The 57671-nt window shown below is 69.1% G+C and carries 50 protein-coding genes (2 of these 50 cut by a window edge); 31 read left to right on the forward strand and 19 right to left on the reverse strand.

Going from position 1 to position 57671, the window contains the following annotated elements; all coding sequences use genetic code 11:
* From msrA to PK98_RS11575, 4 genes are all read left to right on the forward strand, one after another.
* Window positions 1-664, forward strand: the 3' portion of a protein-coding gene (gene msrA, locus PK98_RS11560) for a peptide-methionine (S)-S-oxide reductase MsrA (RefSeq protein ID WP_039097053.1). Its footprint begins 26 nt before the window's first position; 664 of the gene's 690 nt are visible here — the last part of the coding sequence; its start codon lies off the left edge, out of view; it ends in the stop codon at window positions 662-664.
* 21 nt (window positions 665-685) lie between these two features.
* The gene (locus tag PK98_RS11565; RefSeq protein ID WP_039097054.1) at window positions 686-1147 is read left to right on the forward strand and encodes a Fur family transcriptional regulator; all 462 of its coding nucleotides are present in this window, start codon (window positions 686-688) and stop codon (window positions 1145-1147) included.
* Between the two features lie 66 nt (window positions 1148-1213).
* Window positions 1214-3133, forward strand: a complete 1920-nt coding sequence (gene dxs, locus PK98_RS11570) for a 1-deoxy-D-xylulose-5-phosphate synthase (protein WP_039097055.1) — start codon at window positions 1214-1216, stop codon at window positions 3131-3133.
* A gap of 238 nt (window positions 3134-3371) precedes the next feature.
* On the forward strand, window positions 3372-3695 hold the full coding sequence (locus PK98_RS11575) for a hypothetical protein (protein WP_235425494.1): 324 nt from the start codon (window positions 3372-3374) through the stop codon (window positions 3693-3695).
* On the opposite strand, the gene PK98_RS11580 is transcribed toward PK98_RS11575, so the two are convergent.
* Entirely contained in the window at window positions 3692-4678 is a 987-nt protein-coding gene (locus PK98_RS11580) for a DnaJ C-terminal domain-containing protein (RefSeq protein ID WP_039097057.1), read from the reverse strand. The two genes, PK98_RS11575 and PK98_RS11580, sit on opposite strands and share 4 nt — an antisense overlap.
* Before the next feature lie 77 nt (window positions 4679-4755).
* On the opposite strand from PK98_RS11580, the gene pdxH reads away from it, so the two are divergent.
* On the forward strand, window positions 4756-5361 hold the full coding sequence (gene pdxH, locus PK98_RS11585; RefSeq protein WP_039097059.1) for a pyridoxamine 5'-phosphate oxidase: 606 nt from the start codon (window positions 4756-4758) through the stop codon (window positions 5359-5361).
* A gap of 7 nt (window positions 5362-5368) precedes the next feature.
* A complete protein-coding gene (locus PK98_RS11590) occupies window positions 5369-6175 on the forward strand; it encodes a PhzF family phenazine biosynthesis protein (protein ID WP_039097060.1) in 807 nt (268 codons plus the stop codon).
* A gap of 3 nt (window positions 6176-6178) precedes the next feature.
* On the opposite strand, the gene PK98_RS11595 is transcribed toward PK98_RS11590, so the two are convergent.
* Entirely contained in the window at window positions 6179-7303 is a 1125-nt protein-coding gene (locus PK98_RS11595) for a serine hydrolase domain-containing protein (protein ID WP_152608645.1), read from the reverse strand.
* Window positions 7304-7332: 29 nt separating this feature from the next.
* Here PK98_RS11595 and PK98_RS11600 point away from each other — a divergent pair, with 29 nt between their 5' ends.
* Window positions 7333-7680, forward strand: a complete 348-nt coding sequence (locus PK98_RS11600; RefSeq protein WP_052208582.1) for a hypothetical protein — start codon at window positions 7333-7335, stop codon at window positions 7678-7680.
* Here the strand turns inward: PK98_RS11600 and mnmA are convergent.
* Window positions 7677-8828 (reverse strand): tRNA 2-thiouridine(34) synthase MnmA, encoded by a 1152-nt coding sequence (gene mnmA, locus PK98_RS11605; protein ID WP_081996271.1) that lies wholly within the window; start codon window positions 8826-8828, stop codon window positions 7677-7679. The two genes, PK98_RS11600 and mnmA, sit on opposite strands and share 4 nt — an antisense overlap.
* A gap of 225 nt (window positions 8829-9053) precedes the next feature.
* Between mnmA and sciP the strand changes: the two genes are divergently transcribed.
* From sciP to PK98_RS11635, 6 genes are all read left to right on the forward strand, one after another.
* Window positions 9054-9398, forward strand: a complete 345-nt coding sequence (sciP, locus tag PK98_RS11610) for a CtrA inhibitor SciP (protein ID WP_081996209.1) — start codon at window positions 9054-9056, stop codon at window positions 9396-9398.
* 123 nt (window positions 9399-9521) lie between these two features.
* Complete coding sequence (locus PK98_RS11615; RefSeq protein ID WP_039097063.1) at window positions 9522-9788, forward strand: GlsB/YeaQ/YmgE family stress response membrane protein; 267 nt, start codon at window positions 9522-9524, stop codon at window positions 9786-9788.
* A 251-nt stretch (window positions 9789-10039) separates the two neighbouring features.
* Entirely contained in the window at window positions 10040-11329 is a 1290-nt protein-coding gene (locus PK98_RS11620; RefSeq protein ID WP_235425495.1) for an efflux RND transporter periplasmic adaptor subunit, read from the forward strand.
* A 13-nt stretch (window positions 11330-11342) separates the two neighbouring features.
* Window positions 11343-14837, forward strand: coding sequence for an efflux RND transporter permease subunit (locus tag PK98_RS11625; RefSeq protein WP_039097064.1), 3495 nt, complete (start codon window positions 11343-11345; stop codon window positions 14835-14837).
* A gap of 28 nt (window positions 14838-14865) precedes the next feature.
* Window positions 14866-16074, forward strand: coding sequence for a DUF445 domain-containing protein (locus PK98_RS11630; protein ID WP_039097066.1), 1209 nt, complete (start codon window positions 14866-14868; stop codon window positions 16072-16074).
* An 8-nt stretch (window positions 16075-16082) separates the two neighbouring features.
* Complete coding sequence (locus PK98_RS11635) at window positions 16083-16592, forward strand: GNAT family N-acetyltransferase (protein ID WP_039097067.1); 510 nt, start codon at window positions 16083-16085, stop codon at window positions 16590-16592.
* Window positions 16593-16601: 9 nt separating this feature from the next.
* Here PK98_RS11635 and PK98_RS11640 read toward each other — a convergent pair whose 3' ends face one another.
* From PK98_RS11640 to PK98_RS16035, 4 genes are all read right to left on the reverse strand, one after another.
* Window positions 16602-17477, reverse strand: coding sequence for an energy transducer TonB (locus PK98_RS11640; protein WP_161792438.1), 876 nt, complete (start codon window positions 17475-17477; stop codon window positions 16602-16604).
* A 125-nt stretch (window positions 17478-17602) separates the two neighbouring features.
* Window positions 17603-17938 carry an energy transducer TonB gene (locus PK98_RS11645; RefSeq protein WP_039097069.1) on the reverse strand — a complete coding sequence of 112 codons (336 nt, stop codon included), beginning with the start codon at window positions 17936-17938 and terminating at the stop codon, window positions 17603-17605.
* On the reverse strand, window positions 17905-18552 hold the full coding sequence (locus PK98_RS11650; RefSeq protein WP_039097070.1) for a hypothetical protein: 648 nt from the start codon (window positions 18550-18552) through the stop codon (window positions 17905-17907). Before PK98_RS11650 ends, PK98_RS11645 begins: the two co-directional genes overlap by 34 nt.
* An 87-nt stretch (window positions 18553-18639) precedes the next feature.
* A complete protein-coding gene (locus PK98_RS16035) occupies window positions 18640-19455 on the reverse strand; it encodes a hypothetical protein (RefSeq protein ID WP_052208584.1) in 816 nt (271 codons plus the stop codon).
* A gap of 188 nt (window positions 19456-19643) precedes the next feature.
* Here PK98_RS16035 and PK98_RS11660 point away from each other — a divergent pair, with 188 nt between their 5' ends.
* Complete coding sequence (locus PK98_RS11660) at window positions 19644-20810, forward strand: nucleotide sugar dehydrogenase (RefSeq protein WP_039097071.1); 1167 nt, start codon at window positions 19644-19646, stop codon at window positions 20808-20810.
* A gap of 48 nt (window positions 20811-20858) precedes the next feature.
* Here the strand turns inward: PK98_RS11660 and PK98_RS11665 are convergent, their stop codons facing one another.
* Window positions 20859-21794 carry an electron transfer flavoprotein subunit alpha/FixB family protein gene (locus PK98_RS11665; RefSeq protein ID WP_039097072.1) on the reverse strand — a complete coding sequence of 312 codons (936 nt, stop codon included), beginning with the start codon at window positions 21792-21794 and terminating at the stop codon, window positions 20859-20861.
* Window positions 21791-22540, reverse strand: coding sequence for an electron transfer flavoprotein subunit beta/FixA family protein (locus PK98_RS11670; protein ID WP_039097073.1), 750 nt, complete (start codon window positions 22538-22540; stop codon window positions 21791-21793). Before PK98_RS11670 ends, PK98_RS11665 begins: the two co-directional genes overlap by 4 nt.
* A 187-nt stretch (window positions 22541-22727) precedes the next feature.
* Between PK98_RS11670 and PK98_RS11675 the strand changes: the two genes are divergently transcribed.
* Window positions 22728-23246: a DUF6265 family protein gene (locus PK98_RS11675; protein ID WP_039097074.1), complete on the forward strand. Its 519-nt coding sequence runs from the start codon at window positions 22728-22730 to the stop codon at window positions 23244-23246.
* Between the two features lie 66 nt (window positions 23247-23312).
* Here PK98_RS11675 and sucC read toward each other — a convergent pair whose 3' ends face one another.
* On the reverse strand, window positions 23313-24512 hold the full coding sequence (sucC, locus tag PK98_RS11680; RefSeq protein ID WP_039097075.1) for an ADP-forming succinate--CoA ligase subunit beta: 1200 nt from the start codon (window positions 24510-24512) through the stop codon (window positions 23313-23315).
* A 104-nt stretch (window positions 24513-24616) separates the two neighbouring features.
* On the opposite strand from sucC, the gene PK98_RS11685 reads away from it, so the two are divergent.
* From PK98_RS11685 to PK98_RS11700, 4 genes are read left to right on the forward strand one after another with little or no spacing between them, the layout of a single operon-like run.
* Entirely contained in the window at window positions 24617-25378 is a 762-nt protein-coding gene (locus PK98_RS11685; protein ID WP_039097076.1) for a 3'(2'),5'-bisphosphate nucleotidase CysQ, read from the forward strand.
* Window positions 25379-25425: 47 nt separating this feature from the next.
* The gene (gene ileS, locus PK98_RS11690; protein ID WP_039097077.1) at window positions 25426-28314 is read left to right on the forward strand and encodes an isoleucine--tRNA ligase; all 2889 of its coding nucleotides are present in this window, start codon (window positions 25426-25428) and stop codon (window positions 28312-28314) included.
* The gene (gene lspA / locus PK98_RS11695; protein WP_039097623.1) at window positions 28311-28847 is read left to right on the forward strand and encodes a signal peptidase II; all 537 of its coding nucleotides are present in this window, start codon (window positions 28311-28313) and stop codon (window positions 28845-28847) included. The genes ileS and lspA overlap by 4 nt, the downstream gene beginning before the upstream one ends.
* Window positions 28847-29296: a DUF3035 domain-containing protein gene (locus tag PK98_RS11700; protein ID WP_052208586.1), complete on the forward strand. Its 450-nt coding sequence runs from the start codon at window positions 28847-28849 to the stop codon at window positions 29294-29296. The genes lspA and PK98_RS11700 overlap by 1 nt, the downstream gene beginning before the upstream one ends.
* A 63-nt stretch (window positions 29297-29359) precedes the next feature.
* Here the strand turns inward: PK98_RS11700 and PK98_RS11705 are convergent, their stop codons facing one another.
* Window positions 29360-30667: a hemolysin family protein gene (locus PK98_RS11705; RefSeq protein WP_039097078.1), complete on the reverse strand. Its 1308-nt coding sequence runs from the start codon at window positions 30665-30667 to the stop codon at window positions 29360-29362.
* Window positions 30668-30821: 154 nt separating this feature from the next.
* Here PK98_RS11705 and PK98_RS11710 point away from each other — a divergent pair, with 154 nt between their 5' ends.
* Window positions 30822-31541, forward strand: a complete 720-nt coding sequence (locus PK98_RS11710; RefSeq protein WP_052208588.1) for an OmpA family protein — start codon at window positions 30822-30824, stop codon at window positions 31539-31541.
* A gap of 55 nt (window positions 31542-31596) precedes the next feature.
* Here the strand turns inward: PK98_RS11710 and purH are convergent, their stop codons facing one another.
* The 3 genes from purH to rpe are packed head-to-tail and all read right to left on the reverse strand — an operon-like array spanning window position 31597 to window position 35892.
* Entirely contained in the window at window positions 31597-33186 is a 1590-nt protein-coding gene (gene purH, locus PK98_RS11715; RefSeq protein ID WP_039097079.1) for a bifunctional phosphoribosylaminoimidazolecarboxamide formyltransferase/IMP cyclohydrolase, read from the reverse strand.
* Complete coding sequence (locus tag PK98_RS11720; protein WP_052208590.1) at window positions 33183-35216, reverse strand: heparinase II/III family protein; 2034 nt, start codon at window positions 35214-35216, stop codon at window positions 33183-33185. Before PK98_RS11720 ends, purH begins: the two co-directional genes overlap by 4 nt.
* Window positions 35217-35220: 4 nt before the next feature.
* A complete protein-coding gene (rpe, locus tag PK98_RS11725; RefSeq protein WP_039097080.1) occupies window positions 35221-35892 on the reverse strand; it encodes a ribulose-phosphate 3-epimerase in 672 nt (223 codons plus the stop codon).
* Window positions 35893-35976: 84 nt separating this feature from the next.
* Here rpe and PK98_RS11730 point away from each other — a divergent pair, with 84 nt between their 5' ends.
* Window positions 35977-36852 carry a glycosyltransferase family 2 protein gene (locus tag PK98_RS11730; RefSeq protein ID WP_039097081.1) on the forward strand — a complete coding sequence of 292 codons (876 nt, stop codon included), beginning with the start codon at window positions 35977-35979 and terminating at the stop codon, window positions 36850-36852.
* Complete coding sequence (locus PK98_RS11735) at window positions 36849-38411, forward strand: glycosyltransferase (RefSeq protein WP_052208592.1); 1563 nt, start codon at window positions 36849-36851, stop codon at window positions 38409-38411. Before PK98_RS11730 ends, PK98_RS11735 begins: the two co-directional genes overlap by 4 nt.
* 4 nt (window positions 38412-38415) lie before the next feature.
* On the opposite strand, the gene PK98_RS11740 is transcribed toward PK98_RS11735, so the two are convergent.
* Window positions 38416-39567, reverse strand: coding sequence for a glycosyltransferase family 2 protein (locus PK98_RS11740; protein WP_161792439.1), 1152 nt, complete (start codon window positions 39565-39567; stop codon window positions 38416-38418).
* Between the two features lie 218 nt (window positions 39568-39785).
* Between PK98_RS11740 and PK98_RS11745 the strand changes: the two genes are divergently transcribed.
* Entirely contained in the window at window positions 39786-40295 is a 510-nt protein-coding gene (locus PK98_RS11745; RefSeq protein ID WP_039097083.1) for a DUF2141 domain-containing protein, read from the forward strand.
* Window positions 40296-40335: 40 nt separating this feature from the next.
* Here PK98_RS11745 and PK98_RS11750 read toward each other — a convergent pair whose 3' ends face one another.
* The 4 genes from PK98_RS11750 to PK98_RS11765 all read right to left on the reverse strand — a co-directional run bounded on the left by PK98_RS11750 (window position 40336) and on the right by PK98_RS11765 (window position 44219).
* Window positions 40336-41046 (reverse strand): cell cycle transcriptional regulator TrcR, encoded by a 711-nt coding sequence (locus PK98_RS11750; protein ID WP_039097084.1) that lies wholly within the window; start codon window positions 41044-41046, stop codon window positions 40336-40338.
* A gap of 94 nt (window positions 41047-41140) precedes the next feature.
* Window positions 41141-42181 (reverse strand): glycosyltransferase family 4 protein, encoded by a 1041-nt coding sequence (locus PK98_RS11755; RefSeq protein ID WP_039097085.1) that lies wholly within the window; start codon window positions 42179-42181, stop codon window positions 41141-41143.
* 10 nt (window positions 42182-42191) lie between these two features.
* Window positions 42192-43049, reverse strand: a complete 858-nt coding sequence (locus tag PK98_RS11760) for a UDP-2,3-diacylglucosamine diphosphatase (protein ID WP_052208790.1) — start codon at window positions 43047-43049, stop codon at window positions 42192-42194.
* A gap of 156 nt (window positions 43050-43205) precedes the next feature.
* Window positions 43206-44219 (reverse strand): NAD(P)H-quinone oxidoreductase, encoded by a 1014-nt coding sequence (locus PK98_RS11765; protein ID WP_039097087.1) that lies wholly within the window; start codon window positions 44217-44219, stop codon window positions 43206-43208.
* A 90-nt stretch (window positions 44220-44309) separates the two neighbouring features.
* Between PK98_RS11765 and PK98_RS11770 the strand changes: the two genes are divergently transcribed.
* From PK98_RS11770 to PK98_RS11805, 8 genes are all read left to right on the forward strand, one after another.
* Window positions 44310-44528 carry a DUF1192 domain-containing protein gene (locus PK98_RS11770; RefSeq protein ID WP_039097088.1) on the forward strand — a complete coding sequence of 73 codons (219 nt, stop codon included), beginning with the start codon at window positions 44310-44312 and terminating at the stop codon, window positions 44526-44528.
* Window positions 44529-44723: 195 nt separating this feature from the next.
* Window positions 44724-47087, forward strand: coding sequence for an ATP-dependent Clp protease ATP-binding subunit ClpA (gene clpA, locus PK98_RS11775; protein ID WP_039097089.1), 2364 nt, complete (start codon window positions 44724-44726; stop codon window positions 47085-47087).
* Window positions 47088-47169: 82 nt separating this feature from the next.
* Entirely contained in the window at window positions 47170-48876 is a 1707-nt protein-coding gene (locus tag PK98_RS11780) for a M1 family metallopeptidase (protein WP_052208596.1), read from the forward strand.
* A gap of 213 nt (window positions 48877-49089) precedes the next feature.
* Window positions 49090-52245, forward strand: a complete 3156-nt coding sequence (locus PK98_RS11785; RefSeq protein WP_235425496.1) for a TonB-dependent receptor — start codon at window positions 49090-49092, stop codon at window positions 52243-52245.
* A gap of 58 nt (window positions 52246-52303) precedes the next feature.
* Window positions 52304-53008, forward strand: coding sequence for a SapC family protein (locus PK98_RS11790; RefSeq protein ID WP_039097092.1), 705 nt, complete (start codon window positions 52304-52306; stop codon window positions 53006-53008).
* A gap of 37 nt (window positions 53009-53045) precedes the next feature.
* A complete protein-coding gene (locus PK98_RS11795; protein WP_407637630.1) occupies window positions 53046-54029 on the forward strand; it encodes a cupin-like domain-containing protein in 984 nt (327 codons plus the stop codon).
* Window positions 54026-55513, forward strand: coding sequence for a tryptophan halogenase family protein (locus PK98_RS11800; RefSeq protein WP_039097094.1), 1488 nt, complete (start codon window positions 54026-54028; stop codon window positions 55511-55513). Before PK98_RS11795 ends, PK98_RS11800 begins: the two co-directional genes overlap by 4 nt.
* Window positions 55514-55592: 79 nt before the next feature.
* Window positions 55593-57671: the 5' portion of a glycoside hydrolase family 9 protein gene (locus PK98_RS11805; protein ID WP_052208598.1), read on the forward strand. 477 nt of this gene lie beyond the right edge of the window; the window shows 2079 of its 2556 coding nt (coding positions 1-2079); the start codon lies at window positions 55593-55595; the stop codon falls past the right edge of the window.

Genomic DNA, 57671 nt, shown 5'->3' on the forward strand with positions numbered 1-57671 from the left:
CCGCCTTTCGCCGCTCCTCGCGGCGGCGGCGCTGGTGGCCTGCGCACCGGCGGTGGCGGCCGACGCCACCTTCGACGCGCCCGCCGCCGCCCGCCCCGCCCGTGAACAGGGCAACCTGAAGACCGCTTATTTCGCCGGCGGCTGCTTCTGGGGCGTGGAGGCGGTGTTCAGCCATGTGAAGGGCGTGACCAGCGCGGTCAGCGGCTATCACGGCGGCAATGCGGCGACGGCCAGCTACGATCGCGTGTCCAGCGGGCTGAGCGGCCATGCCGAGACGGTGCGTGTCACGTACGACCCGGCGCAGGTCCGCTATGACCAGCTGCTGCGGATCTTCTTCTCCGTGGTGGCCGACCCGACCCTGACAGACCGGCAGGGGCCTGACCGCGGCAGCCAGTATCGCGCCGCGCTGATCCCGGTCAGCACCGAACAGCGCGAGGTCGCCACCGCCTACCTGGCGCAGATGCGGCAGAGCGGCGTGTGGAACCGGCCGATCGTCACCCGCATAGAGCCCGCGCGCCAGTTCTTCGAGGCGGAGGGCGAGCATCAGGACTTCGCCCGCCGCAATCCGCAGCATGGCTACATCCAGCGGTGGGATGCACCCAAGGTGGCCGCGCTGCGCAGCATGTTCCCCGACCATTACCGCGCGACCTTCCGCAGCGGCTGATCGCCGCCTATATCGCCGGGCATGGCAAGACATGCGCATCACGAACATAGCGGCGCCGATCTGGCGGCGGAGGCGGAAGCCGCGCTGACCCGCGCCGGCGAACAATGGACCGCCATGCGCGCCAGCGTGTTCGCCGCCCTCGCCGCACAGGCCCGCCCCGTCAGCGCCTATGACATCGCGGAAGAGGTCGGCAACCAGCGCGGCAAGCGCGTGGCTGCCAATTCCATCTACCGCATCCTCGACCTGTTCGTGCGCACCAACCTCGCCAACCGGATCGAAAGCGCCAACGCCTTCATCGCCAACACCCATCCGGGTTGCCGGCACGACTGCATCTACCTGATCTGCGACGATTGCGGTGCGGCTACCCATCTGGACGACGACCGGCTGACCGGCGCGTTGCGCGATGCGGGCAGCAAGGCCGGCTTTGCCGATGTGCGTCCGGTGGTGGAATTGCGCGGGCTGTGCAGATCCTGTGCAGGGTAAATGATGTTCGCGCCAAACCGTTGGCGATAATCGACATGCTGGCTGCGTCTGTGTAAGTCACCAAAGATGAACGGTCCTTCCACCCCCCTGCTCGATCAGGTCAACCTCCCCGCCGATCTGCGCCGCCTCCAGACCAAGCAGCTGCCCCAGCTGGCGGACGAGTTGCGGCAGGAGATGATCGACGCGGTCGGCTCTACCGGCGGCCATCTGGGCTCCGGCCTCGGCGTCGTGGAACTGACCGTCGCCATCCATTACGTGTTCGACACCCCGACCGACCGGCTGATCTGGGATGTCGGCCACCAGGCCTACCCGCACAAGATCCTGACCGGCCGGCGCGACCGGATCCGCACCCTGCGCCAGGGCGGCGGCCTCAGCGGCTTCACCAAGCGGTCGGAGAGCGAGTACGACCCGTTCGGCGCGGCGCATTCCTCCACCTCCATCTCCGCCGGCCTCGGCTTTGCGGTCGCCAACAAGCTGACCGGCTCCGCCGGCAAGGCCATTGCGGTGATCGGCGATGGCGCGATGAGCGCAGGCATGGCCTACGAGGCGATGAACAATGCCGAGGCCGCCGGCAACCGGCTGGTGGTGATCCTGAACGACAACGACATGTCGATCGCCCCGCCGGTGGGCGGGCTGTCGGGCTATCTTGCCCGGCTGGTCAGCGACGGCCGGTTCCTGGGCCTGCGCGACCTGGCCAAGAAGGTCGCCCGCAAGCTGCCGCAGCCGCTGCACCGCGCGGCCAAGCTGACGGACGAATATGCCCGCGGCATGGCCATGGGCGGGACATTGTTCGAGGAGCTGGGCTTCTATTATGTCGGCCCGATCGACGGGCATGATCTGGATCAGCTGATCCCCGTGCTGGAGAATGTCCGCGACGCGGCCGAGGGGCCGTGCCTGGTCCATGTCGTCACGCAGAAGGGCAAGGGTTATGCCCCGGCCGAAAGCGCGGCGGACAAGTATCACGGCGTGCAGAAGTTCGACGTCATCACCGGCGAACAGAAGAAGAGCGCCGGCGGCCCGCCCGCCTACCAGAACGTGTTCGGCGAAACGCTGGCGAAGCTGGCGGAAACCGATCCGCGCATCTGCGCCATCACCGCCGCCATGCCGGGCGGCACCGGGGTGGACAAGTTCAGCGCGCAGCATCCGGAACGCACCTTCGATGTCGGCATCGCCGAACAGCATGCGGTAACCTTCGCCGCCGGACTGGCGGCGCAGGGCATGCGGCCGTTCTGCGCGATCTACTCCACCTTCCTGCAGCGGGCGTTCGACCAGGTGGTGCATGACGTCGCGATCCAGAACCTGCCGGTGCGCTTCGCCATCGACCGTGCCGGGCTGGTAGGCGCGGATGGCGCCACCCATGCCGGCAGCTTCGACGTCACCTATCTCGCCACCCTGCCCAACATGGTCGTGATGGCCGCGGCGGACGAGGCGGAGCTGGCGCACATGACCTACACCGCCGCGCTGCATGACAGCGGGCCGATCGCCTTCCGCTATCCCCGCGGCAATGGCACCGGCGTCGCCATGCCGGAAACGCCCGAGCGGCTGGAGATCGGCAAGGGCCGAATCGTGAAGCAGGGCAGCAAGATCGCGCTGCTCTCGCTCGGCACCCGCCTGGCGGAGGCGCTGAAGGCGGCCGACCAGCTGGAGGCCAGGGGCCTGTCGACCACGGTCGCCGACCTGCGCTTCGCCAAGCCGCTCGATACCGACCTGATCCGCAAGCTGATGGCCACGCATGAAGTGGTCGTGACGGTGGAGGAAGGCTCCATCGGCGGCCTGGGTGCGCATGTGCTGACGCTGGCCAGCGATCTGGGGCTGACCGATGCCGGCCTGAAGATCCGCACCATGCGGCTGCCCGACCTGTTCCAGGATCACGACGCGCCGGACAAGCAGTACGACCTCGCTGGCCTCAACGCCCCGCAGATCGTGGACACCGTGCTGACCGCGCTGCGCCACAACAGCACCGGCGTGGAGGAAGCGCGGGCCTGATCCGCCTTACATGGCGGGCAGCCGCGGGCTGTCCGCCAGCAACAGAAGCATCATGATAGGTTGTTCCTAGCCGCGCCGGACCGCTTGCCAGCAACACGGAAGACCGTAGGTTCGCACCATGATCCATCTCAGACGAACCATCGTGGCCCTTGCCCTGTGCGCCAGCGCAGGCACCGTACTGGCGGCACAGCCATCAACCGAGCTGGCGGAGAGAGCCGCCACGAGCATGGCTGTAACCATGGCCACGCTGATGGGCCTGTCGCCGGAGGGGCAGGAGCTGCTGACTGCCGACTATCTCAGAAGAACCACCGTCGACCGGCATGCACGCTCCACCCAACTTTATCGGGCGATCGGAGAAGAGCTTTCCCGCGAGAATCCGGATCGCGCCGTGCTGTCCGCCCTGGCCGAAGAACAGGCGGCCGAGGCGGCCCGGCTCGATCTCCAGGATAGCACGCAGCTGTTCGATCTCGCCTTCGACCTGTCCTCAACCGATCGCCAGAAGATGGGTCAATTCATGGTCAAGACCGCAGGCGAGGACCGGCGCGCCCCGGCAGGCCGCTAGACCCCCAGCTTTGCCCGCACGGGCGTAGGATCGCTCCACCCCTCCAGCCGCTCCGCCAGTTCGGTCAGGTCGGCCGGCAGCGCCACGTTCAGCGTCACCAGCTGGTCGCCCCGGCCGCCGGCCTTGCGGGTGAAGCCGCGGCCCTTCAGGCGCAGCACCTTGCCGCCGCCGCTGCCCGGTGCGACGGTCAGCATCACCGGGCCGTCCACGGTGGGCACCTTCACCTTGGCCCCCGTCACCGCCTCGTCCAGCGTGATCGGCAGGTCCAGCCGCACATCGTCGCCATCGCGGACGAAGAAGGCGTGCGGCTGCACTTCGATGGTGACGGTCGCGTCGCCTGGTCCGCCCGGGCCACGCTCGCCCTTGCCCTTCAGGCGCAGCTGGCTGCCATCCTCCACCCCCGCGGGCAGCTTCAGATCGATGGTCGCGCCATCGGCCAGCGCGATGCGCTGCGGCTCCAGCGTGGCGGCATCGACGAACGGCACCTTCAGGCGGTAGCCGACATTGGCCCCGCGCTGCGGCGCACGCCGGCCGGCGCCTCCGCCCATGCCACCCATGCCGCCCATCCCCGCCGCGCCCGCACCGGGTCCGCCACGGCCACCGAACAGCCCTTCGAAGATGTCGCCCAGATCGGCGTCCTGCCCGGCGAAGCCTTCGAACCCGCGCGCGCCGCCGCCGCCCCGGCCCATGCCGGCCGCACCGCCGAACCCGCCACCGCCGAATCCGCCGCCGCCACCCGCGCCGAAGGGCGAGGCCGGGTTGCCGTCCCCGTCGATCTCCCCCCGGTCGAACCGGGCGCGCTTGTCCTTGTCGCCCAGCAGGTCGTACGCATTGGTGATTTCCGAGAAACGCTGCGCCGCCTTGGGATTGTCGGCATTGCGGTCGGGATGCAGTTCCTTGGCCAGCTTGCGATAGGCGGACTTGATCTCCGCCTCGCTGGCCGAACGGGACACGCCAAGGATGGAATAAGGATCTGCTGCCATGGTGTGTTAGCTAGGTAAGGCAATGGGATTGGGCAAGCAGCTTTGCCAGCCGCGTCCACCGGTCTAGGATGCCGGCCATGACCGACCAGCCCGATGCCATCCCTGACACCGATCCCTTTGCCCTGTTCGCCGGATGGTTCGCCGAAGCGCACACCACGGAGCCGAACGATCCCAACGCGATGGCGCTGGCAACCGCCACGTCGGATGGCCAGCCTTCGGTCCGCATGGTGCTGCTGAAGGGGCATGATGCGGACGGCTTCGTGTTCTACACCAATGCGCACAGCCGCAAGGGCGGGGAGATCGGCGCCAATCCGTGTGCCGCATTGCTGTTCCACTGGAAGTCGCTTCGCCGCCAGATCCGGATCGAGGGGGTGCTGGAAGAGGTGAGCCCGGCCGAAGCGGATGCCTATTTCGCCTCGCGCAGTCGCGCCTCCCAGCTGGGCAGCGCCGCGTCGGACCAGTCGCGCCCGCTGGCCGACCGGCAGACCTACATGGACCGGGTGGAGACGCTGGAACAATCGCTAAATGGCGCCCCCGTGCCCCGCCCGCCGCACTGGACCGGCTTCCGCCTGGCACCCGCCACCATCGAGTTCTGGCAGGATCGCGCCGCCCGGCTGCACGAACGGCGCCAGTTCACCCGCCTGGCCGATGGCCACTGGACCAGCTCGTTGCTCTATCCGTGAGGCATCCATGACCCAGACCCGGACCGTCCCCTACTGGCACGTCGATGCCTTTGCCGCCCGGGCTTTTGCCGGCAACCAGGCCGCCGTGATCGAGCTGGCCGAATGGCTGCCCGACGATGTCATGCAGCAGATCGCGGCGGAGAACATGTTTGCCGAAACCGCCTTCGTGCTGCGCGATGCCAGCGAGGCGGCCGATTGGGAGCTGCGCTGGTTCGCGCCCGGCGGCGAGGTGCAACTGTGCGGCCATGCCACGCTGGCCAGCGGCCATGCGCTGCTGGGGCGCGATGGCGGCAGCGGCGTGACCTTCCGCACCCGCCGCGCCGGCCTGCTGGAGGTGCGCCGCGACGGCACCGTATATGCCCTGGGTCTGCCGGCGATCCCGGTGGAGCCGGCGGAATGGCCGGAGGTCGTCGCGCTGCTGGGGGCGGAGCCGCAGGGCGTGTGGCGGCGGGCCGACGGCTACAACCTGTTCCTGTTCGCGGACGAGGCGGCGGTGCGCGCGCTGGCGCCCGACATGGCCGGGCTGGCGCGGCTGGGGCCGGACCACCAGTTCATCTGCACCGCGCCGGGCACGGCGACGGATGTGGTCAGCCGGGTGTTCGTGCCGGGTGTCGGCGTTCCGGAGGATCCCGTCACCGGCAGCGCCCATGCGGTGCTGGCCGCCTTCTGGGCACCGCGCCTGGGCCGTGACAGCTTCACCGCACATCAGGCCTCCGCCCGGGGCGGCGACGTCACATGCCGGCTGGACGGTGACCGTGCCTGGCTGGGCGGACCGTGCGTGACGGTGGTGGAGGGGCAGTTTACCTTGCCCTGAGGCTTACCGGTACACCGCCACCAGATCGGCCAGCCTGTCGACCAGCGCCGGGCGGTCCGGCGCATCGGTCTTGCCCAGCCGCACCACGGTCAGCCCCTGCCCGGGCGCGACCAGCACATACTGCCCCAGATGACCGACCAGCGCGAAGGCGTCGGCGGGGCCGCGTGTGGCAAACAGGACCTGCCGGTCGCCCCCGCTCGGCCGGTTGAGCCACAGCGCGCCGCCATAATCGGGCGCTGCCGGGCTCGGCGTTCGCATGAGTTCCACCCAGCCGCGTGGCAGCACCGGCGTGCCGTCGGCGGCGTTGCCGTCCTGCCGCAGCAGTTCGCCCAGCCGGCCCCAGTCTGCCGCCGTCGCCCACACCATCGCCCCGCCGACCATCGTGCCCTGCCGGTCATGCTCCGCGGTCAGCCCGCGCAGGTCGAGCGGCGCGGCAAGCCGGGTCTGCAGGTACTGCGCAACCGCCTGCCGCCGCTCCGCCGGGCTGCCCCCGGGCGCCAGCACCCGCGCGGCGATGTCGGCCAGGATCACGCTGGTGGGCGTGGAGTAGGTAAAGGTGCTGCCCGGCGCATGCTGCAGCACCTGCGCCTCTGCCCAGGCGGCCATGTCGTCGCGTCCGTCGCCGAACATCATCCGCACCTCCGCCGATTCGTATACCGGGTCGGCATTCTCCTGATGACGCAGCCCGCTGCGCATCTGCAGCAGGTGACGGACCGTGATCTCGCCCCGCGGATCGCCGGCGCGCTGCCACAACGGCACCGGGGCGGGCGCGTCCAGCGCCAGCTTGCCGTCCGCCACCAGCAGGCCGATCAGCAGCGCGGTCACCGTCTTGGACATGGACCAGCCGACGAAGCGGCTGTCCGGCCCGAACCCTTCGGCATAGCGCTGCGCCACCACCTGGCCATCGTGCAGCACCAGCAGCGCGCGGGTCTCCCCGATCCCCTCCGCCGTGAACAGCGCATCCACTGCGCGCGCCAGCGGCGCGCGGTCGGCACCGGGCCGGGGCGCAACCGCCGCCAGCGCCTCCGCCGATGGTGGCGGCGGACCGGTGGGTGCCTCGCTGCCGCAGGCGGCCAGCAGGGCTGGCAGCAGCAGGGTGACGGCGATAGAGGGGCGGCGACGCGGCATGGCGCGTCTCATCCGGCAGGGGCAGGCGATTGGCAACGGCAAACCCACTCGGGCAACGGCCCCGCTTCTGGCCGCGCGCCGTGCTGGCGGCGCTGGTGCTGGCCATCGGCGGCCTGTGGTTCGCCTGGCCCACGCTGGACGCCTACGCCACCACGGCTGCCAGCTTCGGCGCGCGCACCGCCTGTTCCTGCCGCCACATCGGCGGGCGGGCGCTGTCCGACTGCACCCGCGACTTCGAACCCGGCATGGCGATGGTGTTCCTGAGCGAGGACGAGGATGCCCGCAGCGTCACCGCCACCGTGCCGCTGCTGGCGCGGCAGACCGCCACCTATGCCCAGGGGCCCGGCTGCGTGCTGGAGCCGTGGGCGCAGCCCTAGACCCGCTCGGTCCCCTCGATCCAGCCGCCGCCCAGCACCCGGTCACCGGCATACAGCACCGCCGCCTGCCCCGGCGCCACGCCATGTTCGGGCGCGTGAAAGCGGATGGTCACCGCCGCACCGTCGCCCAGCGGCCCCTGCAGCGTGACCGGCACAGGCTTGGCCATCGACCGCACCTTGGCGTGGAATGGCTGGTCGGGCGTGGCGGCGGGCAGCGGGCCGATCCGTACCGTATCCTCCAGCCGCGCGGCGCCGACTGCCAGCAATCGCCGCGGCCCCACGCGCACTTCGGCGCGGGCGGCGTCGATCCCAACCACATAGAGGGGTTCCGGCTGGCCGCCGATCTCCAGCCCGCGGCGCTGGCCCACGGTGAAGTGGATCACGCCCTCGTGCCGGCCCAGCGGTTCGCCCGTCTCGGCATGGACGATCGCGCCGGGCGCCACGCCTTCGGGCCGCACCTTCGTCACCACCCGGGCATAATCGCCGTCGGGCACGAAGCAGATATCCTGGCTGTCGGGCTTGCCCGCCACGGCCAGTCGCATCTCCTCCGCCATGCGCCGCACCTCGGCCTTGGGCAGATCGCCCAGCGGGAAGCGCAGGAAGACCAGCTGCTCCGCCGTGGTGCCGTACAGGAAATAGGACTGGTCGCGCGCCGGATCGGCCGCGCGGTATAGTTCAGGCCCGGCGGCGCCCATCACCCGGCGCACATAATGACCGGTCGCCAGGCAATCGGCCCCCAGTTCGCGCGCCATGGTCAGCAGGTCGGTGAACTTGGGCCCCATGTTGCAGCGGATGCAGGGGATCGGCGTGCGCCCGGTCAGGTAATCGTCGGCGAAGCGTTCCACGACCTGCTCGCGGAAGGAGCTTTCGTGATCGAACACGTAATGCGCGATGCCCAGCCGGTCGGCCACGGCGCGCGCATCGCGGATGTCGTCGCCCGCGCAGCAGGCGCCCTTGCGCCCGGTGGCGGCGCCGTGATCGTACAGCTGCAGGGTGATGCCGACCACCTCCGCCCCCGTCGCCGCGGCCAGACCCGCCACAACGGAGCTGTCCACCCCGCCCGACATCGCCACCACGATGCGGCATCGGGCGGGCTCGCGCGGCAGGTCGAACAGGCGTGCAGCATCGGGGGCCAGAAGGGTCGTCATGATGCCCGGCCCCATACAGCAACGGGCCGTGTTTGGCCACGGCGGCGCTTAACCCTCTGTTTGCCAAAGCCGGCGTAGCACCGGGCGGATGATCGCCGGAGAACCAGCAGGCAGGCCGAACGGGGGTGCCGTTCCCCAACGCGCCGTTAACCCAAGCCCTTCAGCCCGCGCCAAGGGGCCTGCGCCCATGTTGCCCGCCGCAACAGGAACGAGAGGTCGGAATCGATGAAGACGGAGGCGGGTACCCGGGTCGGCGGCGGCAGCAGCGATGGCGAACGGGCGGCGGGCGATACCGCCCCGTCCGTGATCGGCCCGCTGGGCCTGCCCATGACCGTGGCGGACCTGCCCCCGCCCGACACCACCCGCTGGGTGATCCGGCGCAAGGCGGAAGTGGTCGCTGCGGTGAATGGCGGGCTGCTGACGATCGAGCAGGTGCTGGACCGTTATGGCCTCACGCTGGAGGAGTTTGCCGGCTGGCAGCGCGGTTTCGACCGGTCGGGAATGCGCGGCCTGCGGGTGACCCGGATCAAGCATTATCGCGATCAATATCAACGCCAGCTGCGCTACTGAACAGCCCGTCTTCCGCCCGTCGCGGCTCAGGCTCCGCCGGTCGCGGGGAACGCATGGAGCAAGCCTCCGTTTGTCGCCTGTATGAAGCCCCTGCGCCGCAGGGGAAGAACAAGGAGACAGGGCATGGGTTGGATTGTTGCTATCATCGTCGGCGGTGTCGCGGGCTGGCTGGCCAGCATGGTCATGAACCGTGATGCGTCCATGGGGATCTTCTGGAACATCGTCGTCGGCATCATCGGCGCGCTGATCGGCAACGTGCTGGCCGGCGCCCTGTTCGGCGTGGAAGGCACCATCCAGACCTTCAACATCACCGGGTTCATCATCGCCATCGTCGGCGCCATCGTGCTGCTGGCGATCGTCAACCTGGTCCAGCGCGGCCGGGTGCGCTAACACACGGTTCGGCCGATCCGGCCCGGCCTGTCCGGGCGGATGCCGAAGTTTGGGCGGGGCGCCAGTGGCGACCCCGCCCTTTTTGTTGCGCCCGGCCGGCACGTGCCGGCACAAGCGTTCGTCGGACGTGGTGGGGCCTTGATGGAAGGTGCATTGCTACAAGTTGCGGAGGTGACTACACCCGCGACCTTGGCAATGGCCCGTGGCGACCCGCATGGCCGGGCCACCGGCAAAGCCGTTGCAAGAGGCTGATGGCGCAGATGAGATACGAACCCAGGCCGCAGGAATTTGGCGCGGCGGCAGATCCGGTCCTGCAAGGATCGCCGCGCGATCCGGGCGTGATCGGCGGAGATGATGGCGCGCCGGTTGTCGCGGAAGACGATGACGTCCGCGCGCGCCGCATCCGTCGTCGCCTGCTGATCGCGGGCGGCGCGATCGTCGCCCTGCTGGCGGCGCTTGTCTTCCTGCTCAACCATGGCGGGGCAAATACGGACTTCGCGCCGCAGGACGTGGCGCAGTCCGTCACCGTGATCTCCCCCGGCCGCAGTTCCGTCGCCGGCACCATTACCGCCACCGGCACCCTCGCCGCCCGCCGCCCCATGCCGGTCGGCGTCGTGGGCGAAGGCGGCAATGTCGTGTCCATCCCCGTGGAAGCGGGCGACTGGGTGCGTCAGGGGCAGGTGCTGGCGGTGATCGACCGCTCGGTGCAGACGGAGCAGGCGCGCAGCCTGCAGGCCCAGATCGACGTGGCACAGGCCGATCTGCGGCTGGCGCAGTCCAACCTGGAACGCGCCAACCTGCTGGTCGATCGCGGCTTCATCAGCCAGGCCAATATCGACCAGCTGACCGCCACCCGCGATGCTTCCCGCGCACAGGTGCGCGTGGCGCAGGCGCAATATCGTGAAGCGCAGGCGCGCAACGCCCGGCTGAACATCGTGGCCCCGGCCGCCGGCCTGGTGCTGGCCCGCAACGTCGAACTGGGGCAGGTGGTCAGCGGCGGGGCGGAGGCCCTGTTCACCATCGCCCGCGGTGGCGAGATGGAAGTGCTGGCGCGGCTGGGCGAGGGCGAACTGGCGCAGATGCGCGCAGGCGTGCCCGCCGAAGTCTCGCCGGTGGGCACGCAGGAACGCTTCACCGGACAGGTGTGGCAGGTCTCGCCGATCATCGACCAGACCAACCGGCAGGGCACCGCGCGCATCGCGCTGGACTATGACGAGGCGCTGCGCCCCGGCGGCTTTGCCACCGTCCGCATCAATGCCGGGGCGCTGGTCGCCCCGCTGCTGCCGGAAAGCGCGATCCAGACCGCGCCCGATGGCAGCAGCTTCGTCTATGTGGTGGGTCGCGACGACAAGGTCGCCCGCCGCCCGGTCCGGCTGGGGACGGTGACAGGCCAGGGCATCGCCATCGCCGAAGGGCTGGACGGCAGCGAACGGATCGTGCTGCGCGCCGGCGGTTTCCTCAGCGAAGGCGACACCGTGCGCCCGGTGCTGCAACGTCCCGCCGCTCCGCGGCCCGCCGCGGCCCCGCAGCCGGCCAGCTGAGGCATTTCCACCCATGGGCTTCCGCAACATCTCCGCCTGGTCGATCCGCAATCCGCTGGTCCCGATCCTGGCCTTCATGGGCCTGATGCTGGCGGGCATCGTCGCCTTCATGTCCATGGACGTGCAGAACAACCCGGACATCGAACTGCCGGTGGTGATCAGCGTCATCAGCCAGCCGGGCGCCGCCCCGACGGAAATCGAGAACCAGATCACGCAGCGGGTCGAGGCCGCGGTGCAGACGCTGGACGGGGTGGAGAACATCTATTCCACCGCGGAGGAGGGCGCCAGCGTCACCTCCATCGAGTTCGCGCTCGGCACCGACATCGCCCAGGCCGTGAACGAGGTGAAGGCCAATATCGACCAGATCCGTGGCGAGCTGCCCGACGGGATTCTGGAACCGCAGATCTACCGCCAGCAGACCAGCAGCGAGCCGATCGTGTTCTTCGGCGTCGCGGCCGACGACATGACGATCGAGCAGCTGTCCTGGTTCATCGACGATACCGTGACCAAGCGGCTGCTGACCGTGCCGGGCCTGGCGGAGGTCAGCCGCAATGGCGGCGTCGACCGCGAGATCCTGGTGATCCTGGATCCGCAACGGCTGCAGGGGCTGGGCGTCACCGCATCGCAGGTCAATGCCGCGCTGCGTCAGCTGAACCTCAACGCCGCCGGTGGCGAGGCCGAGATCGCCGGATCGCGCCAGTCGGTGCGCGTGCTTGGCAATGCGCAGGACGTGTTCGAACTCTCGCAGACGCAGATCGCGCTGGGTGACGGGCGTACCGTCAAGCTGTCGGACATCGCCCGCGTCAGCGATGCCTATGGCGAGATCAGCAGCCTGGCCAAGATCAACGGCCGGCAGGTCGTCACCTTCGGCATCACCCGTGCGCGCGGCGAATCCGACGTGTCCGTCTATGATGGCGCGGCGGAGGTGCTGAAGGCGCTGCAGACCGAAAATCCCGGCATCCGCTTCACCCGCCTGTTCACCGAAGTCGACTACACCCGCCAGCAATATGACAGCTCCATCAACGCCATGATCGAAGGCGCGGTGCTGGCGGTGATCGTGGTCCTGATCTTCCTGCGCGACTGGCGCGCCACGGTGATCGCGGCGCTGGCCATTCCGCTTTCGGCCATCCCGACCTTCTGGTTCATGGACATGCTCGGGTTCACACTGAACAGCCTGTCCCTGCTCGCCCTGGGCCTGGTGGCCGGCGTGCTGGTGGATGATGCGATCGTGGAGATCGAGAACATCGTGCGCCACATGCGCATGGGCAAGAGCGCGTTCCAGGCCAGCATCGACGCGGCGGACGAGATCGGGCTGGCGGTGGTCGCCACCACCATGTCGATCGTCGCGGTGTTCCTGCCGGTCGGCCTGATGCCGGGCATCGCCGGACAGTTCTTCAAGAATTTCGGGCTGACGGTGGTCGTGTCCGTGCTGATCTCGCTGCTGGTCGCGCGCATGATCACGCCGATGATCGCGGCCTATTTCCTGAAGGCGGAAGGCCATGCCGAACATGGCGGCGGCCGCTGGATGGACGTGTACATGCGGGCCCTCGCCTGGTCGATCGACCGCACGAGCGCGGACCGGCGGCTGCGTGCGCTGGGCCCGACGGGCGAGTTCCACCGCCGCTGGTTGCCGATCGCGGCCCTGCTGTTCGGCCTGGTCGGCCTGGCCTTCCTGGCCGGGGCCGGGGCGGTGATCGGCGGCGCGGTCGCCGCCGCGCCGGGGCTGGTGGACATGAAGGCGTGGGTCGGCCTGTTCGGCTTCCTGCCGGATGTCCTGGCGCGGACGCTGGCCTTTGTCGTGCTGATCGCGGGCCTGGGGCTGCTGCTGGCAGCGGCGGGCCTCGCCGGCTGGCTGGCGGCGCGGCTGATGCTGCTGGGCACCGACATGTTGGCGCGTATGTTCGGTCACGGCTTCCGCGACTGGTATCTCCACCGTCGCGGGCGCTTCGGCGCGCGGATGATGGATCACCGGGTGTGGATGATCGGCACCGGCGCCGCCGCGCTGGTGATGACCGGATTGCTGGGGATGAACCTGCCGTCGCAGTTCTTCCCAAATTCCGACAGCGACTTCTCCCGCATCAGCGTGACGATGGTGCCCGGCACCACACTGCGCCAGACCGAATCGGTGATCGATTCAATCGCCAACCGGATGCGGGAAGAGCCCGAAGTGCTGCTGGCGATGGGCATCGTGCGCGAAGGCGAAGGCTCCGTGCGGCTGGTGTTCCGGGAGGACCGGGCGCGTACCAGCCTGGAGTTCGAGCGGGAACTGGCCCCGGCGCTGCAGCAGTTCCCCGATGCGCGCGTCAACTTCCAGGATCCGCAGGGCGGCGGCGGTGGTGGCAGCGGACGGGCGATCAACGTGATGCTGTCCGGCTCCGACACGACCGTGCTGGAACAGGCCGCCGCCAAGCTGGCCGAACAGATGCGCGGCGTGCCGGGCGTGATCGCCCCGCGGGTGGAGGCGGACCTGCAGCGCCCCGAACTGATCGTCACCCCGCGGGAGGATCTGGCCGCCAGCCTGGGCGTCACCACCAGCGCGCTGAGCCAGGCGATCCGCATCGCCACGCTGGGCGATATCGACCAGAACGCCGCCCGCTTCAGCCTGTCGAACCGGCAGGTGCCGATCCGGGTGCGGCTGAACGAGACCGACCGGCGCGACATCAGCAACATCCGGAACCTGCCCGTGCCAACCGCCGGCGGCGGGTCGGTGCCGCTGGAACGCGTGGCCGACATCTCCTTCGGCGCCGGACCAACCGCGATCGAGCGCGTCAACCAGGACCGCCGCGTCTTCGTCAGCGCCGACATCGCGCCCGGCTTTGCCAGCGGTGACGTGAAGCCGGTGATCGATCGCCTGCCGATCATGCAGAACCTGCCGACCGGCGTGTCCAACGCGCCCGTCGGATCGGACGAATGGCAGGCGGACATGATCAGCAACTTCGCCATCGCGCTGGTCAGCGGCATCCTGCTGGTCTTCGCGGTGCTCGTGCTGCTGTATCGCCGGCTGGTGTCCCCGCTGGTCAACATGGCGTCGCTGGCCCTGGCGCCGCTGGGCGGGCTGCTGCTGCTGACCGCGATCGGCCAGCCGATGAGCCTGCCGGTGTTCATCGGCATGCTGATGCTGTTCGGCATCGTGGGCAAGAACTCCATCCTGCTGATCGACTTCGCGATCGAGGAGATGGAGGCCGGCGGCGACAAGCAGGCGGCGATCATGGAAGCCGGGCACAAGCGTGCGCAGCCGATCATCATGACCACCGTGGCGATGACCGCGGGCATGATCCCCACCGCCCTGTCGCTGGGCGGCGACGGCGCGTGGCGTGCGCCGATGGGCACGGTGGTGATCGGCGGCCTGCTGCTGTCCACCCTGCTGACGCTGATCATCGTGCCGGCCGGCTTCAGCCTGGCGGACGGGCTGGAGAAGCGGCTGGGGCCGTGGATGCGCAACCGCTTCCTCACTTACAGTCCCGGCGACGACACCGCCGCCGGCCGGGCGGCGCAACCTGCGGAATAGCCCCCTGCCCGCCGATCGCGCCCGCCGGATGCGCGCTACCGCCACCGCCCTGCTGGTGGCGATGGCGGGCTTGTTCGCGCTTGCCCATCTGATGGAACGGGCGGGTGGCCATCCCGCCTGGGGCTGGCTGTCCGCCTTTGCCGAGGCGGCGATGGTGGGCGGCCTGGCGGACTGGTTCGCGGTCACCGCGCTGTTCCGCCATCCGCTGGGCCTGCCGATCCCGCACACCGCGATCATCCCGCGCAACAAGGATCGCATCGCCGACACGATGGCGGGCTTCCTGCGCACCAATTTCCTGACCCCTGCGGTGATCGCCCGCCGGCTGCACGGCGCCAATCCGGCGCGGATGCTGGGCGAGTTCCTGCAGCGCCCCCGGGCGGAACGTGGCGCGGGCCTGCGTGCCGGCGTGGCCGGGCTGCTGGCCGACGTGCTGGAATCGCTCGACCCACAGGCACTGGGCGAGCAGGTACGGCATGTGCTGGCGAAGCAGGCCGGGCGGCTGGAACTGTCGCCGATGATCGGCCACGCGCTGGGCGCGATGATCGCCGGGGGGCGCCACCGGCCGCTGATGGACATGCTGATCCGCTGGCTGGGCGGCGTGCTGGAAGGGAACGAGGCCCTGGTGCGGCGCATGGTCAGCGACCGGGCCGGGTCGGTGATCCGCTGGACCGGGCTGGACGAGAAGCTGGGCAGCAGCGTGGTCGACGGGCTGTACCGGATGCTGGCCGAACTGCTGATCGATCCCGACCACCCCTTGCGTGCCAAGGTGGATGACAGCCTGGCGAAGCTGGCGCACGACCTGGTGCACGATCCCGCCACCCGGGCGAAGGTGGAGGCGGCCAAGGCGCGCGTCCTGGCCAATCCGGCGGCGGCCGAATGGTGGATGGGCGTGTGGGAGCGGCTGCGCACCGGCCTGATCGCCGCCGCGCGGGACCCGGCCGGCAGCGGTTCGCTCGACACCACCCTGGCCGAACTGGGCCGCGGCCTGAGCGAGGACCCCCGGCTGCAGCTGCAGGTCAACCGGTTCGCCCGGCGCACAGCGGTGGGTGTGGCCAGCCGCTATGGCGGGGGCATCGTCGCGCTGGTGTCCGACACGGTGAAGCGCTGGGACGCCAACACCGTGACCGCGCGGATCGAGGGCGCGGTGGGCCGCGACCTGCAGTTCATCCGCATCAACGGCACGCTGGTGGGCGGGCTGGTCGGCCTGACGCTGCACGCGATCACGCAGGCGCTGTGACGGGCGGCATGACCCGCCTGACGACCGCACGGCTGGTGCTGGACGTCCCGGCCGCCGCCGACCTGCCGGGGCTGATGGAGATCGTCTCCGACCCGGAAACGACCCGCCATCTGGGCGGAGTGCAGAGCCCGCCCGAGCAGTTCACCCGGCTGCTGCGCAATGCCGGCAGCTGGCCGCTCTATGGCTATGGCGGGTTTGCCGTGCGGCTGCGCGACGGCGGCGAACTGATCGGGCAGGTGGGCGTGTTCCATGCCTGGCGCGGGCTGGGCCCGGATGCGGACAACATGCCCGAAGCCGGCTGGATCCTGGGCCAGCGGCACACCGGCCGCGGCCTGGCGCGGGAGGCCGCGCAGGTGGTGCTGGAGTGGTTCGACGCCGCGCATGGCCCACGGCCGATCGTGGCGCTGATCGACCCCGACAACCTTCCATCGCTGGCGCTGGCGGCACGGCTGGGCTTCGTGCCGGTGCGGGAGACGCTGCTGGGTGAGGCGCCGGTGCGAGTGCTGCGGCGGGGATAGCTCTCGCTCTCAGTCGATGCGGAACAGGATGTTGACCGTGTGAAACGACTTCATCGGGTTACCTGCCGCATCGAGAGCGGGAAGGAACCGGATGTCGCGTGTAAGATGGCGGCAGGCGGTCGTGGTTATGTTGGTCCGGGTGGCCGCAACGGCCGTGCAATCCCCGGCTGCCCCGGTCTCGTCCACCAGCACCCGCACATGCAAATTGGCCTGTTCGCCACGCGCGATCGCTGCGCTGGGGTAACTCTGCTGGATCGCTCGCGCTGCGCGCGAGAAGTCTGGCGCCTGTGGCGCGCGGGTCATGGTACGGTGCGCGGCGGCATCCAGACCCCATTCGGGCAGGTGGCTTTGCGAACAGGCATCAAGCACGCTCAGCGCATTGTCCAGCTGGCTCGGCTCCAGCCGCAATGTCTCACGCCCTTTCGTCAGTTCGATGCGATCGGCCATGGTGATCGCGCCCGGCGGGAGCATGGGCGCAGCGCCACCGTATGGCGATGCCAAGTCGGGAGTCCCTTCCGGGGTGACCGCAATGACTCCTCCATCTTTTCCGAGGGGTCGGGCAAGAAAGACGGTGCTGAAGATCAGGGCATCCTCACCCCCGCTGAGCGTACCTCTTTCATAATCGGCGCGCCTGCTGGCGAGCGCGGTCCCGGCACCGGCGAAGCCAAGTTCGACCGTGCCATGGAACCGAGCCAGCGGACGCCCCGCCAGCATGACGGCGAACGACTTGCCCGGAGCCCACTGCGTGAGCACCAGTCTGACCTGGTTTTCGCCCTCGCCAAAGGTGCGGCTGAGCTGGCACGATTCCTCTCCATTATCGACCACCCAGCTGCTGCCCGGCGCACCGGTCAGCACCAGTTCGGCGGCGGTGGCAGGAACTGCCATCATTGCGGAAGCCGACGCCGCGGCGGCGAGCGGAAGGGCGCGGGTCACCAGGTGACCATGCTTGCAGGCTGCATCCGGCATGTTCGTCCTCATGGTATGGTTCACGATCGGATCGGGTCCGCGCCCTATCGCCGCGGCTGCATCCGGAACAGGATGGAGGTGGCGTAGAACGACTTCATCGGCCGGCCGGCGGCGTCGAGTGCGGGGAGGAACAGCGCCTCCTGCGTAAAGTGTTCGCAGGCATTGGTGGTGATCCGGCTGACCTGGCTGGCGGCGGTGACGGTGCAGTCGGTGGCCGTGCCCGCCTCGTCCACCAGCAAGCGCATGTGCAGGTCGCCCTGCTCGCCACGCCTGGCGGCAGCGGCCGGATAGAAGCGGCTGACCCGCGCCGAAAGCGTCGCGAAGTTCAGCGGTTCGGGCTGCTGGATCATGGTGCGATGGCCATCCGGGTCCAGCCCCATTCCGCCAGCCGCTGCGTGGAGCAATTGTCCAGCAAGGCCAGTGCATCGCCCAGCCGGCTAGGCTGCAGCCGCAGGGTCGTCCGTTCCTGCGCCAGCTCGATCCGGTCGGCGAGCCCCACCGCGGCCAGCGGCAGCTTGGGAGCAGCCATCCGGAATTCCGGTGGAATGTCCGCGCGCGCGGCATCGGCCGGTCCCGCACCATCCGCCGGATCGTCGTCTGCCCAGCGCGTGAGCCGGGCGCTGCTGAAGATCAGCGCATCCTTGCTGCCGCCCATGCTGCCCTTCACGACCGACGCGGGGCGCGCACCCAGCGGGCCGGCCGCGTCGCCGAACTGCAGCGTGACCGGCCGGTCGGCGGAGAACCGGCGGAGCGGCCGTCCGGCCACGGTCATGAAGAAGGACTGGCCCGGCGACCATTGCGTGATCAGCAGGCTGACCCGGTCCTCCCCGTCGCCAAGGTCCCGCAGGATCTGGCAGCTATCGGCCGTGCCGTTGACGATCCAGTTGCTGCCGGGCGCATTGGTCAGCACCAGTTCGGCGGCGCGGGCAGACGGCGCCGCCAGCGTGCCGAGGGCGGTGACGAGGATGGCGGCAGGCAGCGTCTGACGGATCAACGTCGAGCCCTTTTCACGAGGATCTGTGTGCACGGCGCATGTGCCGGTTCGGGCGGATCGGTGGCTGGCCGGCCGCGCCCGGCAGGATCATGCTCGCGAATGTGGCAGCGGAGGCGGGGCATTGGCAAGCACCGATCGCGGGGCACCCGCGTCCTTCAACAGGCTCAAGATGAGCGGGGTGGCTGGGGTGGGTGAGGTCGGCAGGGCTGAAGCTGACACATCTGACACAGTGCCGGTGGCGGGTCCGGGTGGCGTCAGCAGCGCATCCACATGAGCGCGGGCGGCGCTGATCCAGCGGTCCCATGCTGCGCCCGCGTCCGTGCGCGCCTGCTCTATCCGCTCGGCCGCCTCGCGCCGTTCACGCTCCCACTCGTCCTCGCCGAAGCCGCCGGCGGCTTCCTCTTCCTGCCGGTCGGCTTCCTGCCCGGCGGCACGATCGGTGACGGTGACGCGGTCGGGCGGGAGGTCGTCATTTGCGCCTGCAAGCGAAGCAGGCGGCTGCGCGCCGGCGAGGCAGGCGACCAGCTCGTCGAACCGGGCGGCGTCGGCCGTGGCAGTTTCGTCCAGCGCGAGCCGGTCGAGCCGGGCGATGTGGGCGAGCAGCAGGCGGTTGTCGTAGCGGCGACGGGTGCCGACCAGTTCGCCGCGGAACCACACCTCCTCCTCCACGCCTTCCAGCGCGCGATCGGCCAGGATGTGCCCGCCTTCCTCCCGCGCCAGCAGCATGGCGGCCGCCCAGGCGCGGGCGAACAGCGGATCGCGCCGGCGCCGGCAATAGGCAGTCTCCCGCGAGAGGCCGATGGCGGCGGCGGCGCGGCTGACATTGCCCTTGTGCGAGAGCGTGTCGAGGAAGCGGGCGGTGCGGTCGGGCGTCCAGCCATCGTGGCGGTGTGCAGCTTGCATGATTCGCGGGTTCCCTGTGCTGGGGCGTGGGCGGGCGAATCGGGCCTATTATGCAGATGGGGGCGTGTAGGACAGGCGGCAGTGCCCCTCCCCCGATCGAGCAGGATCGGGCAGGCTTTCGCCATTCCATTCCCGCCCCTATAGCCCGCGCAAAGCTGCCGCTGGGGTGGCAGGGGAAAAGGCGCGCAATGAAGATCGCGGTGTTTGGTCTGGGGTATGTGGGACTGTCCAACGCCGTGCTGCTGGCGCAGCACAACACGGTGGTGGCGGTCGATCTGGTGGCGGAGCGGGTCGACATGCTGAACGACCGGCAATCGCCAATCGTGGACCCGGAACTGCAGGACTTCCTGGCCAACCGGGCGCTGGACCTGAGCGCGACGCTGGATGCCGCGGCAGCGCTGGCCGACGCCGATTACGTGATCGTGGCCACGCCGACCGATTACGATGTGGCGACCAACAAGTTCAACACGGCATCGGTGGAGGCGGTGATCGCCTTGGCGGCGAAGACCAACCCGGCGGCCACGATCGTGGTCAAGTCGACCATCCCGGTCGGCTTCGTGGACGATGTCCGCGCGCGGCTGGGCACAAGCCAAGTGATCTTCAGCCCCGAATTCCTGCGCGAAGGGCGCGCGCTGCACGACAACCTGCATCCCAGCCGGATCATCGTGGGCGAGCGGTCGGAACGGGCACGCATCTTCGCCGAACTGCTGCGGCAGGGGGCGGAGAAGCAGGACGTGGAAGTGCTGTTCACCGACAGCCGGGAGGCGGAAGCGATCAAGCTGTTCGCCAACACCTACCTCGCCATGCGGGTGGCGTTCTTCAACGAGCTGGATTCCTACGCCATCGCCGGCGGCATGGACACGCGGCAGATCATCGAAGGGGTCGGCCTCGATCCCCGGATCGGCACGCACTACAACAATCCCAGCTTCGGATATGGCGGGTACTGCCTGCCCAAGGACACCAAGCAGCTGCTGGCGAATTATTCGGATGTGCCGCAGAACCTGATCCGCGCGATCGTGGAGGCGAACGGCACCCGCAAGGATTTCCTGGCGGAGCAGATCATCGCCCGCCGGCCCCGCCGCGTGGGCGTCTACCGGCTGGTGATGAAGGCGGATTCGGACAATTTCCGCCAGTCCTCCGTCCAGGGCATCATGAAGCGGATCAAGGCCAAGGGGATCGAGGTCGTGATCTTCGAGCCGGCGATGGCCGAAGACCTGTTCTTCGGTTCGCGCATCGAGCGGGACCTGGAGGCGTTCAAGGCGGGCTGCGACGTGATCATCGCCAACCGGCTGAGCGAGGAGATCCGCGACGTGGCGGACAAGGTATTCACGCGGGACCTGTTCGGGGCGGATTGAGCGCCCGGCCAGCTGTCCGGGGCGGATGTCCGGTCCGCCCCGGCACGCCTACAGCTTGCTCGTCAGTTCCGGCACTGCCGTGAAGATATCGGCCACCAGGCCGATGTCGGCGACCTGGAAGATCGGCGCATCCGGATCCTTGTTGATGGCGATGATGGTGTGCGCGTCCTTCATGCCGGCCAGGTGCTGGATCGCGCCGGAGATGCCGACCGCGATGTAGAGCTGCGGGGCGACGATCTTGCCGGTCTGCCCGACCTGGTGGTCGTTGCCGATATAGCCCGCATCCACCGCCGCGCGGCTGGCGCCGATGGCGGCGTGCAGCCGGTCCGCCAGGGGCGTGATGATCGCCGCGAACGTTTCCGCATCCTTCAGCGCGCGGCCGCCCGACACGACCACGCCGGCGCTGGTCAGTTCGGGCCGGTCGCTGGCGCTGTCCTCGCACCCGACGAAGCGGGACAGGCCGGCATCGCCTGCACCGGTGAGGGATTCGACCGGGGCGCTGCCGCCGGTGGCTTCCGCCTTGGCGAAGCTGGTGCCGCGCACGGTCAGGACCAGCTTGGCCTCCGTGCTTTCGACGGTGGCGATGGCGTTGCCGGCGTAGATCGGGCGGGTGAAGGTGCGCTCCCCCTCGATGCTGAGCACGTCCGACACCTGCATCACGTCCAGCAGGGCGGCGACACGCGGGGCGATGTTCTTGCCGTTGGAGGTGGCGGGGCACAGCAGCGCATCGTGGCTGTCCATCAGCGGCACGATCAGCGCGGCGACGTTCTCCGCCAGCATCTGCCCGTAGGCGGCATCGTCGGCCAGCAGTACCTTGCCGACGCCGGCGACCTGCGCGGCGGCATCGGCGGCCTGGCTGGCTTCGGCACCCTGCCCGGCGACCAGCACGGTCACTTCGCCCAGCTGCGTGGCGGCGGTGATGGTGGCGAGGGTGGAATCCTTCAGCGTGCCGCCGCCATGCTCGGCGAGAACCAGGGCCTTCATGCGACCACTCCCATATCCTTGATCTTCGCCACCAGTTCGTCGACCGAGCCGACCAGGATGCCGGCGGCGCGGGTCGGCGGTTCGCTGACCTTCAGGGTGCGCAGGCGCGGGGTGACGTCGACGCCGAAATCCTCCGGCGCCTTCGTGTCGATCGGCTTCTTCTTCGCCTTCATGATGTTGGGCAGGCTGGCATAGCGCGGCTCGTTCAGGCGCAGGTCGGCCGTCACGATGGCGGGCAGCGCCAGGGCGATCGTCTCCAGTCCGCCATCGACCTCGCGCGTCACCAGCGCCTCCTCGCCCGCGATCTCCAGCTTGCTGGCGAAGGTGCCCTGGGGGCGGCCGGTCAGCGCGGCGAGCATCTGGCCGGTCTGGTTGCAATCATCGTCGATCGCCTGCTTGCCCAGGATCACCAGGCCGGGCTGTTCGGCCTCGAACACGGCCTTCAGGATCTTGGCCACGGCGAGCGGTTCGACCGTCTCGTCCGTCTGCACCAGGATGGCGCGATCGGCGCCCATCGCCATGGCGGAGCGCAGCGTATCGGCCGCCTTGGCCGGGCCGACGGAGACGACCACGATCTCCTCCGCCCCGCCGGCTTCCTTCAGCCGCACGGCCTGTTCGACGGCGATCTCGTCGAACGGGTTCATGCTCATCTTCACGTTGGCCAGGTCCACGCCGCTGCCATCGGCCTTCACGCGGGGGCGGACATTGTAGTCGATCACCCGCTTCACGGGGACGAGGATCTTCATCGCGGGCATCCTTTTGCCGGGCTGGTCTTGCGAGCCGCTGTCAGGCCTTACGCCTTTGCCAAGGCGGGTGGGCGCGTCAAGACTGTGGGAGGTGGAATGCCTGTGGGGGCGATTAGTTCTGCTTGGCGGTCTGGACGCGTCGGGCAGGCGCGATATGATCCGCCGCCTGTGTGCTTGAAGGGATGCCATGCGCCTGCTGCCTGCCACCTTGCTGCTGCTTGCCACCCTGGCCGCCGGGCCTGCCACGGCGCAGGAAACCCGCTCCGCCCCGCCCGGCCACCAGCCCCCGCCGGCGCAGGTCGCGCAGCTCGGCTGGCTGGCGGGCAGCTGGGTCGGCGAGGGGATCGACGGCGCGCCGGCGAGCGAGACCTATTCGGCGCCGGCGGGCGGGATCGTCGCCGGCCATTTCGTGCAGACCGATGGCGCGGGCAGCGTCGCCTTTATGGAAGTGGTGCAGATCGCGCAGGCGGGCGAGAGCCTGGTGTATCGCCTGAAGCATTTCGGTGCCGACCTGACCGGGTGGGAAGACAAGGAGCAGGTGGTCAGCTTCCCGCTGGTCGCGGCGGAGGATGGGGCGCTGTATTTCGACGGGCTGACGCTGCGGCGTGACGGACCCGACGGGCTGCTGTCCGCGGTGCTGGTGCGCGGCGATGACGGCACGACACAGGAATATGTGTTCCGGTACCGCCGGACCGCCGGCGGGTAGCATCCGCCACGAAAAGGGGCGCCGTTGCGGGCGCCCCTTCTCGGTATCAAACGGCAGGTAGCCCGGTCAGGCGGCCTGCTTGACCTCCGCCACGATCTTGCGGGCGGCGTCGCCCAGATCGTCGGCCGGGACGATCGCCAGGCCGCTATTGGCCAGGATTTCCTTGCCCTTTTCCACATTGGTGCCTTCCAGGCGGACCACCAGCGGCACGGACAGGTTCACTTCCTTGGCCGCCGCGACGATGCCTTCGGCAATGATGTCGCACTTCATGATGCCGCCGAAGATGTTGACCAGGATGCCCTTCACCGCCGGATCGGCCAGGATGATCTTGAACGCCGCCGTCACCTTCTCCTTGTTGGCGCCGCCGCCGACATCGAGGAAGTTGGCCGGGAACATGCCGTTCAGCTTGATGATGTCCATCGTCGCCATGGCGAGGCCGGCGCCGTTGACCATGCAGCCGATGTCGCCATCCAGCTTGATGTAGGCGAGGTCGTACTTCGACGCCTCGACCTCCATCGGATCCTCCTCCGTCTCGTCACGCAGGGCGGCGACGTCGGGGTGGCGGTACAGCGCGTTCGAGTCGAAGCTCATCTTGGTGTCGAGCACCAGCAGCTCGCCATCCTTGGTCTCGACCAGCGGGTTGATCTCCAGCATGTCGCAGTCGAGCGCGGTGAACGCGTCGTACAGCTGCTTCGACAGCTTCTGCGCGGCCTTGGCCAGGCCACCTTCCAGCTTCAGCGCGAAGGCCACGGCGCGGCCGTGATGCGGCTGGAAGCCCGATGCCGGGTCGATGGTGATGGAGTGGATCAGTTCGGGCGTGTCATGCGCCACGGTCTCGATATCCATGCCGCCTTCGGTGGACACCACCATGGCGACGCGGCCGGACGCGCGGTCCACCAGCATCGACAGGTAATACTCCTTGGCGATGTCCACGCCATCGGTGACGTACAGGCGGTTGACCTGCTTGCCGGCATCGCCGGTCTGCACGGTCACCAGCGTGTTGCCCAGCATGTCGGCCGCGTCGCGCTGCACGTCCTCGATGCTCTTGGCCAGGCGCACGCCGCCCTTGGCCTCTTCGCCCAGTTCCTTGAACTTGCCCTTGCCGCGGCCGCCGGCATGGATCTGCGCCTTTACGACATAGAGCGGGCCGGGCAGCGACTTCGCACCGGCGACGGCTTCCTCCACGCTCATGGCCGGCACGCCCTTGGGGATGCCGATGCCGTACTTGGCGAGGAGTTCCTTGGCCTGGTATTCGTGGAGGTTCATGCTGGCGGACCTTCTCTTGCAGAAATGAGGTTTGCGGCTGCGCATAAGGAAGGGGGCCGCGGGTTGCAAACGCTAACAGCCCGCCCCATTGCTGCATCGCACCCATGATCGATCGCGCGCGTCTGGAAGCCATCTGCGGCCAAGCGGGGGCCATGGCCCTGGGCCAGTGGCCCGGCGGCGGCCATGCGCTGCGCCACTGGAGCAAGGGCGCGGCCGGCCCGGTCAGCGATGCCGACCTGATGGTGGACGCCTTCCTGAAGCGCGAACTGACCGCCCTGCTGCCCGCCGCCGGCTGGCTGAGCGAGGAGACGGTCGACGCGCCCGACCGGCTGGGGCGCGACCTGGTGTGGCTGGTCGATCCGATCGACGGCACGCGCGACTTCATCCGCGGTCGGCCCGGCTGGTGCGTGTCGGTCGCGCTGGTCAGCGCCGGGCGGCCGCTGGTGGCGACCATGGTGGCGCCGGCGCGGCACGAAACGTGGAGCGCCACCGCCGGCGCCGGCGCGTTCCTGAACGGCCGGCGGCTGGCGGCGAGCACGCGGATGGAGCTGGCCGGCGCGCGCATCCCGATCGATTCGCTGCCGAAGGCCGAGGCCGACTTGGTGGCGGTGGCCAAGCCCAACTCCATCGCCCTGCGCATCGCCATGGTGGCGGACGACCGCGCGGACCTGCTGGTGACGCAGCGCTGGGGCCATGAATGGGACATCGCCGCCGCCACCCTGATCGCGCGGGAAGCGGGCGCGGCGGTCAGCGACGCGCATGGCCAGGTGTTGCGATTCAACAAGCGCGAGCCCAAGGACTGGGGCGTGCTGGCCTGCGCGCCGGCGCTGCACCGTGCGGCAGTCGACCGCTGGGGCGGCGAGTGACGCCAGAAATTGCAGTGCGGCCCCTGCGCGGCTAAGGCGCGGGCAGCATGACCGAACCGCGCGACTATCGAGACACCGTATTCCTGCCGAAGACCGCCTTCCCCATGAAGGCCGGCCTGCCGCAGAAGGAACCGGAAATTCTGGCCCGGTGGCAGGCGGCGGACCTGCATGGCCAGCTGCGCGCCGCGCGCGCCGGTGCCGAGAAGTTCATCCTCCACGATGGCCCGCCTTACGCCAATGGCGACATGCATATCGGCCATGCGCTGAACCATGTGCTGAAGGACATGGTGATCCGCACCCAGACGCTGCTGGGCAAGGATGCGCCTTACGTGCCCGGCTGGGACTGCCACGGCCTGCCGATCGAGTGGAAGGTGGAGGAACTCTACCGCAAGAAGAAGCTGAACAAGGACGAGGTCCCGGCGGACGAGTTCCGCGCCGAGTGCCGCGCCTATGCCGCCAACTGGGTCGATGTGCAGCGAGAGCAGCTTAAGCGGCTGGGCGGGATGGGCGACTGGGACCATCCGTACCTGACGATGGATTACGCCGCCGAGGCGACCATCGTGCGCGAACTGCTGAAGTTTGCCGAGAGCGGGTTGCTGTATCGCGGCGCCAAGCCGGTGATGTGGTCCCCGGTGGAGAAGACCGCCCTGGCTGAGGCCGAGGTGGAGTATGAGGACATCACCTCCACCCAGATCGACGTGGCGTTCGAGATCGTCGAATCGCCGGTGGCGGAGCTGGTCGGCGCCCATGCGGTGATCTGGACCACGACGCCGTGGACGATCCCGGTGAACCAGGCTTTGGCTTACGGGCCGGAGGTTGAGTATGTTTTGGTGGAAGTAAGCTTCACCGCCAACGGTGCTCAGCCATTCAGCGACGATGCGATGAACCATCGCCTACTTGTCGCAGACTCTCTTCTGCCGAGCTTTCTTGCACGCAACACAGGTACTGGCGTTGCTGAGACGCACCGCGTGGTCGCCCATGTCACAGGCTCCGACCTCGCCGGCACTAAGGTGCGCCACCCAATGCACCATCTCGGTGGCTTTTTCGCGGACCTGCGTCCGATGCTGCCCGGCAGCTTCGTCACCACCGACAGCGGCACCGGCCTCGTCCACATGTCGCCCGACCATGGCGAAGACGATTTCGAGCTGTGCCGCGAATACGGCATAGGTCCCAAGTTCGTGGTGGAGGCCGATGGCCGCTATCGTGCGGACTGGCCGTGGCTGGGCGGTGCGGCTTCGGTCATCAATCCCAAGTTCAACGCGCCAGATGGCCCAGTCTGCACCGACCTGGGCGACACAGGCTGCCTGCTGTCCGCCAGCGCGGACTACAAGCACTCCTACCCGCATAGCTGGCGGTCCAAGGCCAAGCTGATCTTCCGCTGCACGCCGCAATGGTTCGTGCCGATGGATCAGGCGATGGCACCGTTCGACTATCCGGTGGCCGGGCTGGACGGGATCGGCGGTGCGGTGGCGCTGGGCACGGCGGCACAGCCGCAGGCGACCTTGCGCCAGACGGCAGTGCAGGCGATCGCCGACACGCGCTGGGTGCCGGAAAAGGGCCGCAACCGCATCGGCAGCATGGTGGAAGGGCGGCCCGACTGGGTGCTCAGCCGCCAGCGCGCCTGGGGCGTGCCGATCACGCTGTATGTCCATCGCGGCACCGGCGAGTATCTGGCCGATCCCATCGTGAACGCAGCGATCGTGGATGCGGTGCGCGAGGGCGGCGTGGATGCCTGGTATGCGGGCGAGTTCCTGACCGGCGAATACGATTCGGACGATTACGAGAAGATCACCGACATCCTGGATGTGTGGTTCGATTCGGGCTGCACCCATGCCTTCGTGCTGGAGAGCGGGCGCTGGCCGGCGCTGCAATGGCCGGCGGACCTGTATCTGGAAGGGTCGGACCAGCATCGCGGCTGGTTCCAGTCGTCCTTGCTGGAAAGCTGCGCCACGCGTGGCCGGGCCCCGTACAAGGCCGTGCTGACCCATGGGTTCACCATGGACGGCAAGGGCGAGAAGATGTCCAAGTCCAAGGGCAACACGATCAGCCCGCTGGACCTGATGCGCGATTACGGCGCGGACATCATCCGGCTGTGGGCGCTGAGCGTCGACTATACCGAGGATCACCGCATCGGCGACGAGATCCTGAAGGGCGTGGCTGACGGCTATCGCAAGCTGCGCAACACGCTGCGTTATCTGCTGGGCGCGCTGGACGGGTTCGACGCAGGCGAGGCGCTGCCGGTGGAGCAGATGCCGGAGCTGGAACGCTACATGCTGGCGCGGCTGGGGCGGCTGGATGCCACGCTGCGCGAGGCGGTCGATGCGTTCGACTTCAACACCTATGTCCGCAGCGTGGGCGAGTTCTGCAACGAGGAGCTGTCCGCCTTCTACTTCGATATCCGCAAGGACAGCCTGTACTGCGACGCGCCGGGCGACCTGCGGCGGCGGGCCTGCCGGACGGTGATGGACACGCTGTTCCATGCGCTGATCCGCTACCTGGCGCCGGTGCTGGTGTTCACCACCGAAGAGGCGTGGGGCACGCGCTACCCCGATGCGGACAGCGTGCATCTGCTGGAATGGCCGGAGGTGCCGGTGGCCGAGGCGGACGAGGCGCACTGGGCGCAGCTGCGCAGCCTGCGCGAGCAGGTGCTGGAAGCGATCGAGCCGCTGCGGCGGGAGAAGATCGTGCGGTCCGGCCTGGAGGCCGAAGTGCGCGTGCCGGCGGCAGCCGTGCCTGCCGGCGTCAGCGATGCGCTGCTGGCGGAGCTGTTCATCAGCGGTGCGGTGACGCGTCACGACGGCGATGGCGTGACGGTCGGCAAGGTGGATGATGCCAAGTGCGGCCGGTGCTGGCGGCTGCTGCCCGAAGTGGTGGAGGATGGCGCGCTGTGCGGCCGCTGCGCCGACGCGGTGCCGCAGGTGGAGACCGCAGCATGACCCACGCGACACGCAACCGGGTGCTGGGCCTGGTACTGGCGGTGCTGGTGTTCGTGGCCGACCAGTTCACCAAATGGCTGATGATCGGCCCGCTGGAGCTGCAGACCCGCGGCCATATCGACCTGCTGCCGTTCTTCGACCTGACCTGGACGGAGAACCGCGGCATCTCGCTCGGCCTGTTCAGTGCACAGTCGAGCGAGGCCCGCTGGATGCTGCTGGCGGTGACCGGGCTGATCGCCCTGGTCATCGTCGTGTGGATGATGCGGGAGCGGCTGCTGGGCGACATCGCCGCGCTGGCGCTGGTGCTGGGCGGCGCGGTGGGCAATATCCGCGACCGGTTCCTGTATGGCTATGTCGTCGATTTCGCCGATTTCCAGGTCTGGGGCTTTCGCCCGTTCCTGATCTTCAACCTGGCCGACGCCGCGATCACGATCGGCGTCCTGATCCTTCTGGTCCGTGCATTGTTCATGCGCGAGACACGCGAGCCCCGCCACGGCGCGGGGCAAGCGGACACTTCCGCGGAGACCTTCTGATGCGTGTTTGCCTGACCCTTCCTCTCGTTCTTGGCGTGGCGCTGGCCGGATGCGGGGGCGGCGGCAATGCCGGCCTGCTGAACCGGGAACGGCCGGACGAGTTCGCCGTGCAGCGGCAGGCCCCGCTGATCGTGCCGCCGGATTTCCAGCTGGTGCCCCCCAGCCCCGGCGCCCCGCGTCCGGTCGATGGCACGACCAGCGATCAGGCCCTGGCCGCCCTGTTCGGCGGCGCGGCGCAGCGCAGCGGCGTGGAATATCGCGCGGTGCAGGCGGCCGGCGCGGCCGATGCCGGCATCCGTTCCAGCGTGGGCGACACGCAGACCAACACCGTGGACAAGGGTGCTGCCACCCAGTCCATCCTGGCCGCGCCCGAGGGTGACGGACAGGACGCCAGCGCGGCCATCCCGGCTGCGCCGACCCAGCCGGCGACTGCCCCGCAGGGGAACTGAGGATCGCGCCCGCGCAGGCCGGGGGCTTGCGCGGGTGTGCCTGGCCGGGCCGGCAGCCCTGCCTTACGCCTCGCCTGCGACCACCTGGCTGACCAGCAGCTTGTCGATCCGGCGGCCGTCCATGTCGACCACCTCGAACCGCCAGCCCTGGTCCTCGCACGTCTCGCCTTCGATCGGCAGGCGTTTGAGCAGCCACAGGATGTAGCCGGCCGCCGTGCCGAATTCGCGGGTGTCCGACAGTTCGATGCCCAGCCGTTCGGCCAGCGCATCGGCCGACATCGACCCCGCCACCAGCAGCGACCCGTCCGCCCGCTCCGTCAGCAGGGGCTGGTCGCCTTCGTCCTGGTGGCTGGCGAAGCCGCCGGCCATGGCGCTGAGCAGGTCGGCGGGGGTGACGATGCCTTCGAAATGGCCGTATTCGTCATGCACCAGCACCATGCCGGTGCCGCTGGCCTGCAGCACGCCCAGCGCGTCCATCGCGTCCAGCTGGTCGGGCACGATCTCCGCCTTGCGCATCACCTGGTCCAGCCGGACGGTCTCGCCCGCCAGCAGCAGGGCCAGCACTTCGCGCACCTTGACCACGCCGACCACCTTGTCGGGCGTGGCGTCCGCCACCGGCAGGCGGGAATGGGGGCTGGCATCGATGGTGGCGCGGATCCCGTTCTCGTCCGCGTTGAGGTCGATCCAGTCCAGCTCCGTCCGGGGGGTCATCAGTTCGCGCACGGGGCGTTCGTTCAGGCGCATCACGCCCGACAGGATGGTGCGTTCCTGTTCGCCGATCACGCCCAGGTGGCTGGCATCGGTGAACATCATCTGCAGCTCTTCCGCCGTCAGCGCCGATTCGCCCGAGGCCCGCATGCCCAGCACGCGCAGCAGGATGGAGGAGGACTTGTCGAGCAGCCAGACGAACGGCGCGGCGACCCGGGCGATCAGCGCCATGGGGCGGGCCATCAGCATGGCCACCGGTACGGAGGCGCGCAGTGCGAACTGCTTGGGCACCAGCTCGCCGATGATCAGGCTGAGATAGGTGGTGACCGCGATCACCAGGGCGAAGCCGGCATTGTCCGCCATGTCGGCCGGCACGCCCAGCAGCTCCAGCCGCTCGCCCACCGGCCCGCCCAGCGCCGCGCCGGAGATGGCGCCGTTGACGATGCCGACCAGCGTGATGCCGATCTGCACGGTCGACAGGAACTTGCCGGGGTCGGCCGCCAGCTCCAGCGCGGTGCGGGCCGCGCTGCTGCCGCGGTCGGCGGCCATGCGCAGTTGCGCCGGCCGGGCGGAGACGATCGCCAGCTCGCTCATGGCAAAGATGCCGTTCAGCAGGATCAGGGCGATGAGGAGGGCGAAGTCGGACCAGGGGAAGGGAGACATTTCACCCCAAGCGCTAGCAGATCGTCAGGCCGAGTCGAGGCCCCTGCGTCCGGTAGGCGGCGGAACGGCGGACAATGATGTTTGTTCACATAAGCGCAGGGCCCGGCATGGCATCAACCATGCCGCGAACCCACAGGACAAGGATGCACCATCGATGATCACCAACAACCAGCCGCCCCGCCCGCGCAACCGGCGCTTCGCCCGTGTCGCGATCGCCAGCATGGCGGCCGTATCGCTGCTGGGCCTGTCCGGCTGCGTGACCGACCCGAACACCGGTGAGCGCAGCATCAGCCGCGCGGCGATAGGCGGCGCCGGCGGCGCGGGCCTCGGCTACCTGCTGGGCGGGCTGATCGGCGGCAAGACCGGGCGCATCCTGGGCGCCGGCATCGGCGGCATCGGCGGCGCGGTGATCGGCAACACGATCGACCAGCAGATCCGCGAGCTGGACGAGGCGACCGCCGGTACCGGCGTGGACGTGACCGAGACGCCCGATGGCAGCGGCATCCTGGTCAACCTGCCCGAAGTCACCTTCGCGGTGGACAGCACCACCATCAGCCCGTCCTTCCGCAGCGCGTTGGACAGCGTGGCGCAGAGCATGATCCGCTACCCCGACAGCCTGGTGGACGTGATGGGCCACACCGATTCGACCGGCAGCGACACCTACAATCTGGACCTGTCGCGCCGGCGGGCCGAATCGGTCGCCAACTACCTGGTCAGCCGCGGCGTGTCGCGCGCCCGGCTGGAGGCGGTCGGCTATGGCGAGCAGTATCCGGTGGCCGACAACAGCACGGCGGAAGGCCGCGCGACCAACCGCCGGGTGGAGATCCGCATCACCCCGATCAGCACCGAGGACGTGCGCGCCGCGCGCAACTGATCGTCGCGATCCCGGGACCCCCGCCCTTCTTACCGGAGGGCGGGGGTTCTTCGTGTCAGTGGCGGAAGTGGCGCATGCCGGTGAAGACCATGGCGATGCCCGCTTCGTTGGCGGCGGCGATCACCTCCGCATCGCGGATCGATCCGCCCGGCTGGATGATCGCGGTGGCGCCGGCGGCCACGGCCATCTCGATCCCGTCGGCAAAGGGCAGGAACGCGTCGGACGCCATGGCGGAGCCGATCGTGCGCGACCGGTCCCACCCGGCCATCTCCGCCATCTCGGCTGCGCGCAAGGCGGCGATGCGGCTGGAATCCTTGCGGTTCATCTGCCCCGCACCGATCCCGGCGGTGACGCCATCGCGTGCATAGACGATTGCGTTGGACTTCACGTGGCGCGCCACGGTCCAGGCGAACAGGCAGTCGGCCAGTTCCCGGTCCGTCGGCGCACGATCGGTCACCACCTGCAGGTCTTCGGCCGTGATCGCGCCGCCATCGCGGGTCTGCGCCAGCAGGCCGCCGGCGATCGGCTTGACCAGCAGGCCGGCCCGGCGCGGATCCGGCAATTCGTCCACCAGCAGCATGCGCAGGTTCCGCTTGGCGGCGAAGGCGGCGCGCGCCTCCGCATCCGCCGCGGGGGCGATCACGACTTCCGTGAAGATCTGGCAGATGGCCTGCGCCGTCACGCCGTCCAGCGGGCGGTTGACCGCGACGATGCCGCCAAAGGCCGACACCGGATCGCAGGCGAGCGCCGCCTCCCACGCCGCCGCCAGGCTGTCCGCCTGCGCCACGCCGCACGGATTGGCATGCTTGACGATCACCACCGCAGGCGCGCCGCCGGCGAATTCGGCCACCAGTTCCAGCGCGGCGTCGGCATCGTTGTAGTTGTTGTAGGACAGCGCCTTGCCCTGCACCTGCTCCGCCTGCGCCAGTCCCGGTGTCGCGGCGCCCAGCGGCGCGTAAAGCGCAGCCTGCTGGTGCGGGTTCTCGCCATAACGCAGTTCGGCCAAGCGGCGCGCGGGCAGCGCCAGCATGTCGGGGAAGGTCTGCCCCTGATCGGCGGTGGCGAACCACTGGCTGATCATGCCGTCATAGGCGGCGGTGGCAGCGAACGCCTTGGCCGCCATGCGCCGGCGGAAGGCCAGCGTGGTGGCGCCGTCATGGTCCGCCAGTTCCTGCAGCAGCGTGGCATAGTCGGATGGATCGGTGACGATCGAGACAAAGGCGTGGTTCTTGGAGGCCGAGCGGACCATCGCCGGACCGCCGATATCGATGTTCTCGATGATCTCGTCACGTTCGGCACCGCGCGCCACGGTCGCCTCGAACGGATAGAGATTGACCACCAGCAGGTCGATCGCGCCGATATCGTGCGCGTCCATCGCGGCGGCATGGGCGGGATCGTCGCGCACGGCCAGCAGGCCGCCATGGATCAGCGGGTGCAGCGTCTTGACCCGGCCATCCATCATCTCCGGGAAGCCGGTCACATCCGACACGTCCAGCACCGGCAGGCCGGCATCGCGCAGCGCGCGGGCGGTGCCACCGGTGGAGACCAGCTCCACCCCGCCCTTGGCCAGGCGGCTGGCCAGTTCCACCAGCCCGGTCTTGTCCGACACGGACAGCAGCGCCCGCCTGATCGTCACGTCACTCATGCCATTCTCACTTTCTCAAACCGCCAGGCGATCTCCGCCCCGCCCTGCGTGCCCGCGCCTTCCAGCGCGCCTTCCAGCACCAGCTGCTGCACCGGATGGGGCTGGCCCTCGCCATCGACCCACAGGCTTTCATCCACCATCAGCGGGTGCCCGGGCGCCTGGAACACCCATTGCGTGCCGTCGGGCAGGGGCAGCAATGCCCCGTCGCCGCCCGGCAGCAGCGCGGGCTCTATCCCCGGACCCAGGTGGAAGCGCAAGCCGTAGGGCACCTTGGCGCGGCGGCCCTTGCGTCCCGTCGGCTCCAGCCGGTCTTCCCCCAGCACCAGCGTGCCGTCATCGCTCAGCGTCACGATCCGGCGGTGGACCAGGCCCAGCCGCGCGCCATAACCGTCATGGCTCGCCTCCACCTGCACCGCCTCGCGCCCGTCAGGCAGGGTGGCGCGGCGGCGGTCCACCTCCACCTCGCTGACGCCCGCGCCCAGCTTGCCCGCCACCTTCACCGCGGTGCTGTTGGCATCGCCCAGCACCAGCGTGGAATGGGCCGCGGTGGCGCGCAGGTTCTGTTCCAGCCGAGTGGGCACCTGCCCGCCGGCAAAGGCTGCGCCGCCGCAATTGACGGCGATGCGATGCGGCCCGGCGGACAATTCGACCGCCAGGGTGGAGGCGCAGCCGTATAGCGAATGGCGCGCCAGCGGCGGCGGCGCGGCGTCCATCAGCAGCACGGTGCGCTGCCGGTCGTTGATGCCGGCCTCGATCCGCTGGTAGCCCCATTGCCGCGCGTCGATCAGCGGACGGGCGCGCACCGTGCTGGCGCTGACCAGCGCGGCGATGCGCGATGCGGGAACCGCGCCGGCGCCCTGCCAGCTGCCCAGCCCGCCATCGGTGTGCAGCACGGTCAGCAGCGGGGGCACCAGCAATTGCAGCATGGCGGAAATGTGCTGCGGCAGCGGGCGGCGCGTCGCGCGGTAGCAGGCGGCGAGTTCGACCAGCAGTTCGATCGCCTCGATCTGCGCCAGCGGGCTGCGCGACAGCACGCCGCCATCGCGGCCGACCAGTTCGCCCACCGCTTCGCCCAGCCCGGCCTCGCCATGCAGGCGGCGCGGCTGCCCGTCGGGCAGCAGCAGGCCGGCGGCGGTGACCGCACACCAGCCGGCCAGCGCCTCCAGCGGATTGTCCGCGCGGCCTGCCTGCCGGTCCAGCCAGGCGGCATGGTCGGCGATGGCGGCCAGCACGCGGCCGCGGAACGGCTTGTCGGTGCCGGACAGGATCAGCGGCGCATGGACCAGCCAGGCGAGCAGGCGGTGGCCGGCATGGCCGACCCTCCAGCCGGCGCCCTTGCGATTGGTGCCCCGGTTGGCGTCCAGCCAGCCGCGCAGGATCCGTTCCGCCACCGCGGCGCCCTGCTGCGCGGTGCCGCCGGCGGCCAGGTCGCGCAACCAGGTGAAGCCGTGCACGGCGCGCTCCAGTGGCGGCGGCAGCGGCGCGGCGGCAGCGAAGTCGACCTCCGCCAGCGGGGTGCGCACGCCATGGATCAGGAAGTGCCCGGCACGCAGCGCGATCCCGGCGGGGCGGTTGCCGGCGAGCGGGCTTTCGACCGTGGCCAGCAGGCGCGGGCGCAGCGGCCGGCCGAACGGGCGCGACAGGGTGCTGCCCGACAGGCCCATGCGATAGGCCACGCGCAGCAGCTTCTCCCCCGCATGCACCTCCGGCACGAAGGAAACGGGCGGCAGCGTATCCTCCAGCTGCGGCTGGTCCGCCGGGGCGGGCCGGGGGATCGGACGCGGCGCCGGTGGTGGCGGGGGCGGTGGTGTTGGCGCCGGCTCGGGCTCGGGTGCCGGTGCCGCCGCCGCTTCGGGGAGTGGCACCGCCACCGGCTCCGCCCTGGGCCGACGCAGGCGCCTGAACTTCGGCGCGGGCGCCTCGGCAACGGGTTCCGGCGCCGCGACCGGTTCGTCGGGTTCGGGCTCCCGCGGGCGCAGGAAACGGTTGCGCGGATCGTGCCCCTGCCCTGCGCCGCCCTCCCCGGTCATGGCGTCAGGCCTGCCCGTCCCCGCGCAATGCGGCAATGTTGGCGGCATAGCGGTCCGGCCCCCCGGCGAAGGCCGCGCTGCCGGCGACCAGCACATCCGCGCCGGCGGCCACGCACTGGCGCGCGGTCACGGGGTTCACCCCGCCATCGACCTCCAGCCGGATATCGCGGCCGGTCCGGTCGATCATCTTGCGGATCGCCTCGATCTTCTTCAGCTGGCTGGTGATGAAGCTCTGCCCGCCGAAGCCGGGATTGACGCTCATCACCAGCACCAGGTCGATGTCGTCGATCAGGTAGTCCAGCATCTTGGCGGGCGTCGCGGGATTGAGCGAGATGCCGGGCTTCGCGCCCGCCGCGCGGATCGCCTGCACCGTGCGGTGGGTGTGGGCGCCGGCTTCCGGATGCACGGTGATGTAGTCGGCCCCGGCCTTGGCGAAGGGTTCGATCCACAGATCCACCGGGCTGACCATCAGGTGCACGTCGAAGGTCTTGGCACTGTGGGGCCGCATCGCCTGCACCACCATCGGGCCGAAGGTGAGGTTGGGCACGAAATGGCCATCCATCACGTCCAGGTGGATCCAGTCCGCACCCGCCGCGTCGATGGCGCGCACCTCTTCCCCCAGCCGGGCGAAATCGGCGGACAGCATGGAAGGCGAGATCAGCGGCGCGGTGCTCATGCGTGAATCGCTTACCGTTGGCGACCGGGCGCAACAAGCGGGAACAGGGGTGCGATACGGCATCGGGCAGGCTACAACCGCGCCGTGCCCGCCGTCTCGATCATCTGCATCTTCCTGAACGGCGAACGCTTCCTGGGCGAGGCGATCGACAGCGTGCTGGGGCAGGACCATCACGACTGGGAACTGCTGCTGGTGGATGACGGCTCCACCGATGGCAGCGCGGCGCTGGCGCGATTCTATGCCGCCGATGACCGCCGCATCCGCTGCCTGGCACATCCGGGCGGCGGCAATCGCGGGATGAGCGCGGCGCGCAATCTGGGGCTGGCCCATGCGACGGCGCCATGGGTGGCGTTCATCGATGCCGACGATCGCTGGCGCCCGGGCAAGCTGGCCGCGCAGCTGGCGATCGTGAGCGCGGAGCCGCGGATCGCGCTGCTTGCGGGCACGGTCAATTACTGGGGCAGCTGGGAGGGGCGCGCCGACGTGCTGACCCCGACCGGGCATGTCCAGGACCGTCTGGTCAAGCCGCCTGAGGCTGCCCTGGCGCTGTATCCGGTGGGTGCGGCGGGGGCGCCCTGCCCGTCCGACGTGCTGGTCCGCCGGGATGCGCTTGCTGCCGTGGGCGGGTTCGAGGACCAGTTCACCGGATCGTTCGAGGATTGCGCCGCCTTCGGCAAGATCTTCGCCACGCAGCCGGTGTGGTTCTCGCACGAGGTCTGGCTGGATTACCGCATCCATGCGGGCAGTTCCGTCGCGGGCATGATCGGCGGCGGGCATTACGCCGCGCGCCGGCGGTTCTTCCTGCACTGGTATCGCGACTGGTTGCGGCAGGCTGGCATCGGCGTGGTGGAGCGGGCCGTGCGCCGGCGGCTGTGGCGTGACCGGCTGCGGCCCGGGACCTACCGCTACACCGCGCTGGGCCGGCTGGCCTGGCGCCTGCGCGAAGGCGTGCGGCGGTGAGCATCAGCGTCGTCATTCCGGCGTACAATGCCGCGCCGTGGCTGGTCGACGCGATCGCCAGCGTGGCGGCGCAGGACGTGCCGGCGGAGGTGATCGTGGTGGATGACGGCTCCACCGACGACACCGTGGCGGTGGCGGAGCGCGCCGGCGTGCGGGTGCTGCGCCACCCGGCGGCGCGTGGCCCCTCGGCAGCGCGCAACAGCGGCGCGCGGGCGGCGACAGGGGACGCCGTGCTGTTCCTGGATGCGGATGACCGGCTGCTGCCCGGCGCGCTGGCCGCGGCGGCGGCGTGCCGGACGGCGCATCCCGCCGCCGCCTTCGTCTATGGTGCGCACCGGCGGGTGGATGCAGCGTGGCGGCCGCTGACCCCGGCGGTGCTGGTACGCTGCGAACCCGATGCGCGGCTCGCCTTCCTGCGCACCAATTGCGTGGGCATGATCGCCAGTGCCCTGTTCGACCGGGCGAAGCTGCTGGAGGCCGGCGGCTTCGACGAAGCCCTGCGGCAGTGCGAGGATTACGACCTGTTCCTGCGGCTGGCGCTGCGCTGGCCGGTGGCCTGCCATGTCCGGCTGATGGCGGAATACCGCATCCACGGCACCAATGCTTCGGGTGATCCGGCCCGGGTGCTGGCGGCGGCGTGGGCGGTGCAGGCGCGGCATGAGCCGGCGGACCCGGCGGGCCGCGCGGCGGTGGCACGTGGGCGGCGGGAATGGGCGGTCGCCTATGCGCTGGCCGCGTGGCGGGACATTGCGGGCCTATCGCCGGCGCGCATTGCCGGGCAAAGGTGGCGCATGGCCCGTCTCGCCCCCGCTGCATCGCTGATCGCCGCCGCCACCTGGGCCGCGCGCCGTATCCTGCCACAGGCCGCCTTTGCCCGGGTCAAGCGCCGGCTGACCGGCACGCCCCAGCCCGGCCGGGCCAATCTGGGCGACCTGGACCGGCCGACGCCGATCAGCCCCAACTTCGGCTATGACCGGGGCACGCCGATCGACCGCTTCTATATCGAGCGGTTTCTGGACCGGCACCGCGCCGACATCACCGGCCGCGTGCTGGAGGTGGGGGATGCCGCCTATTCGCAACAGTTCGGCGGCGCCGCGATCACCCGGCAGGACGTGCTGCACGCCCACGCCGAGAACCCGGAGGCGACCATCGTGGGCGATCTGGGCCAGCCCGGTCTGCTGCCGGCCGATGCGTTCGACTGCATGGTGCTGACGCAGACGCTGATGCTGGTGTGGGACATGCCGGCCGCGGCGGCCGAACTGTACCGGGCGCTGAAGCCGGGCGGCGTGCTGCTGCTGACGGTGCCGGGCACCAGCAGCGTCGACCGGGGCGAATGGGGCGCGAACTGGTTCTGGTCGCTGACCGGGTCCAGCGTCACCCGCATGTTCGAGGGCCTGTTCGGGGCGGAGAACATGACGCTGCGGGTCGAGGGCAACGTCTATGCCGCCACCTGCTTCCTGCATGGCCTGGCGCAGGAGGAGGTGCGGACCGACTGGCTGGAGCAGGCGGACACCGCCTACCCGATGGTGGTCACCCTGCGGGCGGTAAAGGCAGGATAGCCCTTCAATCCTCGGCCTCGTCCTCGTCCGGCTCTTCCACCTCGTCCTCCGCCAGGGGGCCTTGCGGGCTGTCGAGCGGGGCGGGGTAGAGCGGCGATCCGGGGCGGGCCTGGCGACCATCGGGCAGGATGCCGGGCAGCGGGTCACATTCCCCGAACACCCAGCTGCGGCTTTTCAGCCGGGCGTGGCTGCCCCAGCGATGGCCCAGCCGCGCCAGGCCGCGGCGGGCGGCGAAGCTGAACCGGTCGGCCGCGAACATCAGCGCGGCGGAGCGGTCGTCGCCCCACAATTTGCGCGCGGCGCGGCGGGCATTGGCCCAGTCGCCGGAGCGCGCAAAGGCCACGGCCGCGTTGCGGTTGGCCGCCACCAGCGCGAACTGCGCCTGCCGCCCGTCCAGCTGCGCCGCATGGACGAACCGTTCCACCACCGCGATATGGCCCAGCGCCATCCGGGTCTGGTCGGCCGACATCTGCGCCGCATGCAGCCGGTAGCCAACCAGATATTCGGGCACATATTCCAGCTTGTAGCGCATCAGCAGGCGCAGCTGGAAATCGAAGTCCTCGCTGCCGCCGATCCTGGCCTCCGCATAGGACGGATCGAAGCCCCCCACCGCCAGCGCCGCTTCCCGCAGCACCAGCAGGCTGGAGCCGTTGCCCACATGGTTGACCAGCAGGTGATCGTAGAAGAACGAACCGCGCTTGCCCGCGCCATAACCGCTGGCGATCACCCGGTCGTGATCGTCCACCATGCGGAACAGGGCGTAGCAGCCGACCCAGCCTTCTTCCGGCGGATGGGTCTGCAGCGCGGTCAGCTGCTTTTCGATCTTGGTCGGATGCCACAGATCGTCCGCATCCAGGAAGGCAACCCAGGTACCCGTGGCCAGTTCGGTGCCGCGGTTGCGCGCCCGCGCCACGCCGCCATTGGGGAAGCTGTGCACGGTGACCCGCGAATCGCGTGCGGCAATCGCCTCCGCAATGGCGCGGGTGTCGTCGGTCGATCCGTCATCCACCACCAGCACGTCCAGCGCGGGCCAGGTCTGCGCCAGCGCGCTGGCAATGGAACGCGCCACGTAACGGCCCATGTTCCACGCCGGGATCACCACTGTCACATGCGGCAGGGTGGCCGGCCAGGTCGCAAAACGGTTACTCGAGTCCACGAATCCTTTCGCTCCGCCTGTCATGTCGCGCCTGTGTGGAGACGCCACGCGCGTCGGCACCGTAGAACGCGCGGCTTGCCCTGCCCATAGGAAGAATACACGATTAAGCACGAGTTCACCGCTCCTGCGGCAATAACTACCCGCTCACCAAGCCTTGGTCTGCCGCGATACCATCTGTGCGCGGGCCTATCACGCCAGCTGTTTACGGAATCCTTAGCTTGACCTCTTCCAGCCCTGCCCGTCGCATATCCATTGCCGCGTTCGTTTCTGCTGCCCTGCTGGCCGGCACGACTGTTCCTGCGCATGCGCAGTTTCGCAACGAGATCGCGCACAATCCCGCCGCCTGTCGTGCGGGGCGCGGGCCGGCGGTGTATGTCACGATCGATGGCGTAAAGCAGAACGGCGGCACGCTGCGGGTACAGCTGTATCGCGGCATCAAGGCGGACTGGCTGGAGCGCGGCCGCTGGGTCAACCGGATCCAGCTGCCCGCACGCGCCGGCCGGATGCAGGTGTGCATGCCCGTGCCGATCGCCGGCACCTATGCCATTGCGGTGCGGCATGACATCAACGGCAATGGCCGGACCGACCTGAGGACGGATGGCGGGGGCATGAGCAACAACCCGTCCATCAACATCTTCAACCTGGGTCGGCCCAGCTACACCCGCACCGCCTTCCCGGTGGCCGCGGGCGAGGTGAAGCCGATCACCATCGAGATGAAGTACATGTAATTGCAGGCGGGGGCGGCACGGACCGCCCCCGGCCGGTATGTCAGGCTTCGCCGGCGTCGGCCGTGCGGCGTGCTTCCAGCCATGCCTCGGCCTCGGCCTCCTGCGCGGCTTCGGATGCGGCGCGGCTGGCGGCATCGCGTTCGGCGCGCAGTTCCTGGATCAGGATGGCGCGATCGTCACGCGGCTGCACGGCAGGCTCGGCGCCCTCGTCCGTCTCGGCATCCTGCGGCAGGTTCTTGCCCGCGCGGGCAACGGCCGCGTCCAGTTCGCGCTGCGAACACAGGCCCACCGTCACCGGATCCTTCGGCGTGATGTTGCTGATGTTCCAGTGGTTGCGTTCGCGGATCGCGGTGATCGTGGTGCGGGTGGTGCCGATCAGCTTGCCGATCTGCGCATCGCTGATCTCCGGATGGTTGCGGATGATCCAGGCGATGCCGTCGGGCTTGTCCGCCCGCTTCGACACGGGGGTGTAGCGCGGCCCCTTGGTGCGGCTGACATCCACCGGCGCGCGATGCATCTTCAGCCGGTATTCCGGGTCGGCCTGGCCCTTCTCGATTTCCGCATGGGTCAGTTCGCCCGAATGCACCGGATCGCGGCCGGTATATTTCGTGCTGGTCAGATCGTCCGCCATGGCCTGCACTTCCAGGATGTGCAGCCCGCAGAATTCCGAGATCTGCTCGAAGCTCAATGCGGTGTTGTCGACCAGCCAGCTGGCGGTCGCATGGGGCATCAGGGGGGTGGGCTGGGCCACGTCGGCTCTCCGCTCGATAAACAAAGGGCCGCCCCATCGCGGAGCGGCCGTATTGCAGCAGATGTAGCCCCTATGGATGCGATCGGCAAGAAGATCAGGCGAAAGCAGGCCGTTTCGTGCCGTCATGGGCCGCGGCGGCCGGCTCCAGCGCGTGCAGGAACTGGTCGGCGCTGGCGGACCAGGTGAAGGTGCGGCCATGGGCCAGGCAATCCCCGCGATCGAGCGCAAGGGCAGCGGCGATCGCATCCTCCAGCCGGGTCGCCATAGCTCCGCTGGCGGGCGTCAGCACGTCAACCGGGCCCGCCACCGGGTAGGCGGCGACCGGCGTGCCGCAGGCCAGCGCCTCGATCATGACCAGCCCGAACGTGTCGGTGCGGCTGGGAAACACCAGCACATCTGCCCCGGCATAGCAGGCGGCCAGGGCCGCGCCGCTCTGCTTGCCCAGGAACAGGGCGTGCGGGAACTGCGCCTGCAACCGGGCCAGCGCGGGGCCGTCGCCCACCACCACCTTGCTGCCCGGATGGGTGTTGGCCAGGAACGCCTCCACGTTCTTTTCCGGCGCGACCCGCCCGACATAGAGCTGGATCGGGCGCGGCAGGTCGAAGAACAGGTCGGGCGGGGCGACGTCGGGACCGAAGGCGGCCAGGTCGACGCCGCGGCCCCAGGGCCGCACCTGCGTCAGCCCGTGCGCGTGCAGCTGGTCCCGAATCGTGCCGGTCGCCACCATGATGCCGGCGGCCGGACGGTGGAAGTGGCGCACATAGGGCCAGAACAGCCGCGCATCGAGGCCGGTGCGGCGGGCCAGGTAGTCGGGGAACTGCGTGTGGTAGGCGGTGGTGAACGCCCGCCCCCGCCGCACCGACCAGCCGCGCGCGGCCCAGCCCAGCGGCCCTTCGGTGCTGAGGTGCAGCGCGTCCGGATCGAATTCGTCCAGCAGGCGGCCGACGCGCCCCGCGCCGGTCATGGCCAGGCGGATTTCCGGATAGGTCGGGCACGGGACGGAGCGGAACATGTCGGGCGAGATCACCCCCACCTCGTGCCCCCGGCTGCGCAGTTGCGCGGTTACCGCCGCCAGCGTGCGGACCACGCCGTTGACCTGCGGCGCCCAGGCATCGGTGACCAGTGCGATCCGCACCCGCCCCGCCTCAGGCCGCGCGCAGCCGGGTGATGGTGGCAGGCCCGGGCGCGCTGTCCTGCGCCCCGGCGCGGGCGGCCATTTCATCCGCCCAGTGCAGGATCTCCATGCGGCCGTCCGCATGTTCGACCAGCGCGTTGCAACCTTCGACCCAGTCGCCATCGTTCCAGTATTCGACGCCGTCGATCGTGCGGAACTCCGCCGTGTGGATATGGCCGCAGACCACCCCGTCCACGCCCCGGTCGCGCGCGGCACGGGCGACCACTTCCTCGTAGCGGGAGATGAACTCGACCGCGTTCTTGACCTTGTGCTTGGCCATCTTGCTGAGCGACCAGTAGGGCATGCCCAGCCGCCGGCGGACCGCGTTGGTCCAGCGGTTCAGCTCCATGGTCAGGCCGTAGAGGGTGTCGCCCACGAAGGCGAGCCAGCGATGGGCCAGCATCACCGCGTCAAACTCGTCGCCATGCGTCACCAGCAGGCGGCGCCCGTCTGCGGTGGTGTGGAACGCGGCGCGGCGGATATCCACGCCGCCGAAGCTCATGCCGGTGAACTGGCGGAACATCTCGTCATGGTTGCCGGGAATGTACACGACCCGGGTGCCGCGCCGTGCACGGGCCAGGATGCGGCGCACCACCTCGTTATGGGCGGCGGGCCAGAAGAACCGCTTCTTGAGCCGCCAGCCGTCGATGATGTCGCCAACCAGGTACAACGTGTCGCTGTCCGTGCGGTCAAGGAAGTCGAGCAGCATGGCGGCATTGCAGCCGCGGGTGCCCAGATGCACGTCGCTGATCCAGATGGTGCGATACCGGCGCCGGTCTCCAGGCTCCACCGGGTCCGGCACCCCATCGATGTTCAGGGCCGGAAACATCCTGAGCACGTCGGCATTGCCGACATCGGCATCGAGATAGGTATCGAACATCGTCGCCCCCCACGCTGCATCGTCCATGCGGCGTGGGGTGCCACGCTTGTGTGACAGCGTGCGGCCAGTTTGCGGTCACTTCCGGGACTGTGTGACCGCGACGTTTCAGGTGGCCACGTCCAGCACGATCTTGCCGATGTGATCGCCCGCCTCCATCCGGCGGTGCGCCCCTGCCGCGTCGGCCAGCGGGAAGCTTTCGTCGGTTACCGGACGCAAGGATCCATCGGCCACGAAAGGCCAGACCTGCGCCAGCACATCGGCCGCCAGCGCCGCCTTGAACGCGGCCGGGCGGGCGCGCAGGGTGGAGCCGGTCAGGGTGTGCCGCTTCACCATAACGCCCGCCATGTTCACCTCCGCCTTCGCGCCGCCCAGCGTGGCGATGGTGACCAGCCGGCCATCGGGGGCCAGGCAGTCCAGGTTGCGCTGCGTGTAGCTGCCGGCGACCATGTCCAGCACCAGGTGGACGCCCGCATCCTCCGTCAGGCTGAGCACCCGCTCCACGAAGTCGGCGGCGCGGTAGTTGATCGCGTGGTCGGCGCCGATCTCCAGCGCCTCCGCGCATTTGTCGTCGCTGCCGCAGGTGACGAACACTTCCAGACCCTTCAGTGCGCCCAGCATCGTCGCCATGGTGCCGATGCCGCTGGTGCCGCCATGCACCAGCAGCCGTTCCCCCGATTGCGCGGCGCCACGCTGGAAGACGTTATGCCACACGGTGAAGAGGGTCTCCGGCAGCGCGGCCGCCTCCGCCAGCGACAGGCCGGCGGGCACGGGCAGGCACAGCGCGGCGTCGGTCAGCACATATTCGGCATAGCCGCCGCCTGACAGCAGCGCGCAGACCTGCTGACCATGCAGCGCGGGATCGGCGCCTTCGCCCAGCGCCACGATCGTGCCGGCGACCTCCAGCCCGGGTATTTCGGACGCACCGGGCGGCGGCGGGTACATGCCGCGCCGCTGCAGCACGTCCGGCCGGTTCACGCCGGCATGGGCCACCCGGATCAGCACCTGCCCGGCGCCGGGCTGCGGCACCGGCATGGTCGTGGGCACCAGCGCCTCCGGCCCGCCGCCCGCGGCGTGATCGATGGCGATAGCCGTCATGTTTTCAGGCAATTGCAGGTTCATGCGCGGCCATTCCTTGGTGGCGGGTCAATTCACAAAGCTAGGGATTCGCACCATTGACAGCAAGCGGAGGGAGGCGGATGCTGCGATGCAATGGACGACGAGAGCCCCCTGCTCCGCGGCCCCAGGCATCCCTTGGGGCATGCCAGCCAGCTGGCCGGCGAGCCGCTCGACACCTACTCGCAGGATGAACTGACCGCGCGCATCACCGCGCTGGAGGCGGAGATCGCGCGGGTGCGGGCCCATGCCGACAGGGCCGCCGATCACCGGCGGCTGGCGGAATCGATCTTCAGCCAGAGACGAGAAGACTGATGGGGCGCGGCCCCGCCCCGGCCCACTTTGCATCGGCGCTTCCGAGCCCCATATCCCGCATTACCAACAACGACCCCGCGGCGCCCAGAGGCGAGTGCGCGCGCAGGCACGGGTGGCCCCGACCGGGGAATTCACGCCCGCTTCATTCCCTTCGCCGACCTTCGGACCGCACCCACGCACGAAAGCACCCCTTCTATGCCTAGTTTCGCCCAGAACCTCGAGAAGACCCTTCACACGGCGCTGCAGAACGCGACCGAGCGGAGCCATGAATATGCGACGCTGGAACACCTGCTGCTCGCACTGGTGAACGACCCGGAAGCATCGGAGGTGATGCGGGCCTGCGGCGTGGAGCTGGGCGAGCTGGGCAATGTGGTGCGCCAGTACCTGGACCAGGAATATCAGAGCCTGAAGACGGAGGACGACGCCGACCCGCAGCCGACCGCCGGGTTCCAGCGGGTGATCCAGCGCGCGATCCTGCATGTGCAGTCCAGCGGCAAGGATGTCGTGACCGGCGCCAACGTGCTGGTCGCGCTGTTCTCCGAACGGGACAGCTACGCCGTGTATTTCCTGCAGCAGCAGGACATGAGCCGGCTGGATGCGGTCAGCTTCATCAGCCACGGCATCGGCAAGGGCGGCAAGCCGGTCGAAGGCCGCCAGCCGACCGGCACCGGGCAGGAGCGTGATGCCAAGGGCGAGGAGAAGCCGGAAAAGAACAAGAAGGAATCCGCGCTCGACCAGTTCACCGTCAACCTCAACAAGAAGGCGCTGGACGGCAAGGTCGACCCGCTGATCGGACGCGGGCCCGAAGTGGACCGCACGATCCAGATCCTGTGCCGCCGGTCCAAGAACAACCCGCTGTATGTGGGCGATCCCGGCGTGGGCAAGACCGCCATCGCCGAAGGTCTGGCGCGCAAGATCGTGGAGGGCGAGGTGCCCGAGGTGCTGCAGGACGCGGTCATCTACAGCCTGGACATGGGCGCGCTGCTGGCCGGCACGCGGTACCGCGGCGATTTCGAGGAGCGGCTGAAGCAGGTCGTGTCCGAGCTGGAGAAGATGCCGGAAGCGGTGCTGTTCATCGACGAGATCCACACGGTGATCGGCGCGGGCGCGACCAGCGGCGGGGCGATGGATGCGTCCAACCTGCTGAAGCCGGCGCTGTCCAGCGGCGCGATCCGCTGCATCGGGTCGACCACCTACAAGGAGTTCCGCAACCACTTCGAGAAGGATCGTGCGCTGCTGCGCAGGTTCCAGAAGATCGACGTGAACGAGCCGAGCGTGGAGGACACGATCAAGATCCTGCGCGGCCTGCGGTCCGCGTTCGAGGAGCACCACAAGGTCAAGTACACGCCCGATGCGATCAAGACCGCGGTGGAAATGAGTGCCCGCTACATCAACGACCGCAAGCTGCCGGACAAGGCGATCGACGTGATCGACGAGGTCGGCGCCATGCAGATGCTGGTGCCGCCCAGCCGCCGCCGGCGCACGATCACCGCCAAGGAGATCGAGAAGGTCATCGCCACCATGGCGCGGATCCCGGCCAAGTCCGTCAGTTCCGACGACAAGGCCGTGCTCGCCAGCCTGGACAAGGACCTGAAGCGGGTGGTGTTCGGGCAGGACAAGGCGATCGACGTGCTTGCCACCGCCATGAAGCTGTCCCGTGCGGGCCTGCGCGATGCGGACAAGCCGATCGGCTCCTTCCTGTTCTCCGGCCCCACGGGCGTCGGCAAGACGGAGGTCGCGCGCCAGCTGGCCAATGTCATGGGGATCGAGCTGAAGCGGTTCGACATGTCCGAATATATGGAGCGGCACTCGGTCAGCCGGCTGATCGGTGCCCCTCCGGGTTATGTCGGCTATGACCAGGGCGGGCTGCTGACCGATGCCATCGACCAGCATCCGCATTGCGTGCTGCTGCTGGACGAGATCGAGAAGGCGCATCCCGACCTGTTCAACATCCTGCTGCAGGTGATGGATAATGGCCGGCTGACCGATCATCACGGCAAGACGGTGGATTTCCGCAATGTCGTGCTGATCATGACCACCAATGCCGGTGCCGCCGATGCGGCCAGGCAGGGGATCGGCTTCGGCGCCGGCACCCGGGTGGAGGCGGCGGAAGAGGCGGTGAAGAAGATGTTCGCCCCCGAATTCCGCAACCGGCTGGATGCGATCGTACCGTTCGATTACCTGGAGCGGGAGACCGTCAGCCGCGTGGTCGACAAGAACATCCTGCAGCTGGAACTGCAGCTGACCGACCAGAACGTGCATATTCAGTTCGACACCGATGCGCGCGAATGGCTGGCGATCAAGGGCTACGACAAGCTGATGGGTGCACGGCCCATGGCCCGGCTGATCCAGGACAAGGTGAAGCAGCCGCTGGCGGAGGAGCTGCTGTTCGGCAAGCTGGCCAGCGGGGGCGAGGTGCATGTCAGCCTGAAGGACGACAAGCTGTCCTTCGAACTGACGCCGGCCGCGCCGGGTGCCGCCAAGCCGGGCAAGAAGCGTCGCGGCGCCAAGGCCGCGGGCCCGGCCGACGCGACGGAGGAGCAGGGCGAGCAGGACTGATCGCCCGCCATTGCAGCTGACGAAGGGGGGTGGGCCGCGGCTCACCCCTTTTTCGTTGTGGCGGATACGCTAGGGTCGGGTGATGAAGCTGCCTGCCCTCGCCTCCGCCCTGCTGCTCCTTTCCCCTGCGATCGCCGCGCAGGATGTCGTGGCGGAACGCACCGCGCAGAGCGGGCTGCCGCTCGATCCCGTACGCGCCAGCATGGAGGTGCCCCGTCTGGCGCTGGGCTTCACGGTCGATCCGGCAAGCCGCAGCCTGGCCGGCACGGCGGATTACACCGTCACCGTCGACACGCCGCAGGACCGGCTGGCCTTCGACCTCGATCCGCGCTTCGCCATCAGCGGCATCAGCGTGGACGGGCAGGCGCTGGCACCTGCCGCCTGGAGCAATCCCGCCGGGCTGCTCACCATCACCCTCCCCCGGGCACTGGCCGCCGGGTCGCGAGCGCAGATCCGCATCGCCTGGCACGGCGCGCCCCATGTGGCGAAACGCGCCCCCTGGGATGGCGGCTTCACCTGGGCGCGCACGCCCGATGGCCAGCCGTGGGTCGCCAGCGCCATCCAGGGCGAAGGGTGCGACATGTTCTGGCCATGCCTGGACCACCCGACCAAGCGGATCGGACTGCTGGACCTGAGCGTGACGGTGCCGGACGGGCTGGTCGCCGCGGGCAATGGCGTGCTGATCGGCGAAGATCACGCCGGTGGCTGGGCGACCTGGCATTGGCGGGCGCGTCAGCCCAACAATTACGGCGTCACCCTGCAGATCGGGCCATACCGGCTGGCCGAGGCGCAGTATCGCAGCGCATATGGCAACACCATTCCCGTGCAATACTGGCACCTGCCCGGCGACCGGCCGGAGGATGTGCAGTACCTGCTCGCCGGGATGCAGGATTATCTCGCCTTCTTCGAGGACGTGGTCGGCCCCTATCCCTGGGGTGACGAGAAGGTCGGCCTGGCGGAGACGCCGCACCTGGGCATGGAGCACCAGACCATCAACGCCTACGGCAATGGCTACAAGCGCGCGCCCGAAGGCTATGACTGGCTGGCGCAGCACGAGTTCGGCCATGAATGGTTCGCCAACCAGATGACCAACGCCACCGAAGGCGAGATGTGGCTGCATGAAGGGCTCGATACCTACATGCAGCCGCTCTACCTGCTGTGGAAGAACGGGCGCATGGCCTATGACGTCGCCTTGTGGGACCATCGCAAGCGGGTGCTGAGCCGGGTGCCGCTGGCGGCGGGCGATCCGGCAGCGACCGGCGATTACCTGGATGCGGAGAGTGGCTGGGGCAACGACATCTATTACAAGGGCAGCTGGGTCACGCACACGCTACGGCTGCTGATCGGCGACACGGCGTTCCGTGAAAGCCTGCGCCGGCTGGTCTATGGCCGGCCCGACCCCGCCCCCGGCAATTTCGCGCCGGTGCGCCGCACCACCGCCGATTTCGCAACGATCGTCAGCGAAGTGACGGGCCGGCCGATGGACTGGTTCTTCGACGCCTATGTCCGGCAGGCAGCCCTGCCCCGGCTGCTGGAGGAGCGGCAGGGATCACGCCTGCGCCTGCGCTGGGAGACAGCGAGCGCGCTGCCCTTCACCATGCCGGTGGAGGTGCAGGTGGGCGACCGCGTGCTGGTAGCGCCCATGGCGGATGGGACCGGCATGCTGGATCTGGGATCGGCCGATGCGCGCCATGTCATTGATCCGGAAGCGAAGATCCTGCGCGACGATCCGGCGATCACCGCCTGGCAGGCGCAGGAGCGGGCAGCAGAAGCGCATGCAAAGGATTGATGTTCCGCAATCGATTGCGTGGCTTTGCTGCATCACTGCAGGGTAACGTTATCAGGCTGCCGAAAAGGTCGTTGACACTCGCCCGATAGAAGCTAGCTCTCGAACCAAGCCGGATCCACACGGCCATACCGACTGGCGCCTGAAGCGCGAGCGAGAGGAGAGGACCACCCCATGAGGGCTTTTGCTGTTTCCAAGCTGACACTATCCGCGTCCATGTTAGCGCTATCTACCGCGATTGTCGTGACGCCGGCAGTGGCGCAGCAGACCGGATCGCCGAGCAATCCGCAGCCCGGCAGCGAGACCGAGACCGGTACGCAAGGTGTCGGCGCCCTGCCGACCGGCAACCCCGCCGCGCGCGGCGATGACGGCCCGGCCAGCGGCGACGAGATCATCGTCACCGGCGTGCGCGCCAGCCTGGAGGCAGCCGCCGCGATCAAGCGCAATTCCGTGGGCGTGGTCGATGCCATCTCTGCCGAGGATATCGGCAAGTTCCCCGACACCAACCTGGCCGAATCGCTGCAGCGCATCCCCGGCGTGTCGATCGACCGCCGCAACGGCGAAGGTTCGCAGGTCACCGTCCGCGGCTTCGGTCCGTCCTTCAACCTGGTGACGATCAATGGCCGCCAGCTGGCGACCACCGACGTCAACACGGTCGGCGGCGACGCCTCCGTCGATTTCGGCCGCGCCACCAGCCGCTCGTTCGACTTCCAGAACCTGGCGTCGGAAGGCGTGACCCGGCTGGAAGTGTACAAGACCGGCCGCGCCGCGGTGCCGACCGGCGGCATCGGCGCCTCCATCAACGTGGTCACGCAGCGTCCGCTGGAAGGTGCGGCGGAAGGCCTGCGCGGTTCGATCGGCGGCAAGGGGCTGTATGATGCGAGCCGCGACGGCTTCAGCGTCACGCCCGAAGTGACCGGCGTGGTCAGCTGGTCCAACCCGGCCGACACTTTCGGTGTTTCCGCCTTCGGCGCCTACCAGAAGCGCAAGAGCGCCGCGGCCAGCTCCGTGGTCAATGGCTGGAACATCCGGCCCTACTCCGACGTGGCGACCATCGTCGCCGACACGGTGGTGGAGAACGCGCCGACCGACGTCAGCCAGCTGGTCGGCATTCCCGACGACAGCCGCTACAACTACTCCACCTTCGAGCGCGAGCGCATCAATGGCTCGCTCACCATGCAGTTCCGCCCGGTCGAGGGCCTGACGATCACCGGTGACGCGCTGTATGCGCAGAACGCCGTAAGCGAGGCGCGCAACGACCAGACCAACTGGTTCAACACGCCCTTCGACCGGATCGTGTTCGACGATGACCCGGTGGTGCGCACCGCCGTGATCCTGGAGGAAGGCCGCCGCTACGGCACCAAGGACATCGGCTTCGAACAGCAGTACCGCGCCACCAAGAGCGAGCTGCAATCCTATGGCCTGAACGCCACCTACGAATTGGCCGAAGGCCTGACGCTGAGCCTGGACGGCAACCATTCCAAGTCCGAGACGAACCCCGATGCCCCCAATGGCGCCAGCTCCACGCTGTTCAGCATGGGCGCGCCGGTGGTGGACGGCCATTCGGCCGATCACACGGGTGACATCCCGTCGCAGCGCTGGACGCTGAACGACGCGGCGGGCAACCGCAACGGCGTGCTGGATATCGGCGATCTCGGCTCGCAGGTCGGACGCACGAACGCCTCCCGCCAGGAACAGCGGGTCAACCAGCTGCGCGCCGACCTGGGCTGGGACTTCGGCGATGGCGACCGCTTCGATCTGGGCGCAACCTATATCGACGCCAAGATGACCAGCGAGCGGCAGCAGACCGAGCAGATCCTGGGCAACTGGGGCATCACGCAGGCCGGCGACATCGCCGCCCTTGCGGGCGACCTGGTCGAGCAGTTCTGCCAGGGCTGCAAGTACAGCAAGTTCAACGCGACCGACAACGACATCTCGTTCCGCGGCAATGCGGTCGACCTGCTGAACCTGTTCTCGCCGATCTATGCGCAGGACAACCAGCCGCTCGTCGCCGGCATCCAGGCACCGACGACCGGCAACCAGCCGTCCGTCACCGCCAACCAGTTCGACGAAGTGTCGGAGAAGATCCTGGCGGTCTATGCGCAGACCACCCTCAACTTCGACATCGGCGGGCGTGATGCCAAGATCACCGCCGGCGTCCGGTGGGAAAACACCAAGGTGGAATCGGTGGCGCAGCAGGCCATCCCGACCGCCATCGTCTGGACGTCCGACAACGACTTCAGCGTGCGGGTCGGCAACGATCTGCAGAACATCGTCGCGGAAGGCGAGTACAACAACCTGCTGCCGTCGATCGACTTCCAGCTGGAGCCGATGGACGATGTGGTCGCCCGCGTATCCTACAGCCGCACCCTGGCGCGGCCGGATTACGGCAACCTGTTCGCCTCCACCACGGCAGGCGCACCGGGTCGGCCGATCGCGCTGGACGGGCAGGCCACGGGCGGAACGGGCAACCCCAGCCTGCGTCCGCTGCTGTCCGACAACATCGACGTGTCGCTGGAGTGGTATTACGACCGGTCGAGCTACGTCTCGTTCGGCTTCTTTGCCAAGCGGGTGAACAACTTCGTGGGTTCGGGCACGGTCGTGCAGCCGCTGTTCGGCCTGCGCGATCCCACCAGTGGCGCACCCGGCACCCGTTCGGGCACGGCGCTGACCGAGCTGCAGCGACTGGGTCTGGATGCAAGCGAGGTGCAGCTGTTCACGCTGACCGCGTTGCTGGACAAGTACAATGGCCAGCTGGCGCCCGCCACGGCGGAGTTCCAGGCGAACGTCGTCAACGGGAACCTCAACCAGGCCTATGCCGATGCGATCCTGGCCCAGTTCGACGTCACCGCCAATGCCACCGATCCGCTGTTCGACTTCCAGGTGACCACGCCGATCAACAACCAGGCGGCCAACATCTACGGCTTCGAAGTGCAGGGACAGCACTTCTTCGGGGATAGCGGCTTCGGCGTCTCCGCCTCCTACACCAACGTCAATGGCGACGTGGGTGCGGATCGCGGTGCCCCGATCGGCGTCGACCAGTTCGCGCTGATCGGCCTGTCGGACACGCTGAACGTGACCGGCATCTTCGAGAAGTACGGCTTCTCCGGCCGGATCGCCTACAACTGGCGCGACAGCTTCCTGTCGGGCCTGAACCGGGGCGGCACCAACCGCAACCCCGTGTTCACCAAGGCGTTCGGCACGCTGGACCTGGCCACCAGCTACGACGTGACCGAGAACGTTTCGGTCTCGTTCGAGGCGATCAACCTGCTGAGCGCGACGGTCCGCACCTACGGCCGCAGCGAACGGCAGATGTTCTTCGCGTCGGAGCTGAAGCCGCGTTACTTCGTGGGCGCGCGCTTCCGCTTCTGATCGGCTGAACCGGGGCGGGGCTGCTTGCGAGCGGCCCCGCCTGCGGTAAGCTTTGGCCATGACCACACCCATCCCCCTCGACACGATCGACCATCACGACCTGCGCGTGGACTGGCGCCACGGCGCGGATCACGGCGACGCGGTGAACCAGCTGCTGGCCATGCCCGGCGAGTTCGAGGCGCTGGCCCGCGAGTTCCCCATCCTGTTCCGGCAGGACGATGCCGGCACCTGGCACGCCGTGGTGCTGCTGGGACTGGAACGCGGGGAAAACCTGTTTCTTCACGACGGTCGCTGGACCAGCCGCACGGTGCCGGCCGTGCAGGCCCGCGGGCCGTTTTCCGCCACCGTGAACCCTGCCAATGGCGAGGCGACGATCCTGGTCGACCTGGCCGACCCGCGCATCGGCCGCGACCTTGGCGAACTGCTGTTCCTGCCCCATGGGGGCCATGCGCCCGCCTTGCAGCGCGCCACCCGCAGCCTGCAGCTGATCGGCGAAGGCCTGCCCGCGACGGAGGCGATGTTCGCCGCGCTGGCTGGGGCCGGCCTGATCGAGCCCGTGGCGATCACCGTGACGCTGGGTGACGGCCGCGAGATCGCGCTCAACCAGTATCACACGATCGCCGGCGACCGGCTGGCGGCGCTGGACGGCGACACGCTGGCGCGGCTGAACCGCGCGGGCGTGCTGCGGCTGGCCTTCCTGGTGCAATCGTCGCTGGGCAACATGGCCCGGCTGATCGAGCTGAAGAACGCCGCCCGTGGCTGACGCCCCGCGTCCGGTCCGCATGATCGACGCCACCGGGATGGAGGTCATTCCGGTCGCCGACCTGCTGGCGCAGGGGGAGCCGACGATCCTGCAAGGCTTCGGTCGCGACTGGCCGCTGGTGCGCGCGGGGCAGGACGGTGCGGCGGCGGCGATGGAGTATCTGCGCGGTTTCGATGCCGGTCACCGCATGGTCGGCTATACAGGCGGGGCCGCAATCGGCGGGCGGTTCTTCTACAACGCGGATATCACCGGCCTGAACTTCACTGCGGAGCAGGTGACGCTGGCCGACTATCTGGCGCGTATGGCAAGCACGGCCGACGATCCGGCGGCGCCGGCGCTGTACCTGGGATCGGCCGACCTCGACACCTTCCTGCCCGGCCTGCGCACCGCGAACGGCCCGCGGCTGGATGCGGCGACACTGGGCGCGGAACCGGTGGCCAGCATCTGGATCGGCAACCGCACGATCGCGGCCACGCATTACGACATGTCGAACAACATCGCCTGCTGCATGGTCGGCCGGCGCCGCTTCACCCTGTTCCCGCCCGACCAGGTGGCGAACCTGTATCCCGGCCCGCTGGAGCCGACGCCCGGCGGGCAGGTCGTGTCCATGGTCGACCTGCGCGAACCCGACCTTGCGCGCTATCCCCGCTTCGCCACGGCGCTGGCGCATGCGCAGGTGGCGGAGATGGAGCCCGGCGACGTGCTGTTCTACCCCGCATTGTGGTGGCACAATGTGGCGGCGCTGGACCCGTTCAATGCCATGATCAACTATTGGTGGAACCCGGTGCCGCGCTTCGCCGATACGCCGATGAACACGCTGCTGCACGGCCTGCTCAGCCTGCGCGACCGGCCGGAAGCCGAGAAACAGGCGTGGCGCGCCATGTTCGACTATTATGTCTGGGGTCCACCCGACCTGCCCGCCGCGCATCTGCCGGAGCATGCCCGGGGCGCGCTGGCGCCGCTGGACGAACCCGGCGCCCGCCGCCTGCGCGCGCGGCTGCTGCAGAAGCTGAACCGATGACGAGGGAGCAAGGCGTGACGCGAGTGGTGATCGCTGGCGGCGGCACAGCCGGCTGGCTGGCGGCGGCGGCGCTGACGCGCCAGCTGCGCGGGCAGGTGGCGGTGACGCTGGTGGAATCGGACGAGATCGGCACGATCGGCGTGGGCGAAGCGACCATCCCCACGATCCGCGCCTTCCACGCCCTGCTGGGGCTGGACGAGAACGCGTTCTTGCGCGCTGCCAAGGCGAGCTTCAAGCTGGGCATCCAGTTCGAAGGCTGGGCGCGGGAAGGCGACAGCTACATCCATTCCTTCGGCGCGCTGGGACGCGGCACCTGGATGGCGGAGTTCCATCACATGTGGCTGGAGGCGCACGCCCAAGGCTTCGGTGGCGAGCTGAGCGCCGCCTGCGCGGAGCACGAGGCCGCCCGGGCGGAACGCTTCGCCACGGACGAGAACGGCTCCCTGAACTACGCCTATCACCTGGATGCCGGGCTCTATGCCAGGGCGCTGCGCGAACAGGCGGAGGCGCAGGGGCTGGTCCGCATCGAAGGCAGGATCGCCCGGGTGGAGCGGGACGGCGCCAGCGGCGACATCGCCGCACTGGTGCTGGAGGATGGCGCCAGGGTCGCAGGCGACCTGTTCCTGGACTGCACCGGTTTTCGCGCGCTGCTGATCGAAGGCGAGATGCAGGCCGGGTGGGAGGACTGGAGCCACTGGCTGCCGACCAACCGCGCGCTGGCGATGCAGACGCGGGCCGTCGGGCCGGCCGTGCCGTACACCCGCGCCATCGCGCATGATGCGGGCTGGCGCTGGCAGATCCCGTTGCAGCATCGCGTGGGCAACGGGCTGGTCTATGCCAGCGATTTCCTGTCCGATGACGAGGCGCGTCATCGCTTCCTCGGGCTGGTGGAAGGCGAGCCGCTGATCGAGCCGCGCCTGATCCGCTTCACCACCGGGCGCCGCAAGCGGGTGTGGGTCAACAACTGCATCGCGCTCAGCCTGGCGAGCGGGTTCGTGGAGCCGCTGGAATCGACCAGCATCCACCTGACCATGATCGCCATCACCCGCCTGCTGCAGCTGTTCCCGTTCAACGGCAGCACACCCGCCCTCGCCCGCCGGTTCGACGACCTGGCCCAGCGGGAGCTGGAGCGGGTGCGCGACTTCGTGATGCTGCATTACGTGCTGAACCAGCGGCCGGAGCCGTTCTGGCAGCGGATGCGCGAGATGGAGCTGCCGGCCAGTCTGACTGAACGGATCGCCGTGTGGCGCGAGGCGGCGCATGCCTGGCAGGGCGCGGACGACCTGTTCCGGGTCGACAGCTGGGTGCAGGTCATGCTGGGCCAGCGGCTGGAGCCGGAAGGCCATCACCATGTGGCCCGGCTGATGCCACCCGAGCGGCTGCGGCAGGCCCTGGCCGACATGCAGGCGGCCACCGCCGCCACCGTCGCCAAGCTGCCCACCCACCAGCAATATCTGGATCGGCACGGCGGCGTCGCTGCCTGATCCGCCAGCCGCCTGAATAACAAGAAACGGGGTTGAGATGAGGATGCAAGGACACAAGGCGCGTTGCCTGAGCGCGTGCATGATAGCGCTACCGCTGCTGCTGGCGAGCACAGCCCGGGCACAGGACGGACTGCAGCTGGGGGAGCGCGGCTACCTGACGGAGCCGGGGCTGGACGTCATCGTGTTCGACGACATCTACCCCGACGGGCACCAGACGGGCGTGACGATCATCCAGCACGGATCGCGCGTGGCTGCCAATGGCGACCTGCGGCTGGAGCCGGAACCGGGCCAGTGGTCGCCCATGCCGGTATCGGCCGGCGAGCGGGCGATCGACCGGGCGAGCGGCACTATCACGCAACGCCTCAGCTACCCCGATCCGGCAAAGAACGGGACGGGCTTCAACCCGATCTTCTACCCCGATCTGGCCCTGACCTATCAGGTGCGGGTGACGCCGGCAGACGGCGGAGGGTTCCGCATCAGCGTCGATCTGGACCAGCCGCTGCCGGCCGCGTGGGTGGGCAAGGTCGGCTTCAATCTGGAGCTGTTCCCCACGCCCCTGTTCGGCAAGGGCTGGGTGCTGGACGGCGCCGCCGGCACCTTCCCGCGCCAGCCGGGCGGGCCGGTGGTGCGCGCCGACGGCCCGGACCTGCCGGTGCCGCGTAACGTGGATGCCAACGGCCCGGTGCAGGCGCTGGTCGGCCAGCCACTGGCAGAGCCGCTGGCCACGGGGCAGGTGTTGCTGGTCGCGCCGGAGGAGGACGCACAGCGCATCCGGATCGAGAGCCGCAACGGCCAGCTGCAGCTGATCGACGGGCGATCGGCGCACAACAACGGCTGGTACATCGTGCGCCAGCAGGTTGCCGCCGGCGCCACGACGGGCGCGGTGGAGTGGCTGGTCACGCCCAACGTGATGCCCGGCTGGCAGTACGAGCCGGTGATCCAGGTATCGCAGATCGGCTACGCCCCCAGGCAGCCCAAGCGCGCGGTGATCGAACTGGACCCGAATGATGCAGGCGATACGCCGGCGCAACTGTTCCGGCTGGGCGAGGCAGGGCGCGAGTCGATACTGTCCGCCACGCCCGAACGCTGGGGCGATTTCCTGCGGTATCAGTACCGCACCTTCGACTTCAGCGGGGTGACGCAGCCCGGCCTGTATCAGATCGGTTATGGCGCGCAGCTGTCGGCGCCGTTCCGGATCGACAGCGCGGTGTTCGCGCGCGGGGCGTGGCAGCCGACGCTGGAATATTTCCTGCCGATCCAGATGTGCCACATGCTGGTGCGGGAGAAATACCGCGTCTGGCACGGGCGCGACCATCTGGACGATGCGCTGATGGCGCCGACGGACCTCAACCATTTCGACGGCTATGTGCAGGGTCCCTCCACCCTCACCAGCTTCCAGCCGGGCGAGCGGGTTCCGCATCTGGATGCGGGTGGCTGGCACGATGCCGGCGATGACGATCTGCGGGTGGAGTCGCAGGCGGGCGAGGTGTGGATCCTGTCCAAGATGGTGGAGGAGTTCGGCCTGGATTACGATGCCACGCGCATCGACCAGGCGACGAAATCCGTGGAACTGCGCGATCCCGACGGGCGCAACGATGCGGTCCAGCAGATCGAGCATGGCCTGCTGTCGATCCTGGGCGGCTATCGCGCAATGGGCCGGCTGTATCGCGGGGTGATCGTGCCCAACCTGCGGCAATATGTGCTGCTGGGCGATACGGTGAACGTCACCGACAACCAGCCGGGCGGCGGCACCGATCTGGGCGTGGACAACAATGGCGATCCGGTTCCGGCGGATGATCGCTGGGTGTTCACGGAGGACAATCCGGACCGGGAGCTGGATGCCGCCGCCGCGCTGGCCACCGCTGCCCGTGTGCTGCGGACCGAGAACCCGCAGATGGCGGCAGAAGCGCTGGCCGCGGCGCGCGACATCACCGCCAAGGCCCTGGGCCGCGGCAAGACCCTGGCGCCCGAAGTGTTCGCGCTGGCCGAATTGCTGGAGACCACCGGGGAGCAGGCCTATGCCGACCGGCTGGCGACGCTGGCCCCGCGCATCCTGGCCGATGTCGCCGGCACCGCCTGGATGCTGCACGGCGTGCAGGATCGTCTGCCTGCTGCCTTCCGCACACAGCTGGCCGAGGGCGTGGCCGCCTATCAGGCG

This window comes from Croceibacterium mercuriale, from assembly GCF_000802385.1.
GTDB classification, from domain to species: Bacteria; Pseudomonadota; Alphaproteobacteria; order Sphingomonadales; family Sphingomonadaceae; genus Croceibacterium; species Croceibacterium mercuriale.

Coding starts and splice junctions, on each gene's coding strand:
- PK98_RS11565 (WP_039097054.1), top strand. CDS start 686: ATGGCAAGACATGCGCATCACGAACATAGCGGCGCCGATCTGGCGGCG.
- dxs (WP_039097055.1), top strand. CDS start 1,214: ATGAACGGTCCTTCCACCCCCCTGCTCGATCAGGTCAACCTCCCCGCC.
- PK98_RS11575 (WP_235425494.1), top strand. CDS start 3,372: ATGGCCACGCTGATGGGCCTGTCGCCGGAGGGGCAGGAGCTGCTGACT.
- PK98_RS11580 (WP_039097057.1), bottom strand. CDS start 4,678: ATGGCAGCAGATCCTTATTCCATCCTTGGCGTGTCCCGTTCGGCCAGC.
- pdxH (WP_039097059.1), top strand. CDS start 4,756: ATGACCGACCAGCCCGATGCCATCCCTGACACCGATCCCTTTGCCCTG.
- PK98_RS11590 (WP_039097060.1), top strand. CDS start 5,369: ATGACCCAGACCCGGACCGTCCCCTACTGGCACGTCGATGCCTTTGCC.
- PK98_RS11595 (WP_152608645.1), bottom strand. CDS start 7,303: ATGCCGCGTCGCCGCCCCTCTATCGCCGTCACCCTGCTGCTGCCAGCC.
- mnmA (WP_081996271.1), bottom strand. CDS start 8,828: ATGACGACCCTTCTGGCCCCCGATGCTGCACGCCTGTTCGACCTGCCG.
- sciP (WP_081996209.1), top strand. CDS start 9,054: ATGAAGACGGAGGCGGGTACCCGGGTCGGCGGCGGCAGCAGCGATGGC.
- PK98_RS11615 (WP_039097063.1), top strand. CDS start 9,522: ATGGGTTGGATTGTTGCTATCATCGTCGGCGGTGTCGCGGGCTGGCTG.
- PK98_RS11620 (WP_235425495.1), top strand. CDS start 10,040: ATGGCGCAGATGAGATACGAACCCAGGCCGCAGGAATTTGGCGCGGCG.
- PK98_RS11625 (WP_039097064.1), top strand. CDS start 11,343: ATGGGCTTCCGCAACATCTCCGCCTGGTCGATCCGCAATCCGCTGGTC.
- PK98_RS11630 (WP_039097066.1), top strand. CDS start 14,866: ATGCGCGCTACCGCCACCGCCCTGCTGGTGGCGATGGCGGGCTTGTTC.
- PK98_RS11635 (WP_039097067.1), top strand. CDS start 16,083: ATGACCCGCCTGACGACCGCACGGCTGGTGCTGGACGTCCCGGCCGCC.
- PK98_RS11640 (WP_161792438.1), bottom strand. CDS start 17,477: ATGGCAGTTCCTGCCACCGCCGCCGAACTGGTGCTGACCGGTGCGCCG.
- PK98_RS11645 (WP_039097069.1), bottom strand. CDS start 17,938: ATGGGGCTGGACCCGGATGGCCATCGCACCATGATCCAGCAGCCCGAA.
- PK98_RS16035 (WP_052208584.1), bottom strand. CDS start 19,455: ATGCAAGCTGCACACCGCCACGATGGCTGGACGCCCGACCGCACCGCC.
- PK98_RS11660 (WP_039097071.1), top strand. CDS start 19,644: ATGAAGATCGCGGTGTTTGGTCTGGGGTATGTGGGACTGTCCAACGCC.
- PK98_RS11665 (WP_039097072.1), bottom strand. CDS start 21,794: ATGAAGGCCCTGGTTCTCGCCGAGCATGGCGGCGGCACGCTGAAGGAT.
- PK98_RS11670 (WP_039097073.1), bottom strand. CDS start 22,540: ATGAAGATCCTCGTCCCCGTGAAGCGGGTGATCGACTACAATGTCCGC.
- PK98_RS11675 (WP_039097074.1), top strand. CDS start 22,728: ATGCGCCTGCTGCCTGCCACCTTGCTGCTGCTTGCCACCCTGGCCGCC.
- sucC (WP_039097075.1), bottom strand. CDS start 24,512: ATGAACCTCCACGAATACCAGGCCAAGGAACTCCTCGCCAAGTACGGC.
- PK98_RS11685 (WP_039097076.1), top strand. CDS start 24,617: ATGATCGATCGCGCGCGTCTGGAAGCCATCTGCGGCCAAGCGGGGGCC.
- ileS (WP_039097077.1), top strand. CDS start 25,426: ATGACCGAACCGCGCGACTATCGAGACACCGTATTCCTGCCGAAGACC.
- lspA (WP_039097623.1), top strand. CDS start 28,311: ATGACCCACGCGACACGCAACCGGGTGCTGGGCCTGGTACTGGCGGTG.
- PK98_RS11700 (WP_052208586.1), top strand. CDS start 28,847: ATGCGTGTTTGCCTGACCCTTCCTCTCGTTCTTGGCGTGGCGCTGGCC.
- PK98_RS11705 (WP_039097078.1), bottom strand. CDS start 30,667: ATGTCTCCCTTCCCCTGGTCCGACTTCGCCCTCCTCATCGCCCTGATC.
- PK98_RS11710 (WP_052208588.1), top strand. CDS start 30,822: ATGATCACCAACAACCAGCCGCCCCGCCCGCGCAACCGGCGCTTCGCC.
- purH (WP_039097079.1), bottom strand. CDS start 33,186: ATGAGTGACGTGACGATCAGGCGGGCGCTGCTGTCCGTGTCGGACAAG.
- PK98_RS11720 (WP_052208590.1), bottom strand. CDS start 35,216: ATGACCGGGGAGGGCGGCGCAGGGCAGGGGCACGATCCGCGCAACCGT.
- rpe (WP_039097080.1), bottom strand. CDS start 35,892: ATGAGCACCGCGCCGCTGATCTCGCCTTCCATGCTGTCCGCCGATTTC.
- PK98_RS11760 (WP_052208790.1), bottom strand. CDS start 43,049: ATGTTTCCGGCCCTGAACATCGATGGGGTGCCGGACCCGGTGGAGCCT.
- PK98_RS11765 (WP_039097087.1), bottom strand. CDS start 44,219: ATGAACCTGCAATTGCCTGAAAACATGACGGCTATCGCCATCGATCAC.
- PK98_RS11770 (WP_039097088.1), top strand. CDS start 44,310: ATGGACGACGAGAGCCCCCTGCTCCGCGGCCCCAGGCATCCCTTGGGG.
- clpA (WP_039097089.1), top strand. CDS start 44,724: ATGCCTAGTTTCGCCCAGAACCTCGAGAAGACCCTTCACACGGCGCTG.
- PK98_RS11780 (WP_052208596.1), top strand. CDS start 47,170: ATGAAGCTGCCTGCCCTCGCCTCCGCCCTGCTGCTCCTTTCCCCTGCG.
- PK98_RS11785 (WP_235425496.1), top strand. CDS start 49,090: ATGTTAGCGCTATCTACCGCGATTGTCGTGACGCCGGCAGTGGCGCAG.
- PK98_RS11790 (WP_039097092.1), top strand. CDS start 52,304: ATGACCACACCCATCCCCCTCGACACGATCGACCATCACGACCTGCGC.
- PK98_RS11795 (WP_407637630.1), top strand. CDS start 53,046: ATGGAGGTCATTCCGGTCGCCGACCTGCTGGCGCAGGGGGAGCCGACG.
- PK98_RS11800 (WP_039097094.1), top strand. CDS start 54,026: ATGACGAGGGAGCAAGGCGTGACGCGAGTGGTGATCGCTGGCGGCGGC.